Origin of the sequence: Microcoleus sp. MON1_C5 (assembly GCF_036701875.1) — a bacterium.
In the GTDB taxonomy this organism is placed as follows: Bacteria; Cyanobacteriota; Cyanobacteriia; order Cyanobacteriales; family Microcoleaceae; genus Microcoleus.
In genome coordinates this window covers 57672-102527 of the sequence record NZ_JAUBRN010000013.1, presented here as the reverse complement: position 1 = coordinate 102527, position 44856 = coordinate 57672, and the positions used below count along the sequence as shown (strand labels likewise).

At 45.5% G+C, this 44856-nt stretch carries 42 protein-coding genes and 1 pseudogene; 22 read left to right on the top strand and 21 right to left on the bottom strand.

Translation table 11 applies throughout. The annotated features are described in order from the left end of the window. The 4 genes from QUA71_RS09320 to purS all read right to left on the bottom strand — a co-directional run. On the bottom strand, nt 1-719 hold a 719-nt coding region (locus QUA71_RS09320; RefSeq protein ID WP_445243769.1), incomplete at its 3' end, for a WD40 repeat domain-containing protein. Then, nucleotides 712-2757: an ATP-binding protein gene (locus QUA71_RS09315; RefSeq protein ID WP_333284275.1), complete on the bottom strand. Its 2046-nt coding sequence runs from the start codon at nt 2755-2757 to the stop codon at nt 712-714. The genes QUA71_RS09315 and QUA71_RS09320, both read right to left, overlap by 8 nt. A gap of 356 nt (nt 2758-3113) precedes the next feature. Continuing rightward, nucleotides 3114-3815: a phosphoribosylformylglycinamidine synthase subunit PurQ gene (purQ, locus tag QUA71_RS09310; RefSeq protein WP_333137801.1), complete on the bottom strand. Its 702-nt coding sequence runs from the start codon at nt 3813-3815 to the stop codon at nt 3114-3116. A gap of 319 nt (nt 3816-4134) precedes the next feature. Continuing rightward, nucleotides 4135-4419 (bottom strand): phosphoribosylformylglycinamidine synthase subunit PurS, encoded by a 285-nt coding sequence (gene purS, locus QUA71_RS09305; protein ID WP_333284273.1) that lies wholly within the window; start codon nt 4417-4419, stop codon nt 4135-4137. Nucleotides 4420-4562: 143 nt separating this feature from the next. On the opposite strand from purS, the gene QUA71_RS09300 reads away from it, so the two are divergent. The 4 genes from QUA71_RS09300 (at nt 4563) to QUA71_RS09290 (ending at nt 6879) form a co-directional block, all read left to right on the top strand. Next, on the top strand, nt 4563-4955 hold the full coding sequence (locus QUA71_RS09300; RefSeq protein WP_190737581.1) for a Fur family transcriptional regulator: 393 nt from the start codon (nt 4563-4565) through the stop codon (nt 4953-4955). Nucleotides 4956-5454: 499 nt separating this feature from the next. Next, complete coding sequence (locus tag QUA71_RS09295) at nt 5455-5580, top strand: hypothetical protein (RefSeq protein WP_333284270.1); 126 nt, start codon at nt 5455-5457, stop codon at nt 5578-5580. A gap of 46 nt (nt 5581-5626) precedes the next feature. Beyond that, nucleotides 5627-5992, top strand: a complete 366-nt coding sequence (locus tag QUA71_RS29220; protein ID WP_445243768.1) for a protein kinase domain-containing protein — start codon at nt 5627-5629, stop codon at nt 5990-5992. Further along, nucleotides 5965-6879 carry a protein kinase domain-containing protein gene (locus QUA71_RS09290; RefSeq protein WP_333284315.1) on the top strand — a complete coding sequence of 305 codons (915 nt, stop codon included), beginning with the start codon at nt 5965-5967 and terminating at the stop codon, nt 6877-6879. The genes QUA71_RS29220 and QUA71_RS09290 overlap by 28 nt, the downstream gene beginning before the upstream one ends. Nucleotides 6880-7049: 170 nt before the next feature. Here the strand turns inward: QUA71_RS09290 and QUA71_RS09285 are convergent, their stop codons facing one another. After that, complete coding sequence (locus QUA71_RS09285) at nt 7050-9260, bottom strand: peptidase domain-containing ABC transporter (protein ID WP_333284268.1); 2211 nt, start codon at nt 9258-9260, stop codon at nt 7050-7052. A 477-nt stretch (nt 9261-9737) separates the two neighbouring features. Then, complete coding sequence (locus QUA71_RS09280; RefSeq protein ID WP_333284266.1) at nt 9738-9965, bottom strand: secretion protein HlyD; 228 nt, start codon at nt 9963-9965, stop codon at nt 9738-9740. A 251-nt stretch (nt 9966-10216) separates the two neighbouring features. Between QUA71_RS09280 and QUA71_RS09275 the strand changes: the two genes are divergently transcribed. The 5 genes from QUA71_RS09275 (at nt 10217) to QUA71_RS09255 (ending at nt 16120) form a co-directional block, all read left to right on the top strand. Next, nucleotides 10217-11419 carry an HlyD family secretion protein gene (locus tag QUA71_RS09275; protein ID WP_445243767.1) on the top strand — a complete coding sequence of 401 codons (1203 nt, stop codon included), beginning with the start codon at nt 10217-10219 and terminating at the stop codon, nt 11417-11419. Between the two features lie 237 nt (nt 11420-11656). Then, the gene (gene trpS / locus QUA71_RS09270; RefSeq protein WP_333284264.1) at nt 11657-12667 is read left to right on the top strand and encodes a tryptophan--tRNA ligase; all 1011 of its coding nucleotides are present in this window, start codon (nt 11657-11659) and stop codon (nt 12665-12667) included. Between the two features lie 145 nt (nt 12668-12812). Continuing rightward, nucleotides 12813-13703, top strand: a complete 891-nt coding sequence (locus QUA71_RS09265) for a methylenetetrahydrofolate reductase (protein ID WP_333284262.1) — start codon at nt 12813-12815, stop codon at nt 13701-13703. 113 nt (nt 13704-13816) lie between these two features. Continuing rightward, on the top strand, nt 13817-14416 hold the full coding sequence (locus QUA71_RS09260) for a Uma2 family endonuclease (RefSeq protein ID WP_333284261.1): 600 nt from the start codon (nt 13817-13819) through the stop codon (nt 14414-14416). 63 nt (nt 14417-14479) lie between these two features. Next, complete coding sequence (locus QUA71_RS09255) at nt 14480-16120, top strand: mucoidy inhibitor MuiA family protein (protein ID WP_333284259.1); 1641 nt, start codon at nt 14480-14482, stop codon at nt 16118-16120. A gap of 90 nt (nt 16121-16210) precedes the next feature. Here QUA71_RS09255 and QUA71_RS09250 read toward each other — a convergent pair whose 3' ends face one another. From QUA71_RS09250 to ebsA, 5 genes are all read right to left on the bottom strand, one after another. Continuing rightward, nucleotides 16211-16702, bottom strand: coding sequence for a YajQ family cyclic di-GMP-binding protein (locus tag QUA71_RS09250; RefSeq protein WP_333284257.1), 492 nt, complete (start codon nt 16700-16702; stop codon nt 16211-16213). Nucleotides 16703-16825: 123 nt separating this feature from the next. Further along, nucleotides 16826-17242 (bottom strand): MAPEG family protein, encoded by a 417-nt coding sequence (locus tag QUA71_RS09245; RefSeq protein WP_333284311.1) that lies wholly within the window; start codon nt 17240-17242, stop codon nt 16826-16828. Nucleotides 17243-17257: 15 nt separating this feature from the next. Beyond that, nucleotides 17258-17761 carry a DNA recombination-mediator protein A gene (locus QUA71_RS09240; protein ID WP_190656016.1) on the bottom strand — a complete coding sequence of 168 codons (504 nt, stop codon included), beginning with the start codon at nt 17759-17761 and terminating at the stop codon, nt 17258-17260. Nucleotides 17762-18039: 278 nt separating this feature from the next. Beyond that, on the bottom strand, nt 18040-19137 hold the full coding sequence (locus QUA71_RS09235; RefSeq protein WP_333284256.1) for a phosphotransacetylase family protein: 1098 nt from the start codon (nt 19135-19137) through the stop codon (nt 18040-18042). A gap of 1375 nt (nt 19138-20512) precedes the next feature. Next, the gene (gene ebsA / locus QUA71_RS09230; protein ID WP_006634686.1) at nt 20513-20887 is read right to left on the bottom strand and encodes a type IV pilus biogenesis protein EbsA; all 375 of its coding nucleotides are present in this window, start codon (nt 20885-20887) and stop codon (nt 20513-20515) included. Nucleotides 20888-21133: 246 nt separating this feature from the next. Here ebsA and QUA71_RS09225 point away from each other — a divergent pair, with 246 nt between their 5' ends. The 3 genes from QUA71_RS09225 to QUA71_RS09215 all read left to right on the top strand — a co-directional run bounded on the left by QUA71_RS09225 (nt 21134) and on the right by QUA71_RS09215 (nt 25196). Beyond that, on the top strand, nt 21134-22651 hold the full coding sequence (locus QUA71_RS09225) for a glycosyltransferase family 2 protein (protein ID WP_333284254.1): 1518 nt from the start codon (nt 21134-21136) through the stop codon (nt 22649-22651). A gap of 335 nt (nt 22652-22986) precedes the next feature. Further along, nucleotides 22987-24216: a succinate--CoA ligase subunit beta gene (locus QUA71_RS09220; protein WP_333284252.1), complete on the top strand. Its 1230-nt coding sequence runs from the start codon at nt 22987-22989 to the stop codon at nt 24214-24216. 83 nt (nt 24217-24299) lie between these two features. Then, entirely contained in the window at nt 24300-25196 is an 897-nt protein-coding gene (locus tag QUA71_RS09215; RefSeq protein ID WP_006634683.1) for a succinate--CoA ligase subunit alpha, read from the top strand. 143 nt (nt 25197-25339) lie between these two features. Here QUA71_RS09215 and QUA71_RS09210 read toward each other — a convergent pair whose 3' ends face one another. Beyond that, entirely contained in the window at nt 25340-26041 is a 702-nt protein-coding gene (locus QUA71_RS09210; protein ID WP_333284250.1) for an alpha/beta hydrolase, read from the bottom strand. Between the two features lie 409 nt (nt 26042-26450). On the opposite strand from QUA71_RS09210, the gene hpsL reads away from it, so the two are divergent. Further along, on the top strand, nt 26451-28115 hold the full coding sequence (hpsL, locus tag QUA71_RS09205; protein ID WP_333284248.1) for a hormogonium polysaccharide biosynthesis protein HpsL: 1665 nt from the start codon (nt 26451-26453) through the stop codon (nt 28113-28115). 141 nt (nt 28116-28256) lie between these two features. On the opposite strand, the gene QUA71_RS09200 is transcribed toward hpsL, so the two are convergent. The 6 genes from QUA71_RS09200 to typA all read right to left on the bottom strand — a co-directional run bounded on the left by QUA71_RS09200 (nt 28257) and on the right by typA (nt 34937). Then, a complete protein-coding gene (locus tag QUA71_RS09200) occupies nt 28257-29522 on the bottom strand; it encodes a DPP IV N-terminal domain-containing protein (protein WP_333284246.1) in 1266 nt (421 codons plus the stop codon). A 38-nt stretch (nt 29523-29560) separates the two neighbouring features. Next, nucleotides 29561-30007, bottom strand: coding sequence for a hypothetical protein (locus tag QUA71_RS09195; protein ID WP_333284244.1), 447 nt, complete (start codon nt 30005-30007; stop codon nt 29561-29563). Beyond that, nucleotides 30004-30876, bottom strand: a complete 873-nt coding sequence (locus QUA71_RS09190) for a ParA family protein (protein WP_333284242.1) — start codon at nt 30874-30876, stop codon at nt 30004-30006. Before QUA71_RS09190 ends, QUA71_RS09195 begins: the two co-directional genes overlap by 4 nt. Nucleotides 30877-31101: 225 nt before the next feature. After that, on the bottom strand, nt 31102-31686 hold the full coding sequence (locus QUA71_RS09185; protein ID WP_333284240.1) for a hypothetical protein: 585 nt from the start codon (nt 31684-31686) through the stop codon (nt 31102-31104). Beyond that, the gene (locus tag QUA71_RS09180) at nt 31676-32827 is read right to left on the bottom strand and encodes an AAA family ATPase (protein WP_333284238.1); all 1152 of its coding nucleotides are present in this window, start codon (nt 32825-32827) and stop codon (nt 31676-31678) included. The genes QUA71_RS09185 and QUA71_RS09180 overlap by 11 nt, the downstream gene beginning before the upstream one ends. A gap of 319 nt (nt 32828-33146) precedes the next feature. Further along, nucleotides 33147-34937 (bottom strand): translational GTPase TypA, encoded by a 1791-nt coding sequence (gene typA, locus QUA71_RS09175; protein WP_333131827.1) that lies wholly within the window; start codon nt 34935-34937, stop codon nt 33147-33149. Between the two features lie 273 nt (nt 34938-35210). Between typA and QUA71_RS09170 the strand changes: the two genes are divergently transcribed. From QUA71_RS09170 to QUA71_RS09140, 7 genes and pseudogenes are all read left to right on the top strand, one after another. After that, nucleotides 35211-35558 (top strand): type II toxin-antitoxin system RelE/ParE family toxin, encoded by a 348-nt coding sequence (locus QUA71_RS09170; RefSeq protein ID WP_333284236.1) that lies wholly within the window; start codon nt 35211-35213, stop codon nt 35556-35558. Then, nucleotides 35542-35904 (top strand): transcriptional regulator, encoded by a 363-nt coding sequence (locus QUA71_RS09165; protein ID WP_333284234.1) that lies wholly within the window; start codon nt 35542-35544, stop codon nt 35902-35904. Before QUA71_RS09170 ends, QUA71_RS09165 begins: the two co-directional genes overlap by 17 nt. 75 nt (nt 35905-35979) lie before the next feature. Continuing rightward, nucleotides 35980-36123: pseudogene (locus tag QUA71_RS09160) on the top strand (helix-turn-helix domain-containing protein); the annotation flags it as partial. A gap of 225 nt (nt 36124-36348) precedes the next feature. After that, nucleotides 36349-37182 carry a M15 family metallopeptidase gene (locus QUA71_RS09155; protein WP_333284232.1) on the top strand — a complete coding sequence of 278 codons (834 nt, stop codon included), beginning with the start codon at nt 36349-36351 and terminating at the stop codon, nt 37180-37182. A gap of 174 nt (nt 37183-37356) precedes the next feature. Then, nucleotides 37357-37935, top strand: coding sequence for a pantetheine-phosphate adenylyltransferase (coaD, locus tag QUA71_RS09150; protein ID WP_071587822.1), 579 nt, complete (start codon nt 37357-37359; stop codon nt 37933-37935). Further along, on the top strand, nt 37818-38504 hold the full coding sequence (locus QUA71_RS09145) for a DivIVA domain-containing protein (protein WP_333284230.1): 687 nt from the start codon (nt 37818-37820) through the stop codon (nt 38502-38504). The genes coaD and QUA71_RS09145 overlap by 118 nt, the downstream gene beginning before the upstream one ends. A 358-nt stretch (nt 38505-38862) precedes the next feature. Beyond that, on the top strand, nt 38863-39918 hold the full coding sequence (locus QUA71_RS09140; protein ID WP_333284228.1) for an acyltransferase: 1056 nt from the start codon (nt 38863-38865) through the stop codon (nt 39916-39918). A 14-nt stretch (nt 39919-39932) separates the two neighbouring features. On the opposite strand, the gene QUA71_RS09135 is transcribed toward QUA71_RS09140, so the two are convergent. Beyond that, complete coding sequence (locus tag QUA71_RS09135; protein ID WP_190655515.1) at nt 39933-40664, bottom strand: TIGR04283 family arsenosugar biosynthesis glycosyltransferase; 732 nt, start codon at nt 40662-40664, stop codon at nt 39933-39935. Nucleotides 40665-40894: 230 nt separating this feature from the next. Here QUA71_RS09135 and ubiG point away from each other — a divergent pair, with 230 nt between their 5' ends. Next, a complete protein-coding gene (gene ubiG / locus QUA71_RS09130; RefSeq protein WP_333284226.1) occupies nt 40895-41740 on the top strand; it encodes a bifunctional 2-polyprenyl-6-hydroxyphenol methylase/3-demethylubiquinol 3-O-methyltransferase UbiG in 846 nt (281 codons plus the stop codon). 377 nt (nt 41741-42117) lie between these two features. Further along, nucleotides 42118-43026 (top strand): alpha/beta hydrolase, encoded by a 909-nt coding sequence (locus QUA71_RS09125; protein ID WP_333284224.1) that lies wholly within the window; start codon nt 42118-42120, stop codon nt 43024-43026. 89 nt (nt 43027-43115) lie between these two features. Here QUA71_RS09125 and QUA71_RS09120 read toward each other — a convergent pair whose 3' ends face one another. Next, nucleotides 43116-43559 (bottom strand): DUF4079 domain-containing protein, encoded by a 444-nt coding sequence (locus QUA71_RS09120; protein WP_333284309.1) that lies wholly within the window; start codon nt 43557-43559, stop codon nt 43116-43118. 194 nt (nt 43560-43753) lie between these two features. Continuing rightward, entirely contained in the window at nt 43754-44548 is a 795-nt protein-coding gene (locus tag QUA71_RS09115; protein ID WP_190733250.1) for a WecB/TagA/CpsF family glycosyltransferase, read from the bottom strand. Between the last annotated feature and the right edge of the window lie 308 nt (nt 44549-44856).

Genomic DNA, 44856 nt, shown 5'->3' with positions numbered 1-44856 from the left:
CTAGTATGACCGGTGAGGGTTCTAACTTCGGTACCTGTCTCGGTGTCCCAGATTTTCAGGGTGTTATCCGATGAAGCGGAAATCGCGGTTTTACCGTCGGCTGCGATCGCCACTGCATATACCCCGCTAGTATGACCGGTGAGGGTTCTAACTTCGGTACCTGTCTCGGTGTCCCAGATTTTCAGGGTGTTATCCGATGAAGCAGAAATCGCGGTTTTACCGTCGGGTGTGATCGCCACTGCATATACCGACTGAGTATGACCGACAAGCGTCCGCAGCGCCCCTTCATTTGCCCGCTCTAAATTAGCCTTCAAAGGCCGCAGCCAAACACTATCTTTCGATTGCCTTCCTTGTTCCAGCAACCCCTGAATCTCAGGCATTTCAAAATCCAGCAATCTCCCCAATAAATGCCCAGCTAATTGCGTTTTATCCCCATCCAAAACGTGCGCCGATTTCCGAATTGCCCCCTGAATCAACTTCACAGTTTCCGTTGGTCCCTCCGACAACAAAACATCAGAAACTCTCGCCAAATCGTAATCCTCAATTAATGCTTGAACCCCGATCGCATCCAACTTCGCCTCAATAAAATCAAAATCCGTCAACAACTGATGCAGCCGTTCCCCTTGAACACTCTGGGCCAAATGCCCCGGCAAAGTTTCCAAAGCATAAAGCCGCTTTTTCGGCGACAGTTTCTTCAACCCTTCTTTAAACTTACTCATCGCCGTACAAATCCTCCCACAAATTATCAGAAATCGCCGTTTCAATATCCCGCAGCGAAACCCCAGCTTTCTGCACCACATCGATACGGTGGAGAAATCTTTGGAAACTCGCGTGATAAATACTGTAATCGGGAGGACTATCACCGCTACGGCGCAGAAACTGTTCCCAATCATCGAGAACTTTCTGCACATCCAAGGCATCTTCATCAGCAAAATCCGCCAAAATATCGCAGGAAACTGGCTTGCGTGTTTTGGTCAACAAATAAATAACCTTCAACTTCCGGCGGCGCAATTCTTTATCCTTAACCGCCATTTCCATCCGCGCCCAGTGCTTCTCATAATATCCTTCCAACTCCCTCGGCAAATCTTTCAAAGTCACATCGCTGTACTTGCCGCTATCGATATCATTCAGCACATAGCGCAGGTACATAAAATTATTCTGGCTTTTTTCCGCCACCGCCGCCACAAACTGTTCGCGCTGCAAATTTTGACGGTTAATCCAATTCTGAATTGATGCGCTGTTGCTGGTGCGTTTGTCAATATAAACCTTGACATCCGCCAAACTTTCTGAACTGTACTGCATCAAATCAAAAACCTGATGATTTGGCAAACGCAGAGTTTCCGGTCGCTTCGACAAAATAAAATAAACATTATCCGGCAAAGCATCTGGCAAATATAGAACATTGCTGCCGCGCCCCTGATCGCTCATATCGACTTCATCGAGGGCATCCAAAACAAAAACTAACTTTTTTCCGCCCAATTTAGGACTGACTTCCCCCAACAATCGACTGAGAAAATTGCCATCTGTAGTTGCATTTTCTGGCAATTTTGGGTAATCCAGTTTAAAGGCTTGAATTAACTGAGTGCAGGCATTTTCAAGAAATTGCTTTGCCTTAACAGTGCCTTGAGATTGCGAGTTAAAATGGACAACACAGCGCCGCTTCATCAGCAGCACTAACTTCGCCATAATTGAAGTTTTCCCGACACCCGGAGCTGCTTCTAAAACAAAATATCCTTTCGGCTTTTTCTGCAAGAATTCGATAATTGCTTCAAACACAAATCTGCGGCCGGTAAAGTCTTGAGTCCGGTCTTGAATAATCGTTTCGCACTCGTAGGGAAGCGGCAATTGAGGCGCGGAAGTATCAACAAATCGTTCCAGTGATGTTTTAATTTGCGCCAAATCGTCCCGAATGCCAATTTCGATCGCTGACAATTTCACCATCACTTGACAAATCTGCTGCCCAGTTGCCACCGCCTCCAACTTTTGCAGAATTGCCCCATTTTGCAGCCCCAAATCTCTCAGTTCCGCCAAAGCAATTTGGTGCAGATTCAACAGCATCGCGGCAAACTTTTCTCCTCCCTTCGCCGCATCCAGTTTCAGCACTTCGCGGTACGCTTTCGGAAAAGTTGCGTACAGTTTGCCCGCGACAAATTCCACAATTTCCGCATCGAAGGATTTCCCCTCGCTGGCCGCGAATTCGTTGAGGAAACTTGCCCAATCTGCCGTTGTCAATCCGGTAACTCGATCGAACTCCTCGACATCCGCAGAAAAAATTTTGGTTAACTGGTCTTCGGAAATATTTAAACTACTTGACAAATCGGCTGTATTCGTGTTAATATCCAGCCAGTATTCAGGAGTTTTCTCGGCTAATTGACTGAGTGCTGTTTCTGGATAAGGCAATTTTTTGGTTTCGGCGATCGCAATTAGGCGATCGGACTTCGCAACCTCTCTCAAAATATAGCCGATCGCCTCACCCGCCGCCTTAATCAAATCGTGATTATCGAGAATCCTCGGATTTTTGCTCAACCGTTCCGTCATCCGATTTGCCAGTTCATCAGCGGCCATAGTCTCAGCGAGACTACCAGCAATCGCCGCTAAGATAGAAACTCCCCCAAGTGCGATCGGGCCGCCGATAATACCCGCTGCTGCTTGAGTTGCCGGATTGGCGATCGCGCTTGAAATAAGTTGCCCGACAGCCATCAGCGCACTGCATCCAATTACCCTAGTTTTAAAATTAGCTAAGTCCATTAGTGGCATAAAATAAATATTCCTCTTTTCAAAAGTTGATAAGCTGTCCCGCATCTAAATTGTATTTCTTTGGACGGGCAAGATGCCCACCCCCCAATCAATTTAATCTACTGTGGAACAGGCATCTTGCCTGTTGATTTTGGGCGGGCAAGATGCCCACCCCACAAGAAACTTGATGTATTGTGGAACAGGCATCTTGCCTGTTGATTTTGGGCGGGCAAGATGCCCACCCCACAATCAATTTAATCTACTGTGGAACAGGCATCTTGCCGATTTTGGGCGGGCAAGATGCCTGTTCCACAACAAATTTAATCTACTGTGGAACAGGCATCTTGCCTGTTCATAAAATCAGAGACAAATATCAACTACAAAACAGCAGCAACACTTGCCATCAACAACCCTTGAAACAATTTCACCCCATCAGTTTCGCCCAACATCGGATCGGATGCCCTCTCAGGATGCGGCATCATTCCTAACACATTGCCTTGGCGGTTGCAAATACCCGCAATATTATTTAACGAACCGTTGGGATTGCCAGCATCGCTAATTTTGCCCGCCGGAGTACAGTAGCGAAACAGGACTTGCTTGTGCTCTTCTAGTTCTGCTAAAGTATCGGCATCAGCATAATAGTTGCCTTCCCCGTGGGCGATCGGCAAATCGATGATTTCACCCGTAGTATAAGCGGCAGTCCAACGAGTATTACCGCGTTCGACTTTCAAAGAAGCGCGATCGCAAATAAAATTCAATCCCGCATTCCGCACCAGAGCACCGGGCAATAAACCAGCTTCAGTCAACACCTGAAAACCGTTGCAGATGCCTAATACAAGCTTTCCTTTTTTCGCGTGTTCCGCAGTAGCCCGCATCGCCGGAGAAAAACGGGCGATCGCGCCGCACCGCAAATAATCTCCGTAACTGAAACCACCGGGAATTACAATGACATCAATATCCGAAATATCGGTATCTTCGTGCCAAATCATCCGCGTCGGTTGGTGGAGTAACCCTTGAGTCACCCACACCACATCGCGATCGCAATTTGAACCCGGAAAAACAATAACTCCAAATTTCATAAGCTGAAGGAAGAAGGAAGAAGGAAGTTCGGCAACGGATTATGTAACGGATGTAACGGATGTCATGAAGAAGGAAGAGGTGTCAACATAAGACTAAAATCTTATGTTTTTCTCGCTTGTCTCTAAGTCTCGCTCCCCCTAAATTCCCCTTAAGAAGGGGGACTTTGAGTCGTTCTAGTTCTTGTGTTTTTAACGAAGACTTTGAACGCTCTTGTCCTCGCTTTTTAACAAAGACTTTCAGAACCCTCTTGTCCCCCCCCTTATTAAGGGGGGTTAGGGGGGATCTCCGAGTTTAAAAACACCCTAGGGACGATCGCATTTATGCCGTCGCTGTCTCCACGGCAACAGGAATTTCAGTCAAATCAAAGCGATAATTTTCAATCACTGGATTAGCCAAAAGTTGGTCGCAAACGCGATCGAGTTGTTCGCGGGCCTCCGACTCAGCAGCAGCAGTCAGCGTCAATTCAACGTACTTCCCGATTCGCACACGCTCAACATTGTCGTATCCCATGTGTTGCAAACCAGACTGTACGGCAGTGCCGGCGGGATCTAAAACAGAAGGGCGGAGGGTAACATAGATTTGGGCAAGATATTTCTGAGTCACGGGAATGTTGCGGTAGGTGATGTGAAAGTTAGCCCCATTGTATTCTACAACCGAGCTGCGCGCCGATCGCCATTCGGTTAGCCCAAGTAAGATAGCCTAGAAACAGGGACAGATTTGACTCTAGCAGATTACACAAAAAAATTATGAGAACCAACCGCACCCGCAGTCAGGAGCGTATTTTAAACTTGCTCAAAGTCCTAAACCGATCGCTCTCAGCGCAAGATATCTACTTAGAACTGCGTAACAGCGACCAAAGCATGGGCTTAGCAACCGTTTACCGTTCCCTCGACGGTTTAAAGCGAGAGGGGTTCGTTCACGTCAGAACGCTTGCTAGTGGCGAATCTCTCTACGGTGCCGCTCACCAAGACCAACATCACTTAACTTGTCTGGAATGTGGCACCTCCATTACGATCGACGAATGCCCCGTCCACCACTTAGAAAGCCAACTACAACAATCTCATTCTTTCAAAATTTATTATCACACTTTGGAGTTTTTCGGATTGTGCGATCGATGTACTTTGGCTCAAGAATCTTAGAGAAGTTATTAGTCATTAGATACCAGGCGATTTCAAGAAACTGTTGACGAATTAAAAAAGGTAAAACCAAATATCCCATAATCATCGCAAAAGAACTCCAGCGGTTCTCAAAAAAGTGAGGTATGCCCTATGTCCTATGCCCTATACCCTATAGGGCCTCATCTTTCTGAGAAAGGCTATAGCATATTCCATGTAGATGTGGTACACACAATCTTGCGATCGCCCGTGTAAGGTGCGTCGCCACCCGTCAATCTTTAAGTTTTATCCACCAATATTTCGCAGCGACGCACCCTACAGATTAACACTATAATGCGAGTACCTCAGAAACAGAAGTATCATCCGCTAGAGAGCTAATCCATGCCCCCAGTGATCGTGGACTCCTGGTAGTGCCACGATCGTTTCAGGGCTAACCTGGAAAACCTATGAAGCCTTGCTGCAAGACTTGGGAGATAATCGCCCAACTCGCATTGCCTATGGCCAGGGAGTATTGGAGATCGGGATGCCAGGAGAACCTCACGAAATCGTCAATCGGCTGCTGGCAAAAATCATTATAATGCTGGCAATGGAGTTGGAGATGGAGGCGAATGATTTTGGTTCGACTACGCTGAATCGTGAAAGCATCTGAAAATTACAGTGTGCCATCATCATAATACTACCCTACTTTTATAGATATGCAATCAACAAATGAGTATCCAGACTTTAGTTCTCAAGGATATCAGGTTGACCGAGTTCTAGGGGAAAATCGCTCTGGAGGTCGAGTTACTTACAAAGCAATTCAAATAAAAGATCAAAAAGCTGTTGCGATCAAGCAATTTCAATTTGCAGCCAGCACAACCTCTTGGGCTGGGTATCATGCTTATCAAGCAGAACTTAATATCTTAAAATCACTTAATCATCCTAACATCCCCCTATATCTTAATTCATTTGAAACTGCGAACGGGTTTTGCTTAATTCAGGAATACAAAAGAGCTGTTCCTTTGTCTCAGTCTCAACATTTTGAACCCAGGAAATTAAGCAAATTGCTATTGAGATATTGAATATTCTTGTCTATTTACAGCAGCACTCTCCCTCTATTGTCCATAGAGATATTAAACCAGAAAATATTCTGGTTAATCGTTCACGACAGATCGCAGCTTATCTCATAGACTTTGGCTTTGCCCGCACAAGTGACGATACAACAGTTAGCAGTGTTGTTAAAGGCACAATGGGATTTATGCCACCAGAACAACTATTCAATCGTGAACTGACAGAATCATCCGATCTCTATAGTTTAGGAATGACACTAATTTGTTTATTGACAAAAACAAAATCAACGGAGATTGGAAATTTACTCGATGAGCATAGTCAGATTCAATTTAAAAAGAAGCTACCTAGATTGAATTATCAGTTTGTTAACTGGCTAGAGAAAATGGTATCTACCAGCATTAAAACCCGCTATCCTAATGCCGCTATTGCGTTGAAGGAACTTCAGCCAATTGACATTGGTCGTGAAAACGGTATCCTGGGAAAAGCGTTGAATTTCACAAATTCCAAACCAACAAAGGTTATATTTGGCAGCCTAGTCATTTTTGGAATCATGGGATCGCTTGGAACACTGATTGTGGCTCAACAAGCTCCTATGACTAGATACACAGACGAAATATTTTCCATGGTGAACAACACCCTGTGGCGAGTGGGGGAAGAACCTGGATTTTACCATCCAGTTCCCTGGAGATTTTCCGCCGACGGAACGGTGAGTGCAAGTAATTTGTGGGGGGGTGTTTGGAGAAAAAGCAATGTTAGGGCACGATCAATTGAAGTTCACATTGTGTACCCAGGGGGTGGTACAGAGAGTTTCTCTGTAATGTTTAGCCGTGACGGGCAAAGTTTTACCGCCTTTAAGGAAGGCAAAGAATATCGGTTTGCTGAAAGGATAATGCCATAGGAAGGCAGAGTTTAATCCCATGACTCAAGCAATCTGTGTGCGTAATCCTCGCACGGGTGAGGTGGATGACTGGATTACACAATGGTATATGTCAGATTGATTGAGGACAACAGAAGACTCAAATCCCCGACTTCTTGAAGAAGTCGGGGATTTAATAAGTTCTCACTTGTTTAAGGATTCAAAAACTCTAAATGGTCTCCTGGAATCGATCGCAATTTTGCAGCCGAGCCTTGCAGTTTCAATCGGCCGCGTTCTAACATGATAATCCAATCGGCGCGATCGATCACTCGCGGTCTGTGACTGATAAAAATCGTCGTTTTCCCGTGCCGGTACATCAACAATTGTTCTAAAACTTCCGCTTCGCTTGCAGGGTCAAGCCCTGCAGTAGATTCGTCTAAAATCAATACGGGCGGGTTGTTGAGAATGGCGCGGGCGATCGCCAATCTTTGTCTTTGTCCGCCAGAAATATTCGCTCCAAACTCCCCTAAAATAGTTTGATATTTATCCGGCAATTGGCTGATAAATTCATCCGCCCCCGCAATTTTGCAGACTTTAACAATCTGTTCAAAGCTGATATCTGGATTGCCCAAACGAAAATTTTCTAGAATCGATCTGCTCCAAAAATGTGCTTCTTGAGGAACCAAAACTACCTGCTGTCTGAGACTGTCGAGAGACAAATCCTGTAAGTTGTAACCGCCAATTCTAATATTACCAGATTGCAGCGGGTACAGACCAGAAATTACTTTAGCCAGCGTACTTTTTCCGCAGCCGGAATGGCCGATTAAAGCAATTGCTTGACCGCCGGGAAATGTGACAGAAAAATTTTCCAGCAAGTCAAGTCGGCCGGGGTAGTGAAAATTAACACTCTTGCAAACAATACCGTCGCGGTTCTGAATTGTTACGAAAGGTTTATTCGTATCGTCTTTAGTTTCCGCTTCAGCATCGATGACTTCCGACAGCCGTTGAGTAGCTGTCTGCACGCGAGTCATCTCATCAGTAAATCCTACTAGCGAATTCACCCAAGTAGTAACGTTTTGATTCATGCTAATAAACGCTAGCAACTGACCTATACTCAATACCTTGTCAATCACCAAACCGCTACCAAGCCACAGCAGAGTAATGCTGCCTGCAGAGGCAACAAAACCAGAAAATATATTGTTGAGAATACCAATTTGTGTGGTGCGAAAAGTGATATTTGCTAAGCGACCGAAGCGGGTTTGAAATTCTTCCCAAAGTTGCTGACCGCTGCTAGTAGTTTTGACCGTCAGTGCGCCTTTAAAAGTTTCTACTAAAACGCCTTGAGTTTCTGCTTCCAACACCAATAAACTGCGCGTTTTTTGCTGCAATACGGGCAGGAATACCACTGTAGAGGCAGTCATTAACAGAGCTATAGCTGTAGCTGCTAACGTCAGTTCCTTGCTATAAAATAACATAAAAATAAAAGAAACTACAGCTATGAAAAATTGACTGGGCAAGCTGATAGCGACTTGAGAAACTAATTTATTTATTTCTTGGATATCTTGTAATCTACTGACAATTTCGCCAGTGCGTCTAGTTTCGTAAAAACTCAAAGGCAATCGCAGGAATTTGCGCGCGAATTCCATCACCAATCCCAATTCTAAACGCTGGGAAAACTGAGCAATTAAGTTGGACTGTACCAATCCTAAACTGCTGCTAAAAAGGTTCATAACTATAACTGCGCTCGCCACGCTTGCCAGGAGTTGTCTGTCGCCCCGCACCAGGATGTCGTCGGTGAGCATTTGAACTAGAAAAGGCGAAGAAATTGACAGCAAACCCAACACTGCATTCAGCAAAAATGCTTCCATTAAAATCGGGCGGTAAATCCCAATCCGGCGCATCCATTTTTGTAAGGAATTAGCGGGCGGTTGACCCTCTGCGGCCGCAAAAAACCGCTCAGCATCGGGTTCTACTAGCAAGCACAGCCAATCTGTCCAAGCTGCTGCTAATTCTGCTTTAGAAACATAGCGCATACCGACAGCGGGATCGCCGATCGCATATTTGTTGCCCTGTTTTCCGTACAACACAACCCAGTGAGAGCCGTTCCAGTGAATAATCATCGGTAGAGGGGCATCATCGAGCTTGTCTAAAATTGCAGCGGCCGCTCTCACCGATCGAGCATTAAAGCCGATCGCCTCAGCGCCTTGTTTCAAGCCCAGTAAACTCGTCCCTTGCTGGCCCGTACCGACAAATTCTCGCAAGCGGCTAATTGTAAAATTCTGTCCGTAAAATTTGGCGATCGAAGCCAGACAAGCTGCACCGCAATCTTCTTCGCTCTGCTGGAGAACAACCTGATATTTCATCAGCCTGTTTACTTGTCCGAAGAAAGGCATTTCTCGGATAAAAGGAATGTTTTTTAACATTTGGCAAAATGAATAATGAGTAGAGCCTAATGAACATTACCCCTCACCGAGTAGCCAATCAGAACAAAGCACCCATAAGTTTATGGGTGCTTTATTGATTCGTATCAATCGAGCCCAATTGACAGCCGTAAACTTTACCAGTAGCGGTACACTACTCTTAAGGAGCCGTCGAAATCCCGGCGGTACACGACGTGACGGGTCGGACGGTAACATTTGTATCGATCAGAATAATAGTGACCGCCGTTGACGCTAGCTGATTCTTCAGATGTAAGTTCAGTAAACAGTGAATTGTCCTTTGTTTCTTCCATGATTTGACTCCGTTTAAGTATAGAAAAGTGAAGGGAAGCTAGAAATCTTATCTAATTTCTAGAGCCTCGTGTAAATACTGACTAATACTTCTGCTAGTGCTGGGCAACCTCCGGAATATTACGGAGAAATATTCAAATTTTACTCGATCGCACAACTTGACTCAGCTATCTAAACCATTAGGGTTTTGAAAGTGCGATAGTCGTTCGGATTGTACTGATAAAGCTGGCTAGGCGGCGGGAGGAAAAACAGGATATTCAGGCGATAGCTGCTGCTGTTATCCGTCTCGCTGTTGCTTTTAGCACCGCTAACACCGCTGGTAATGCTGCCACCGTTGACAGTAGCAGATTCTCCATCGGTTAGTTCCATGAAGAGTGAATTTGGTTGATTTTCTGACATAAAAAACTCCTATTAATACCTATGTACTTACTTACTACCTACGCATACAGGAAAAACCCGGTAACAGCGCCAAAAGTCATTGCAAAAATCCCATATTTTCCTGACTGTAGCCCGCTGGCTTCACTCCTCTTGATATTTGGCGAAGTTTGTGGGTGACAACGGCAAAGCTGTGCGGATTTTTACCTTTACCCTGTGAATTTTGATTTAGACTTCTAAACCTATGCTTGGTTTCCGGAAAGCCGATCGTAAAGGTGACAAAACAAATCAGCGATCGATCTATCCCTCCCCCCAACTCAAAACTCAAAACTCCAAACTATTCCCCTCTCCCCCTTGCCGCCATGTCTCTGACTCCCGAAGCCACACCCGCTGAAACCTTTGATAACGACCAGTTTTTGCCCCCTGTCAGCCGCTGGACGACTTTGGGGGGCATTTTGATGGTGGCGACCTTTGGCGGGGCGATCGCCCTCGCTAGCGTCACCAAATACAGCGCTACAGTCAAAGCAGACGCGATCGTCCGTCCCGCCGGAGAAGTGCGCGTCGTGCAAGCCGCAACCGAAGGAACCGTCGAAAGCATTGCTGTCAGCGAGAATCAGACAGTAAAAGAAGGAGATGCGATCGCAGTTGTAGACGCTTCGCGTTTGGGCGCTCAACAACAGCAGTTACAAGAAATAATTAATCAGTCTCAAACAGCAGCACAGCAAATCAGCCAGCAACTGCGCGACTTAGAAAATCAAATTTTGGCCAGCGCCCAATTTAAAAGCATCCAAAGTGAAAGTTCCGCCCAACAGGAATTAATCGAATCCGCTTTAATAAAATTCGCCACATCGCTACCAGATGTGGCCGAGAGACTGGGCCGAAGTCGGCGGGTTTTGCTCGTTAAGCGATCGTCCCTTCAACAACAATTAATTCAAGCTAAAAAACAACTAAATCAAATTGACTTAAAACTCGAAAATAGCGTGATCCGCGCCCCCGCTGATGGTACAATTCTCAAACTGGAAGTACGAAATACTGGCCAAACCGTACAAGCCGGCAGCGCGATCGCCCAAATTGTCCCCAGCGACGTGCCCCTGGTAGTCAAAGCCAAGGTAACATCCCAAGACATCGCCCGCATCCAAATCGGCCAACCCGTACAGATCAGGATTTCCGCTTTGCCTTTCCCCGATTACGGCACATTAAAAGGAACTGTCAGCGAAATCGCCCCAGATGCGATCGCCACTCAAAATCCCACTAATAATTTAGGTACAGCTTATTACGAAGTGGCAATTAAGCCCGAACAAACTTATTTAACAAAACTCAAATCCGCCAACAGCCAATTCTTCGGAAACTCCCAGGCTAATGTCCCCCGCCAGTATTCGATTCAATCGGGAATGGAAGGCAGAGCCGATATTATTACCGGCGAAGAAACTGTTCTGACATTTGTTTTACGCAAAGCAAGGTTGCTGACAGATTGGTAATTGCTTTCAAGCCCATTTCTTAAATACTACGGCTAAGGACACGGCCTTGCCGTCTCCCTACAGATATTTAAAAAGGTAAGGAGACGGCAAGGTCATGTCTCTACAGATGTCTTAAAAGTGGAACGGGCTTCTAGCCCGTTGCTGACAATGGTGTAAGATGTGAATTTAAACCAAGAGTATCTTAAATCAAAATAACGTGTCAATATAGAAATGTGAGTTCAATTCTATTCTTTCCTCATGGGCAAACAGCGCGTTCTTTCTGGAGTTCAGCCAACAGGCAATCTTCACCTCGGCAATTATCTCGGTGCCATTCGCAACTGGGTAGAAGGTCAAAGTCAGTACGAAAATTACTTCTGCGTAGTCGATTTGCACGCAATTACCGCACCGCACAATCCAGCAACTCTAGCCTCCGACACTTACACGATCGCGGCACTCTATTTAGCTTGCGGGATCGATTTAGAATATTCTACTATTTTCGTGCAATCCCACGTCTCGGCGCACACAGAACTAGCATGGCTGCTCAACTGTATTACGCCGATTAACTGGCTCGAAGATATGATTCAGTTTAAAGAAAAAGCAGTTAAACAAGGTGAAAATGTCAACGCCGGTTTGCTAAATTATCCCGTGTTAATGGCAGCAGACATTTTGCTTTACGATGCCGACAAAGTGCCAGTGGGAGAAGACCAAAAACAGCATTTGGAACTCACCCGCGATATTGTCATCAGATTAAATCACCAATTCGGCACACCCGAAAAGCCAGTATTGAAACTTCCCGAACCGTTAATTCGGACTGACGGTGCGAGGGTAATGAGTTTGACAGATGGCACGCGCAAAATGTCGAAATCTGACCCTTCCGAACAAAGTCGAATTAATTTATTGGATTCGCCCGATACGATCGCCAAAAAAATCAAGCGCTGCAAAACAGATGCCGTGCGGGGTTTGACTTTTGACGACCCCGATCGCCCCGAAGCTAGAAATTTGCTGACACTTTATCTCCTGCTTTCCGGCAAATCTAAGGAAGAAGTAGCAACAGAGTGTGAAAACATGGGTTGGGGAGATTTTAAACCCTTGCTGACAGAGACGGCAATTAATGCCCTCAAGCCAATTCAGGATAAATACAAAGAAATAATGGACGATCCGGGATATTTAGAGTCTGTACTACGTCGCGGAAGAGAACAAGCAGAAGCTATTGCTAATCAAACTCTAACTAAGGTTAAGAAAGCTTTCGGTTATTCTTTACCTGTTTAGTTGTTAGTTGTTAGTTGTTAGTTGTTCTTGGTTACTTGTTAAGAATGATAACTGCCAACTGCCCACTAACAACTGCCAACAGTCAACAGTCAACAGTCAACAGTCAACAGTCAAATAACCAATAACCCATAACAGACAAATAATCATGAACCGTTTTCGCACAGCCTGCACCACCCCCGGAGAATTTATAATTACCGCCGAAGTTGCCCCGCCAAAAGGTGGCGACATAACTCACACAATTCAAATGGCTGAACGCCTCAAAAACAGAGTTCACGCAATTAATGTCACAGACGGGAGTCGCGCAGTTTTGCGAATGTGCCCGCTAGCAGTTTCGGCGATTTTAGTGCAGCACGGAATTGAGCCAATTTGTCAAGTTGCTTGTCGCGATCGCAATTTAATTGGCCTGCAAGCGGATCTCATGGGAGCCCACGCTTTAGGCATTCGCAATGTATTAGCACTTACAGGCGATCCCGTCAAAGCGGGCGACCATCCTAAAGCAAAAAGTGTATTCGATTTGGAATCAGTTCGGCTATTGCAAGTTATTCAAAAAATGAACGGCGGCCAAGACTGGAATGACAAACCTTTAACCGACGGAGTTACTGATTTATTTGTAGGTGCAGCAGTCGATCCGCAATCCCCCAGTTGGTCGGGTTTGCAAAGTCGATTCGAGAAAAAAGTAGAGGCTGGAGCACAGTTTTTTCAGAGTCAATTAATTACAGATTTTGAAGTTTTGGATAAGTTTATGCACCACGTTGCAGCGGGCTGCAACAAGCCAGTCTTAGCAGGAATATTTTTGTTTAAATCAGCTAAAAATGCTGAATTTATTCAAAAATACGTGCCGGGAGTTCACATCCCACAAGAGACTATCGACCGTTTAGCAAAAGCTCCCGAACCCTTGCAGGAAGGCATAAAAATTGCTGCAGAACAAGTCAAACTAGCGCGGCAGATTTGTCAAGGAGTTCACATGATGGCCGTCAAACGAGAAGATTTAATTCCTCAAATTTTGGATTTGGCAGGAATCGAGCCGCTGAGCTAAATTTAAACGTAGGGGCGGGTTTTACCAATTATAAATTCCTAAAACTAACGATTTCGTAAACTCATAAACCCGCCCACTCGCGCGCTACCATTTTGAACATCAATAAAACAATCATGCTTCAAACTGTAGACAATCCAACCACTTCTCCCGCAATCGAACAACGTTTCACTTGGCGCGGTGTGACATGGCATCAATTCAAGGCTATTCAAGCTGGTTTTGAAGACGTGCCGAATGTACGCTTATTTTATTGTGATGGAGTTCTAGAAATTGTGGGTACTGGAAGGTTGCATGAAGCGATTAGGTGTTTGATGGGCTTGCTAATGGGACAGTATTTTCTGCAAAGAAGAATTGTATTTTTTCCCAGCGGTACTTACAGTCAGATTGTCGAAGAGCAAGTAGATTATCAGGCAGATTTGTCTTATTGTTTCGGAACTATTAAAGATGTGCCAGATTTATGTATTGAGATTGTTATCACTAGCGGTAGTCCGATTAAACTTCAGAAATACCGACTGATGGGAGTCCCGGAAGTCTGGTTTTTGGAAGATGGCACTCTAGAGCTTTACCATCTCCGAGAGGAAGGTTACGATCCCATTACTAGCAGCGAAATGCTGCCTGAGTTAGACTTATCTTTGCTGAAAAGCTGCATTTTATTTGGTTCGCCTTTGGATGCGCTTGAGGAGTTTGCTAAAGGAATGGGCGATCGGGAAAATTGACCAATAAACTATTTTTGAAATAGCTCGATCGACTAAACGGTTATTAAATAGGAGCCACTGGCAATGACTGACTCAGAAATACTTAATTCTGATACCATTAAAACACTAAATACTAGCATATCAGAAGTTACAGTTTATACCGATCGCGCTTTGGTGACGCGGCGCGGTACGGTATCTCTGACGGGAAACGAGCGAGAATTGGCGATCGCCTCTGTACCCGCAACCCTCGAAACAGAGTCAGTCAGGGCCACGGGTGCGGGTACGGTTGCAGTGCGATTGCTGGGAGTGCGAACCGAAACAGTGTTTAGCAGCGAACCTGTGGGCGATCGCACTGCCGAATTAACCCAACAAATTCAGGAGTTACAAACCCAAAGACGGGGAATTAACGACAAAATAACCGCCCGAAAAATTCAGCTCAAATTTGTGGAAGGTTTGAGCGAAAAAAGCGTCGGTTTCTTTTCCAGCAGCATCGCCAAACAGCAGGTAGGTTTAAACGAAACTGGCGAATTGCTCAACTTTTTAGGAACTAATTACGTAAAATATGTAAGTGCGATCGCCCAGCACGAAAAACAGCAGCGCGAATTAGACAAGCAAATAGAAGCTTTGCTGCAGCAGTTGCGGCAAGTACAAACTCCCCATTCTCAGCAAAGTTTTAACATCATTGTTGCCATAGAACCCAGTGGCACCGGCAATTTTGAACTAGAAGTTTCCTATGTAGTCATGGGAGCCCGCTGGACTCCCCTTTACGACTTGCGAGTCAACACTACCAAAAACCAAATTAATCTCAATTACTTAGCCGAAGTCAATCAAAATACAGGGGAAGATTGGACGGGAGTAGGGCTGACTTTATCCACAGCAAAACCGGGAATGGGAACTTTGCCACCAAAACTCGAACCCTGGTTTATCGATACTGTTTACCCAAGATCTGCTCAGACCCGAGACCTGATGATGACACGCAGCCGACAGCCTGCGGAAGCAGAAATAGCACTAGATTATACAAACTTAGAGTTTGATGAAAGTGGGCCACCTGCTGCTGCTGCCCAACTCATAGCAGCTCAAACCGCGACCACACAAGTATCGAAAGAAGGCGGCACCGTCTCATTTCAAGTAGGGGGAAATACCAAGATTCCCAGCGACGCTACACCGCACAAAGTGACGATTTTTAGCGAAAATTATCCGTTTAAACCTGAATATATAGCCGTCCCGCGATTAGTCAGTTTTGCGTATTTGCAAGCAGTTGTTGTGAATCCGCTGACAGGTGCAACTCTTCTGCCCGGTAAAGCAAATATCTTTCGCGACAACACTTTTGTCGGCAGTGTGCAGTTAGAAAATGTTTCCCCAGGGCAAGAATATAAACTGAATTTAGGAATAGATGAAGGGCTAAAAATAGAGCGGGAATTAGTAGAAAGACAAGTAGATAAAAAACTGATCGGTCAGCAGAGGCGCACGAGTTACGCTTATCGCTTAAATGTGACAAACTTGCATCAGGTGCAGGTACACCTGACACTAAAAGAGCAATTGCCAGTCAGCCGTAATGAACAAATTAAAGTGCGATCGACTCTCACTAATCCGAAGATAGTAGCAGGTGAAATGGGACTGCTAGAATGGATAATGTCTCTGCCGCCGCAAGCAAAGCAAGAGTTATATTACCAGTTTGTTGTCGAACATCCTCCCGACTTAACAGTTACGGGTTTAGATATTTAATATTAAGGAGGTAAAAAGTTGTTTCTAATCAGGACTTGAGTCCTTATTCGCCAGAACTATGAGGACTCAAGTCCCGATAAACTCTCAAATCTAGCGGTAATTTGTAAACTGCAAAGCTACCGGATAATCTTCTTGCTTCAAGCGTTGAATCACCAACTGCAAATCATCCTTATCCTTAGCAGACACCCGCACTGCATCTCCTTGAATCGAACCTTGAATCTTCTTAAATTCATCGCGAATCAATTTAGTAATCTGTTTAGCGATTTCCTGACTAATTCCTTTTTTAAGTTTAATTTCTTGACGCACGCGACTGCCACTAGCAGGTTCAGCTTTGCCGTAATCAAAAATTTTCAAAGATAAATTCCGCTTGGCGGCTTTAGTTTGCAAAACAGTGTGAATTGCGTCCAGAGTAAATTCGCTGTCCGTATTGATAGTAATTGATTCTGCGCCCAATTCCACGGTAGTTTTGGTATCTTTCAAGTCGTAGCGGCTTTGAATTTCCCGCACAGTTTGGTCAACAGCGTTAACTAATTCTTGCCGATCGAACTCGCTGACAATATCAAAGGAATAACTAGCAGCCATAAATTAGTAATTGGTAATGGGTAATTGGTAGTTGGTAATGGGTAATTAGTAATGAGCAGTTAATAATTAGTCATTAATTAAGCGTCTCTTAACTAATGACTAATGACCACTGACTAATAACAATTAGCCATTAACAGCTCTCAAACTGAAATAGAATAAAGAAACAGTGCAAGAAGAACTAATTGCAAACATGAGCGATCGCGCCAGCGGCACATTCAGAATATAGAAAACCGAAAACAACAACCGGGCGATCGTAAAAGCGATCGCAGCCCAACCTGCCGATTCCGAATCTACCCCCGTCACAAAAGCCATCAAAGCCGCCGCTGAAAACAGCATAAACGTCTCAAACGAATTTTGGTGAGCCCAAGTTGCCCGCTGAGCGTAAGCAGGCAACCTCTCAAACATAGCGCGGGGGGCTGCTTGGTCGTAGCCTAGCTGCAAGCGGGCGAACGCAACCACCAAAAACGGTGCGTAAACCAGCGCAGCAGCAGCAGCAATACAATCAAGCAGAATAACCGACACAGGTAATCCCAACAGCATCATCCGCCTCGCAGTTCAATCAAAATAGAACAGAGTAACTACCTTGCGCTGTTCTTCCGCATCCTGGCAAGTTTTCAGCAAAGTGTGGCTTTCGTGAAAAGCAAAACATATCAGTTGCTGGCAGCGAGAAATAATCTCCTGATTGCACATGGCGCTTGCTTCGGGGAGAGACAAGCTATCATTTTTGGGATTTTCTACCAAATGTATCACTTGTTCGAGTTGGTCGCGAGACTCCCGAGGCTGGCGGCTCATGCTTTGTGGCAAAATCACCGTCAGCAGATTTGGATCTGCTCGCATTGCCCCCCGAATTGCGGCTGAATTGGTGCCTGTAGCGCCAGAAGTGATGAGCTGATTGCCTCCCAGAACTAGGGCGTAGCTCAGCATCTCAATTAGCTGCTGGTGGGTAATAGGAACGTGGCGAGAACCCAAAAGAGCAAGCCGCTTGGAGCTGGTTTGCTGGATCGCCGCAAGTTCTTGTAAAAAATCATCTACTCTGGGTAGCTCAATTGATTGACTCAAAGAATTTATTAAATTAAATAAAACTACGTTGTGGATTTTAGCAGACTCACTAGCCATTGCCGCCAAAAAGAAGTTAAGAATTGCTGATTTACGGGATCAGACTAGAGGATCTGGAGATTTGAGGAAGCCAGAAGGCAGAATGTCTCAAGACATTCGCCAGCCGGAGCTCAAGGTAGAATTCAAGAAAAATTGAGAATTTAAGAATTTTGGCTTTTTATTTATTTAAACAAAAAGTTTTCTCTGCCGAATACCTTCTTCCCTCAGCTCCGGCTCTGTTATTAATGGACTCGATCGCTCAGGCCCAAGGATGCCATCAGACCCTCAAGGTCAAAATGTTCTGCCATTAGCTGAGTAACGCATTCCACCTTGATCGGTTCGTGCAGCCGCACGTTGCCAAAGGTGCTGTCGATAATTTCTACCGTGGTTAAGGTATCCAAATCAACAGACAAAACCGGAATTTCCATTTCTTCTGCCCTGCCAATCACTAGGGGAGAAGGAGGCAAGTGACCTGTCAAAATTAAGCACTGAGTCGAGCTCTCCAGAGCTGCTAGCTGAATGTCGGTGCGATCGCCCCCCGTCACCACCGCCATATTTCTCGCTTTGCGGAAATACTTCAGAGCAGAACTAACATTCATCGCGCCAATTGTCAACGTTTCCACCATCAAGTCCAAACGGTCTCGACGGCACAGCACATCAGCTTTCAATTGGTGCACCAATTCTTTGACGCTGACACTTCGCAGCAAAGCACTTCTCGGCAGCATTCCCAAAACTGGAATACCCGCAGCCTCCAGAAAAGGCCGCACAGTCGCCGTTACCGATTCGAGTTTGTCCGAGGGTACGTCGTTGAGTACCACCCCCAGCAACCGCGAACCCAAACGCTGTTTAGCCGACAGCAAATCGTCTATATAAAGATCGATCGGGCGGGCTACCAACAGCACAGAGGCATCAACTGCCTCAGCGACTTGAGCCAAAGACAAGTCAAACAGACTGCCTTCCTCCAAATTAGCTGGGCCTTCTAACAGCACCAAGTCTCCGCTGGGAGCTTGCAAATATTGCGCTAAAGACTGGCGGTAATCTGTCTTGTCTTCTCTCCGCAAACGCTTGTGAACGGTCTCTTCATCCAAATACAGCAGTGTTGACGGCATCTGGCTTTCTGAGAGCTTCAGCGTCTCTACCGCGAACCGCACGTCTTCCTCCTCGAGCGCAGCTCCCTCGGAGCTGAAACAGGTTCCCAGAGGTTTGCCGTAGGCGACGGCCAGTCCTTTTCCCCGGAGTCCGAGTGCCATCCCCAGGGCGATGGCCGACTTGCCGCTGTAAGCTTTTGTGGAACCGATCAGCAAATATTTAGTCAATTTGGGTACGCCTTCAATCCTCAATTTGCACCTGTCTATTTCAATAAATTTAGTTTTTTCTACAGTATTTCTGAACTGCGACTCAATTTGGCAATACTATTATACTCGATTTTGTCGCTTTTGGGCATATTGTTTTTTTGCGAAAAACTTTTATTCGCCTGTTAGCAACCCTTTTCTTCCTATTCTTTTTACTTGATTTTGGGAAAGCAGTTTTTAAATTGTTTGTTTTATCCGCAGTTTTTGATAATGATTTATCGCCCCGGCTGCCTTTAAAAACCCATTTTAATTATAAAAATTTTAGCCACTTTTTTTATTACTGAACTTAGATAGTGATACCGAGTATTATAAAATCTAAATAACCGGGGAGAAGTTGTGATCTCACTAGAAAAACCTATTGAGAGGGCTTGGTGAAGTTTTTGTTGGGTATATAGCAATTCTAAATTATTTGTGGATTTCTTACCCCTCCCCTTACGAAGGGGAGGGTTGGGGTAAAGTAAAAAAATACGACTCATTTATGATTGCTAGCCTAGGTATTTTGTAGGAATAAAGTCCGGTGTTTGTCAGAGCGTTTTTTCATATAATCGAAAATCGATAGGTTGTATTATTAGTTATTAATTATTAGTGCGATCGCCCGCGTTCAAACCGATCGGTAGCACTGCGAGCAAGAAGCTGCTTAGGATCGGGCTTCTAGCTTCTAAACAAATAAATTGTCGGGCGGCGTGAGCTGGAATTTTGGCAGCTCAAAGGCTGATTCCGATGCTAGCCCGATCGCACTTCAAGGGCTGTAGATTGATTTTCCTTGGGCGGCTCTACAGCGCTTTCCTCTCAGCTACCGAGTCGCAAAATTTGAACGAAATCGGACGGCGCGATTCGCCTAACGGCGATAGCTTCGCTCGCGCGTACTCGCACAGCACCAATGTCCGAAATAGGCTTTTGGGCTTATCGCACAACAAATACAGCAGTTTTCAATTGGATGAAATACAGGTAGGGACTCAGGCAAAGCCTGAGTCCCTACGCGAAATCTGTATCACGCTCAACAGAAAACTGCTGTAGATTTACTTTAGCAATGGGGATAAGTGCTCACCCCCAAAGGGATTATTGAGAATGATCCCACAACTCACTTACTATTTCCGCTTCTCAAATAGGGCTGGCGCACCAATCATGTAATGTTGCCGTCGAGGCGTTACACTATTGGTGCGCCAGTTATAGCGCCCGTCAATCGATTTTAGATTTTAGATTTTAGATTTTAGATTGAAGAAAGCGACCCCACTGATAAATCCGGGGGCTGGCGATCGCGAGCGAGGAGCTTTTTTCTCGATCCGCGAATCAATCCGGGAGCCCCGGATTAAATTGCTTGATTGTCAATTGCGGACTTTCGGGAGTGCGGCGGCGGTGAAAGTTATTCATCCATTCGCATCAGCTTGCGGTAAAACGTTTTAGAAAAATCGACAGTACGAGTCCGCTGAAAAGTCAGGAGTACCTCAATTAAGCAACTAACAAACTCAGAGCTTTGCATAGTCACTTCGTAGCTGAGTTCAGCATTGCCGTCAAACAACACCCGACAGCGGGTTAAGTCGATCGGCAGCGACGAGATATTCCAACTAGCGACAAACGGCACGCTCTCCCCACCGTCAATTTTTCTTGCCCCCTCCAAGCTTTTGAGCTTGTAGAGACCAATAGCGTGCGGTAAAAACTTGCGCCTGGGCTCTTGACAGAAAGGCGCGTAGACTTTCACTTCTTTGTCATCGGCTGGCTTGAGTTGAGGAATAGACATATTTCCACCTCAGACAATTATTACTAACAGATAGTTTAGATCCCCAGAAAAAACTAACAGATATTCCTAGTCGATCGCAAGCAAAAGTCAACCAAAATACTCGATGCAGTACCCGTTTACCAGGGTAGTACAAGCACCGAACCCGCTGGTTGTCCTCCCGTCCGCTTTCGACAAAAGTCCAGAAACTGATACAGTAGATGCTTATATCTAAAATCAAAAACTATTGGTGGTTGAATCAAGTAACCTATGCAGGAGAGTTCTTGGCCAGAAAACGACGCTCGCAGCGAGCTTAACTTGGACATCTCTGATTTAGCTCAAGAAGAGCTCAAGAGTTTGACCTCGCACTCGAAGCTCAGCAAAGTATTTGCTATACCAGACATTGGCGACAGGGTGTTTGACGCGGAAACAAAAGCAGAGCTCCCGGTTGCGGTGTCTGTGCCGGGAACTCCCTCTTTTCCTCAAAATCTGTACCGGGGACGCCGCAGAAAAGCCGCCGCAGTGCTGACGGCGATTTGGGCCGGCACGATCGCCCTGCACTTGATTTCTTGGGGTGCGTGGGTAGTGTGGGGGTTGACGGGACTGCTGTGGATGCAAGCATTTCGAGTTTTGTTTGCTTCGCCCAAGCCCGCACTGCCGCCTCTTGCCGATGAAAGCCGAGAGGATTGGCCTTACGTGTCGCTGCTGGTGGCAGCGAAAAATGAGGAAGCGGTGATTGCCCGATTCGTAGAATCCATCTGCAATGTAGATTATCCGATCGACCGCTACGAAGTTTGGGCGATCGACGATCACAGCAGCGACGCCACGCCGCTAGTATTGGAACAGCTAACCAAAAAGTACCCCCAGCTCAAAGTATTTCGCCGAGGAGCAAATGCCAGCGGCGGGAAGTCGGGAGCACTCAATCAAGTGTTGCCGCTGACTCGCGGGGAATTTGTGGGAATATTTGACGCCGACGCGACGGTAACGCCGGATTTGCTGCGCCGGGTGCTGCCAGTGTTCCATGGAGAAAAGGTAGGGGCTGTGCAAGTCAGAAAAGCCATCGCCAATGCTTCGGTAAATTTTTGGACTCGTGGCCAAGAAGCTGAAATGGCTCTCGACAGTTTTTTCCAGCAGCAGCGGATTGCGATCGGCGGCATTGGAGAATTGCGCGGTAACGGCCAATTCATGCGTCGCACCGCCTTGGAAAGCTGCGGAGGCTGGAACGAAGAGACGATTACCGACGACCTGGATTTGACTGTGAGGCTGCACCTAGACCGATGGGACATTGAATTTCTCGCTTTCCCAGCCGTGTCAGAAGAAGGAGTCACTAACCCTCGCGCTCTGTGGCACCAGCGCAATCGCTGGGCCGAAGGTGGCTATCAGCGTTATCTTGACTACTGGCGGCTAATTTTGCGGAACCGCATGGGAACTGGGAAAACTTGGGATTTATTTGGATTTTGGGTATCTCAATATTTCTTACCTACAGTAGCGCTACCCGACTTTGTGATGTCAATTGCGCTGCGCCGGATGCCGATCGCCAGTCCCATAACTTTTATGACCCTTACATTGTCGGTGGTGGGAATGTTTGTCGGTTTGCGCCGCACTCGCAAAGAGACCAAATTTGACGTTAAAAGAGTTTTTGTCACCTTCCTGCAAACGCTGCGGGGTACTGTGTATATGTTCCACTGGCTGCTGGTAGGGACTGTGACTGCTCGGATTGCGGTACGGCCCAAGCGGCTCAAATGGGTCAAAACCGTCCATCAAGGCGCTGTTAATAGCATCAAGTAAACAATTCGCAAAAAGATCTCGGCACAGTATCGCCGAACGTCCGAAGATTTTCGGAGACAAAAAAACACCAACGCTCGCCAAATATCTCCCCGCCAGAGCCGACAGTAAAATTTGGCAATTCTAGAAAAAAACACTTTGAAACAGCTTAGGTAATAGGTAATCGGCGAGCGGTAATAGCGAATAAGTAATCGGTCATACACAAGTCGAAAAATAAAAGATAAAATCGAGAATTTTTAACTTTTAACTTGACAAAAAACCAATTACTATCTATTAATTATGAATTGCCAATTAGGACGAATTGCTTGTTGCCAACTACCCGTAACCCGTAATTGATAATGGATTTGTTAGAGTACCAAGCTAAATCTTTATTTCGCCAGATGGCAATTCCGATTTTGCCGTCGCAGCAGATTGACAATCCCGCCGACCTCAAAGGACTGAAAATTCCCTACCCCGTTGTACTCAAATCGCAAGTGCGGGCTGGGGGACGGGGCCGGGCGGGCGGTATCAAGTTTGTGGAAAATACGATCGATGCAGTAGCAGCCGCTCAAACAATTTTTAATTTGCCGATCGAGGATGAATATCCCCAAGTTCTACTGGCAGAAGCAAAGTACAACGCTGACCAAGAATTGTACTTAGCGGTACTCCTAGACCCCGTAGCCCGCCGCCCGGTGCTTCTGGGTTCGAGACAAGGAGGTATGGATGTCGAACGGTCGATCGAGCAAATGCAGCAAGTTGCCGTAGATCAAGAATTTTCGCCATTCTACGCGAGGCGTCTCACGCTGAAAATGGGATTGCAGGGAGACTTGATTCAATCGGTGAGCACCATTGTCGAAAAAATGTACAGGCTGTTTGTTGAAAAAGATTTAGATTTAGTAGAAATCAATCCTCTCGGCATCAGTCCGACGGGAGAGGTAATGGCTTTAGACGGTAAAGTGACCGCCAACGACGATGCCTTGGGGCGACATCCAGATTTGGCCGCACTATCGGGAAAGAGGCAAAGCAGGGGGTTGGCACGGGAAAGGAGAAGTCTCCATGCCCCTAGCGATCGCCCCCATTCCTACTCGAAGGTTCAGCAGCAGCCGGAGTTTGACCCCAAATCTAAATCCCCAATCTCCAATTCCGAATCCCTGCAATTAATCGAACTAGACGGGAATATCGCGATTTTGTGCAACGGAGTGGGCCTGACAATGGCAACTCTAGATGCTGTAACCCACCAAGGAGGAAAACCAGCTAATTTTGTGAATATTGGTTCCCTAGACCGCTACGAAGCAGCAAATGCCCTGCGCGATCGCGCGGATTCGGGTCTGGAGTTAGTCGCTCAGGATAAAAGCGTTAAGGTGATACTTGTAAATATTTTGGGCAGCGCCTCCAAGACCGAGGAAATAATCGCTGCAGTAGCCGGCTATTTGGAACGGAAAGCTCGCGCTAACCGCCACATCCAAGTGGTGCTGCGGCTGGTAGAGATCGATGCTGATGCTGTTAAAAAGCGTTTGGGACAGTTGCCGGTGCAGCTAGCTAGCACTTTGGATGAGGCCGCGGCCGCTTCTGTATCCTCCGCCAAGTAGCGGCAGTCGATCGGCAAAAAATGAGATTTCTGTACAGATGAAGGCCTTCTGCTTTTTACAGATCGAGTGTCAAGTGGGAAAAAATGAATTTAACTCCTGAAAGCAAAGTCCTAGTACAGGGCATTACAGAATCTCCCGCGTCCACCCGCGCCGCCCTGATGATGAAAGCATACGGCACGAATGTAGTCGCCGGTGTTAGTCCCGGTCGGGGGGGGCTGGAGGTGGAGGGAATTCCGATTTTTGATTTGGTAGAACAAGCAGTGGCGGCAGTGGGTCACGTTGACACTGCGGTAATTTTGGTAGACGCTTACTCGGTGCTGGATGCTGCTTTAGAAGCGATCGCCGGAGGAATTCGGCAAATCGCGATCGTTACTGGGGGAGTGCCTCCTCTGGATATGGTGCACTTAGTCAGAAAAGCAGAAGCCACCGAAACTTTGGTAATCGGGCCCAACAGTCCGGGGATTATTGTGCCCGACAAACTCCTGCTGGGAACTCACCCCAAGGAATTTTACACTCCCGGCCCGGTGGGAGTGATCAGCCGCAGCAGCACTTTGACTTACGAAGTTGCCCTAGAACTGACGGAGGCTGGGTTGGGACAGTCGATGGCGGTTTGTATTGGCTGCGACGCGATTGTCGGTTCTTCTTTTATGCAGTGGCTGCAAATTTTGGACGAAGACGACAGTACCGAAGCGATAGTTTTGGTGGGGGAAGTTGGCGGGTGGAGTGAACAAGCTGCTGCTTCTTACATCGCCTCGGCGATCGACAAACCCGTGGTTGCTTATCTGGCCGGCCGCTACGCTCCCAAGGGGCCGTCTTTGGGCCACGCCGGCATCCTGATCAGTTCTCGGGCGGCTGCCCAGAAAGCCTTTGGAGTTACGGCCCCAAACAAAATGGCTGCCTTTGAAGAGGCGGACATACCTGTGGCGGCTCGACCTTCAGAGATTCCTAAGTTGCTCAAAAAATTGCTAAAGAAAAATTGATGGCTTTGGGAGTTTTCACAAAAGTCCTAACCCTTTTGGGGGTTGGGATAGGGGTAGGGCGGGGGCGGGTTTGGTCTCAAAAGACTCGGCAGAATGGCACAACAGCCGCTTCAACCCGCCTTTAGGACACATTTATGATGTTTTTACCAAAGCCCTCTGACCGGCGTCACAGGCTGCGGTGCGGGTGCTGGCAAAGGGGCGGCGCGGCGCGGCGCTGGAGGCAGAGTTGTTGGCTGCACGCTGCGGCGAGGTTCGATCGGACTTTCGGGGCGAGTTGTTTCAGTTGTGCGAGTTGTCGATCGCATCACATCTTGAAGCAGGCTTTGCAGAGTTCCGGCTATACTCTGAACTTTCCCAACAGCGGTGCGAAGGCTGGCAACATCTACGTAAACCTCGTTGAGAGGATACTTTTTCAGGATTTCTAGCAGCGATACCTTACCGTCGTCCCCGGCTGCCAGGATCACCGCTGCCCGCAGAGCTTTGCCGCTTTCTGTGCGGCGCTGAGTGCGAATTGCTTGACCGATTTGGTCAGTGATTTTTTCTCCCGGGGTGCTGTAAACTACCCTAGCCAGATTAGCAGGCTTTAAACCGATTTCTAGACCCATGAACCCCCGCAATATTTGCGCGTCCATTTTGGAGAACCGGATAATTTGTTGCAGGGTTGGCGTCGTCGTGCCCTCTTTAGCAAAGTCTTCTAAGTCGCTGACATTGATGGCTTGTCTGATCGGGCCAAATGTGAGGACAACTTTTTCGGCCCCTAATGCTCTACTGCTGCTAGATAATATGCTCCCGCTTGCTCCTAAAAATAGGACAATCCCGATCGATACAAATTTTGTTAATTTCATATTCACCGCTAGATTAAAATTATTTTTTCGAGATTTGTACATTATAGATGCAGCAGTTATATTCTACAAGGTCGCCAGTGTAATTTGTGCCCGCGTCACACCCACAATCTCGACAGAGACTTTTTTGCGATATTGACTTTAAGAATAAGTAACCAACTCTACCCAAATATTTTTGCTTCTATTCATTCTGCTTTCTACCTTCTCGATGTCCAGCCTTCTACATCATATTGCCTTCAGCCTTCTACATAAGTGCCTTATAAAAATTATAGTAATCCCCCTGATGCAGAGGAATTTATTAATTGCTGAAACATAAAGAATTACTTATTATTTCTCTCCTCGACCACTAAATCCCTCTTCCCTCTTCCCTCTTCCCTCTTCCTTCTTCCTTCTTCCTTCTTCCTTCTTGTATATGTTGAAAACCCAGCGCAAATCCAAGAAATCAAAACACAAGCACAGCGAAAAAATAACCGCGCTAAGCAAAAAAGAAGTAGCTGCACAAAAACGCAAAATTTCAGAAAAGCGCAATGAATTGGTGCAGGCGATCGCCCTAAGCTGCTTAGTCAGCGTTGCTGTCAGCATCCCCCTGTTGTTGGTAGCCCGCCCTAAGATTGCTATTGCAGGAGGCGCAGCCGCAGCCATCTTGCTGCTTTCCTACAAATACCCCCGTCAAGCTTTGTGGACTTTTTTAATTTACCTGCCTTTCAGCGGTACAATTACTTACGCAATTGGCGGCGGGAATGCTGCATTTCAATTAGCCAAAGATGCTTTCTACATACCAGCTCTCATCGCCCTAATTCAAAGCTGCAAAAAGAAACAGTTGCCCCTGTTCATTCCCAAACAAATGCTTTCTACCTTTAGCATCCTGTTGATGATGGCAATGCTGACTTTAATTTTTGTCAACGGCGATATGCAGCTCAACCCTATGAAGGGTGAGAAACCAATTCTGCAAGGAATTCTCGGCTTAAAAGTATTGATAGGTTACATACCGCTGATTGGTTGTACCTATTATCTGCTCCGCACTAAGAAGGATTTAGTATTTTTTAGTCGAATGCACATCGTTTTGGCGATAGTTTGCTGCCTTCTCGGTTTGATGCAGTACCTGTTGCTGCAAAGTGGAAAATGTGCGGGTACCCGAGGAATGAGCGGAAACGACTTATATAAAGCAACGCTGCAAGCTAGATGTTTTGTCGGCGGTTCTTTAGTGTTCAGTCCAGAAGTCAAGTTTATCCGCTTGCCGGGAACTTTTGTAGCCCCTTGGCAGTGGGCTTGGTTTTTAATTTCTAATGCTTTTTTAACCTTTGCCTCTGCCTTTTGCGACCCTTCATTCTGGTGGCGAGTTATCGGTTTATTTGGCATGGCATTAGTATTTGCCAATGCAGTTATTTCCGGTCAAAGAGCTGCTTTAGTTCTGGTTCCCGTTGCTACGGCAATCCTGCTAGTTCTCACCGGTCAATTAGTTAATTTAAAACGATTTATTCCCATCGGTGCAGGACTCGCGATTCTGCTGTTTGTCGGTGCAGCAATTAACCCGGAAATTATCGAGCAGCAGCGGGAGAGTTTTGTTAACCGCTGGAAGGCTGCACCGCCCCAGCAGTTTCTCTTTAATCAGTTCGAGCAAAGCCACAATTTTATCATTGACAGACCTCTCGGTAGAGGTGTGGGACGAGCAACTAATTCAACGCGAATATTTGGTGCTACGCAGCTAATTGAAACTTTCCAACCTAAGTTGATTTACGAACTCGGTTATCCGGGAATGATTGCTTTTCAGATCATGGTTTTACACTTGGCTTTTCTAACTTTTAGAGCTTACCGTTCTGTGAAAGACAAAAGTTTGCGGAGTTACGGAGCTAGTTTTTGGGTATTTGTGGGATTTATTACGATCAATCCTCAATACTATCCCCTGGATGTAGATCCAGTGTCGGTGTATTATTGGGTTTTAGCTGGGGCGATTTTAAAGTTGCCCAAAATTGACAAACAGGTGCAGGATGAAAAACCCCAAGAACTTGAGTCAAATGATTTGCAAGTTCACCAGCAATTAAAGGAGAAAAAAATTATTGCATCTGCCCCCATTTGAGAAGAGTTTTGAGTGCTGAGTTGGGTGGATTTTTTCTTGTTCAGTAACCCGCTTTCGATCCAAGGCGATGCAAATATAGCGCGGCGTTCTGGGTTTATCTGTGCTAAAACCCACCCCTACAGCATATTGTGACTCGTAACTTTACTGCGGTTGCCAAACCGGATTGCTAGCATTCAAATCTTTGTCGTTTGTCAATTTAGTCAATGCCGAACCGTCCCGATTAATTAAATACAAGTTGCTTTTGTCTCCTTGGATTTCGTTAAATATAAAAGCAATTTGCTGGCTGTCAGCAGACCAAGCTAATTCTGAAATTCCCGACGGTTTTAGCCGGGTAGCTAGTTGATTTAGCTGGTTCCCGTCAGCATTGATTGTGTAGAGTTTTTGATTATTGAACTCTCCAGCGACGAAAGCAATAAATTTGCCATCCGGCGACCACGAAATTTCGTCGTAGTTTCTGGGTTTTTGGGTGAGGTTCTTGGCTGTCCCCCGGTTAATGTCGAGCAGGTAGATATCTTGCTGTTCCCCTGCTGAATCGCCGGGTTTATTATAATAGTAAGCAATGCGGCTGCTGTCGGGCGACCAAAATAGTTTGACGCTGTAAACCTCATTTTGCGGGTTGTTTGTCAAATTCTTGAGGTTGGTTCCATTGGCATTAATTGTGTAAATTTGCTGTTTCGGATAAGCGCCGACCAGGAAAGCAATTTTTGTGCCATCTGGCGACCACACAAGTTCACTTCCGCCCGATGATATATATTCGCCGGGACTTTTAGTTAGTTTGGTCATTCCCGAACCGTCGGCATTCATTTTGTAGATATTTTTCTCCTTGACAAATGCTACCTGCTGGCCGTCGGGTGAAATGTAAAATTCCGATGAAATTTCTGTTTTAGGCGGCTGTCCTCCTACTTCCAAATTCCTAACTAATTTAGTTCCTTTAATGCCAGAAGTGTTGCTTGTATAAAGTGATTGGCTGCCGGGAGCATCAGAGGTAAAACCGTCGCAAGAACGGGCAAAAACAAGTTTCTGGCTGTTGGAAAACCAAGCTATTTCAAAATTAGCTGCTTTGCAACCAGCCTCAGAAAACTGTTTAGTTAGTCGAGAACCGTCAGCATTGACTGTATAGATGTCGCTGTATCCGCCAACGAAAGCCAGCCGCTGGCCGTTGGGCGACCACACTAGGGGAGCGATAACATCTATATTACGTGTAAGTTCGCGGCGAGCGGAACTGGTAGCATTGACCGCAAATAAAGTGGATCTGTTCTCGCTGCCGCGCATCTGGAGGGCGGTAAACGCTAGTATCCTTGGTTTTTGGGCTGCGGTTGGGGGAGGGCTGTGAAGGCTCAAAAACAAGGTGATTGAGAGTGTTAGGGAGATTAGGCCGATCGCCCTTACCAGCCATAATTTATTCAAACGCATTTTGTTGGTTTATTTGTCGGTTTATCTGTAGTTCACAGTGTTTGTCTGTCGATATGTCGTGACAGCCTCAAACTCTGTTTAATTCTACCAATAATTAGCTCGAACATTTTTTTGCGGGACGGATTCTTGCTGCTGGGCGGCATCCCTAACTCGCAACACATCAAGTTCAAGTCAGTTGCACTCATTGCCAACAATTTTTTCCTCACCTCTTCTTCATTTCCATTTTTAGCTTGTAAACGCAGTTCTTCATAAGTTTCTAGAACATTTCTAGCCGAGAGATTAGCAGGTTTATTAACATCAGCACCACTGGAAATATCCGAAGTTTTTGAGCCAGCAGAAAGCCCTCCCCGCTTGACTTGAGCTTCAAGCCTGGTTAATTTTCGAGCAACGTCCCGCAAGATTTCCTTAAGTTCGCCAATTTCCTCAACTAACCCCCCGCTTGCTTGTTCGGAAGCAGCTAAAATTTCTTTTTTACTCATTTCAGATACTCCTCACACTCGCGCCATAGTTGTTCAAATTCTCTAACTAATTCTCGCGGCAGTTCTCCCTCATTAATCGCCCGTTTTAGCCCGACGCTTTCCCGAATCGTCGATTCTAAAAATCTAACTTCTATGTTATTGTCTTTTGATATCTCAGCGCAAAGTCTCTTTACTTCTCTCATGTAAAACTGAACTTCATTCGTCAGCAATCCTCCATAGGTTTTAGCTTTATTCATAAACACTGCAATCTTGGGAAACGGATAAGGCTCAATCCGTTTCTGGAGCGAGTTTAAAACTAAACTCAATCCCCTCGAACCAAAATAATCGGGATTGACGGGAATCAATATTAAGTCGCAGCAAGAGAGTACGCTGTAGGTGAGGAGACTGAAGGAAGGCGAACAGTCAAAAAGCATCAAGTCGTATTTGGGGAGATTGGGAGAGTTGGCGATTTTGCCGATGAATCTGCGGATGAAGTCTTTAACACTTTTCCCCTCAAATCCATCGATATCCAACCAATACAATTCTTCAACTGAAGGGACAAAATGCAACTGTTCGTCAATCTGATAAATGGTCTCGAAACCAACGGGAAATTTAAAATTCTGTCCTGCTTTTTTAAAGACTTCTAGAGCGTCGTAAATTGTAAGTCTATGCTTGAGAGATTTTTCGTACCACTTACCAAATTTGTCATCTAAATGACCTGTATTTTCGTTAAGTCCGATCGCCTCTGTGAGCGACATTTGCGGATCTAAGTCTAACATCAAGACTTCTAAGTCTGTTCCTTGGGATATAATATTTCCCAGACTCCAAGTGACGGTGGTCTTTCCGACACCGCCTTTAAAGTTGATTACGGCTATTGATTTAGGACTCATGGCTAGTTTTGTTTGGATTTTGCTCAAATATAAATTAAAACATATTGTGTGACTTTGTTCAGCCTGCGATCGCCCACTAGGGTCACGATGTGCCAATTGATATATAAAAATGATATATCATTAACTAAGTAGAACAACTTAAGAAAACAGAAAACCCAGATATTCGATGGCTTTAAGAAATTGGGGATCTAACAAAACATCATGTCACATCAACTAACTCATTTTTTAAAACTGTAGCCGTTGCAACTCCGTACACGCATAACGGAGAGAAGGCAAAGTAATGCGATCGACTCCCTGAGGACATATTTCTCTAGCCAATTTTTGGGCCGCGCTTTTAGCTAGTTCAATCCTCTCTTTTGCACTCATTTTTTTATCTTTATAATCAGTAGTTTCATCACATTCTTGCCCTTCCATAATGTAATAAAACCACGTTTCAATATTTCGGGCTGGCACAAAAATAGCAACTTTCTCATTAGGCAGTCGCGTATCTTTGTTTAAATTACCTGCAGCTTCATCTAACTCTTTATGTAAAGAACGCATTTTATCAGACACGCTATCTTCATCAGCATCAATCATTACTACTACAGCAATATTTCTGTACTTACGTCTTCTATAACTTTTAATAATATCTGGATAATTCTTGACTATCAAAGCATTGTTATTCTTAATTTCTATCCCTTTAGAATTGCCATAGTCTTTAATTTTGTGCTCTTCCAAGCCCCGGCAGATTAGATATTCTCTGATAAATCGCTCTTGGTCAATATCTTCACAGAGAATAGTTACTTCTGGTAAATCATCTCTACTCGTCATAAATCCATCCAAGTTCTATAAGCTTAGCAACTGATAAACCTTCTTCTTCAGTATCAGTAATTCGCCGCACGCGGACAGCTTCATTATCTCTTCGTTCAAACCAATAACCTGAATTGCTTGCTAAGTAATTAATTAATGAGGGGTGATGTGAAATTAACATTGCTTGTGCTTGATTTTCCAGACAATAGTCCATCACCCTACCCCACCAAGGTTTTATTTCCGGTAAAGCCAGGAAATTTTCTGGTTCATCAATACACAAAGTAAAATTATCATCAGGAGAACAATATATTAAGGTGTATAGAGCAATTAAAGCTTTTTGACCGTGCGATAATTCATTAAGCCTATAAGCAGCCTTGCTGGGACGGGTAAAAGATGCTGACAAAATCCTAACATCACCGGATTTAGAATTTTGAAATGAATCAAATCCTTGGATAATCTTTTGTAATTCCAGCGTTAATTTAAGGATTTTACCTTGAGATTCTTGAGATAAATAGCTGTACCAAGCTGCATAATTTGACATATCCCAGTTAGGTGAACTTTCCTCCTTAAGGCTTTCTGATTCCATTATATAAGGATTGATCTGTACAATAAAAAAGTTAGAAATCCGTTTTTTGAACCATGTAAGCTTTAGATTATCAGGCCTCTCGTAAATAAAACCAATGCCAGAACGCGACCAATCAAAGAACGGCAAGAAAGCACCTTCGCGATCGGGATCGTCATTATACAGCCTAGCTTGACCTACAGGCATACCTCTATCCCCTGCATCAACCCAGAAATTAAACAGAGGTTGTCCGTCAAAAGTTAAGCTTTCTAGTCGCATTCTAGGAGGTGCATAGTCTCCTTGATGTTCGATCTCTAGGGTATATTTATAAATGCCACCATTTCCTTGAATATCCAATTCAAATTTTTGAATGTTGGATTTTTGCCATCTTGTTAAATCCTTGCTTGCAAACAAATCTGATACTTTATAATCTTGCTGGGAAGCTTGATCGCCTAAAATAAATTTCTGTAGTTTTCTTAAAACCTCGAAAACGGTAGTTTTGCCCGATCCATTTGAACCCAGAAAGAGATTTAAGCTATCTACTGTCAATTCAAAGTTGACCAGGCATCTAAAATTATTTACATAAATTCTCTTCAGCATAAATTTTATTGATAAACGTTAGGATAATGATCAATTTAAGGGTCGATTAGAAATACATCCGTTCTCCCACAATACTTTGTACTTGCAAAGCAAAGCCAATTAGTTATTTTTATGTCTTGAAATTCGTTAAGCGAAAGGCTTCTTTAAGCAATTCTTAGTTAAGTTCAACGGTGGTTTTCATGGTTCCATCTGCTTAATTGCTTATCTAATTTAGATGGTTCTCATAATTCCTCGGTTATTTACTCTTATTAATATTGCCTTTAAATATAGTTTGAAGTTGACACTAAGGGCTAGCAATTTTGCCAGCCCTCAAGTTGTTTTAGCGTTTCACCAACTTCTTAGAAACCTTCCGCAAGCGAATTGATTTCGGTGTTACTTCCACCAATTCATCCTGGCCGATGTACTCCAAAGCGCGTTCCAAACTCATATCGACTGGTGCTTGCAATTGCGCCAATTCTTCACCGCCAGATGCGCGGTGGTTTGTCAACTGCTTCGACTTGCAAATATTCAGCTCCATGTCTTCATCTCGGTTGTTTTCTCCGATAATCATCCCTCTGTAAACCTTGGTTCCAGGGGTAATGAAAAATACGCCACGGTCTTCAGCATTTTTCAGTGAATAAGTAGTTGCAATTCCTTCTTCAAAGGAAATCAATACTCCGTTGCGACGGGCGATAATTTCTCCACCGAGGGGGCGATAGTCGAGGAAGCTGTGGTTCATAATTCCAGCGCCGCGAGTCAAGCGCATAAACTCGCCTCGGAATCCAATCAAACCGCGAGCGGGGACCGAAAATTCGATTTGGGTGCGGCCGGTGCTGCTGACGTGCATATCTTGCATTTCTGCTTTGCGTTGACCGAGGCGTTCGATGCAGCCACCGACTGCTTCTTCGGGTACGTCTAACACCAAACATTCAAAAGGTTCGCAGGGACGACCGCCGATTTCGCGGAAGATTACTTGCGGTTGAGATACTTGGAATTCGTATCCTTCGCGACGCATATTTTCGATCAGGATTCCGAGGTGGAGTTCGCCACGGCCTGATACGAGGAATTTGTCGGGAGATTCGGTTTCTTCGACGCGCAAGGCGACGTTGGTTTGGAGTTCTCGCATTAGCCGATCGCGAATTTGACGCGATGTTACCAAACTACCTTCTTGACCGCAGAACGGCGAATCGTTCACCGAGAAAGTCATCTGCAAAGTCGGTTCGTCTACTTTGATTAAAGGCAGTGCTTGCGGGTCGTTGGGACAGGTAATTGTCTCGCCAATATACGCATCAGCAAAACCAGCAACGGCGACAAGATTACCAGCAGAAGATTCTGGGATATCAATCCGCTTCAGGCCTTCAAAGCCCATCAATTTGGTAATTTTTGATTTGACAATCGCGCCGCTTTCGGTGATTAAGACTGCTTGTTGACCGATTCTAATCGTGCCGTTGTGGATGCGGCCGATGACGATGCGACCGACGTATTCTGAGTAATCTAAGGTGGTTACTTGCAGTTGTAGTGGCTTGTTGGGGTCGCCTACGGGGGGTGGTACGTGGTCGAGGATTTCTTCAAAGAGGGGCTTCATATCTACCCCTTCGTCTTCGAGGTGTTTTTTGGCGTAACCGCTTAAGCCGGAACCGAAGAGATAGGGAAATTCGCACTGATCGTCGTCAGCACCTAGTTCGAGGAACAGATCCAAAACTTTATCGACGGCTTTGTGGGGGTCGGCTCGCTCGCGATCGATCTTATTCACAAAGACGATCGGGCGCAGTCCTTTTTCTAGGGCTTTTTTGAGCACGAACCGCGTTTGCGGCATCGGGCCTTCGTTGGCGTCTACGATCAGCAGACAGCCGTCAACCATGCCGAGAACTCGTTCGACTTCTCCGCCGAAGTCCGCGTGTCCGGGGGTATCGACGATGTTGATCAGGGTTTCTCCGTACCTGACGGCGGTGTTTTTGGAAAGGATGGTAATGCCACGTTCGCGCTCGATGTCGTTGGAGTCCATGACGCAATCTGGGATTTCTTCCCCTTCGCGGAAGATCCCGGACTGTCTGAGGAGAGCGTCCACAAGGGTGGTTTTGCCGTGATCGACGTGAGCAATGATGGCGACGTTGCGAATGGGAAGACTCATAATGCGTCTGGAACGTTAAACGGATCTAACTAAAGATTTCTTAATAATTGTAGCGCATTGAGTCAAGGGCCGATCGGGCGCGGCTGCCAGATTGGAGTGCGATCGTCGCTAGAATCAAGATTGTGGAAGCGCAACCGAGAGAAATTGAGCATTACACTACCCCTGACGGCAGAGTTCCTTTCGATCGGTGATTTTGAGTTAGCCCTGGTGAAGAAGGTTTGATTTGGGTCGATCGCCCGTATTAATGATGAGGGTGCAAGTACGATCGACTTTATGGAAGTACAACCGAGGGAAATTAGACGTTATATTACCCCAGACGGTAGAAATCCTTTCGCAGAGTGGCTTAGTTCCCTGGGAGATTTGAATGCGGTAGTTAAAATTGAGCAAAGGCTTGACCGAGTTCGCTTAGGGAATTTAGGAAACAGCAAGTCTGTTGGGGAAGGAGTCTGCGAATTAAAAATTGATTTTGGGCCCGGGTATCGCGTGTACTTCGGACAATTGGGGTCAACAATAGTTCTTCTTCTCTGCGGTGGGGATAAAAGCACTCAAGAACAAGATATCCGCAAAGCTAAGGAGTATTGGAAAGAATATGGAGAAGGCGAAAATGCCAACGAGCGATAGTTACCAGGGCTATCTGATAGGAGCGCTCAAGGATAAAATACACGCTGCGGCTTATCTAACAGCGCATTTGGAAGACGAAGAGCCTGAACCTGGTTTGCTGGAACTCGCACTTAGCAATGTATTTGAGGCTCTTGGCGAACCAAATATGTCTGCAGAGGATGCTAAATTGCATTTGGAAAAATTAGATCTTTTGTTGTCGGGAGAAGGAAGTGCGAGAATTTATGCTTTGGTAAGTTGGCTGAAGGCTCTGGGATTGAAGTTATCTGTTGCGGTTGATGAAGGGGATAAAGGGGAAGAGGAAGATTCTGTTAGTGCTACTGAGTTGGCGGAAGTTGGTAATGTTTGATTTGGGGCGATCGAGCTTTAAGCTACTAATTAGACCTTAACGGCCCTCCAACCCCGAGCGCTAAATGAAGTAGCCGATCGCTCCGGGGTATCCTACAATACTGTTAAAAGTTATGCCCGATCGCCCGGTATGGCAATGGCTGACATCGGTGCTCTGCTAAAATTGGCCCGGACGTTTGATGTGTCGATCGAAGAATTGTTGGATTTTGTCGAACAGTAACAAATTACACTTAAAATAAACCAGCGCTACCAGCGCCAACCAGTTCGGCCTCGCAGGGACGATCGACTGTGGGCCCAAGCAACAGATTCGAGAGTTGGCGGATGGGACGGGGCGAAGTGTGAAAGAAATGATATATTCTCAGCGGCAATTGTAGCTGTTCGATCGCCCATATCGGTCTACAATTTTTAACGTTGAGCCTTATTGAAGTGCAGGAGTGGAGCTGGCTTGGATAACGCTAGTCTGTCAAGAAAACCCCCGCAAGCCTCGGAGCTTGTCGCCGACGAAATTCCAGAAGCAGTGCGAGACCATCCATACCCAGAAGCAGGGCAGAGTCAGTCTAAGAAAAAAGGGCTGATTTGGAAACTGCTAGGGTTGGCCGCACTAGCCTGTGGGGTCAGCATCTGGCTGCACCTCAACTTTAACTTGTTCCCAGCCACCAGTCAGGCAGAGCAAACTCAACAAAACCCAGCACCGACCAGTTCGCCGTCTGCATCGGTTGCGAGTCCAGCTACCAACCCCAAAGCCACCGCCCCCGCAACCCCAGACAACCTGCTGGGACACTTGCCCTACCCAGAAGCACCAGCAAAAGACTTGGTAGGCGTCACCCCCGACGGTAGCATCAAACTCCGCTCCTCAGCAGCAGCAAAATATCAGGAAATGGCCAACGCCGCAGCGGCATCAGGCATCTACTTCGCTCCCATATCCGGCTTTCGCTCCCTGGAAGACCAACAGCACGTATTTTTTGACGTGAAAGCCGAACGCAGGCAAAACGCCAGCAAGCGAGCCGAAGTCAGCGCCCCACCAGGTTACAGCGAACACCACACCGGTTACGCGATCGACATCGGCGACGGCAGCGCCCCGGAACACAACCTCAGCCCCAGTTTTGAAAATACCGAAGCATTCAAGTGGTTAGAAGCCAACGCCGTCGCCTTCAGTTTTGAAATGTCCTTCCCCAAAAACAATCGCCAAGGCGTCAGTTACGAGCCTTGGCACTGGCGGTTTGTGGGCGACAAGCAAAGCCTCGAAACTTTTTACAAAGCTCATTCCATGAAAAAGTAGAGGGAAGAAGGAAGAAGGAAGAAGGATGAGGGAAGAAGGAAGAAGGAAGAAGGAAGATTTTCCACATCTCCGGCTTTGCCACTCTCCGACTCTCCCACTGCCCCACTCTACCCACTCTCCTATTCCCCCACTCCTCCACTCCCCCACTCCCCCCCACTCCGTTGAGCCAAACTCGTGATTGCAATCTATCCAGGCAGCTTTGACCCCATCACCTTCGGTCACGCAGACATTATCGAGCGGGGATCTAAACTGTTTGACCGGGTAATTGTTACGGTAGTCAGAAACCCCAGCAAAACCCCTCTCTTCACCGTAGAGGAACGGATCGAGCAGATCCTGCGCTCTACCCAACACTTGCCAAATGTAGAAGTAGACAGTTTTGAGGGTTTGACAGTAAACTATGCTAAGATTCGACAAGCCAAAGTGCTGCTGCGGGGGCTCCGGGTATTAACAGATTTTGAAATGGAACTCCAGATGGCCCACACCAATAAAACCCTTCTGGGTGAAATTGAAACAGTTTTTTTGGCAACTTCTAACGAGTACAGCTTTTTAAGTAGTAGTGTAGTTAAAGAAATAGCCAAGTTTGGTGGCTCCGTAGATCATCTTGTTCCGAAACACGTCGCCCTAGATATTTACAAATGTTACGCCAGCAGGAACCAACTCGCATCGAACCCGATAGTACCGGCCTCGGCACTGAGAACGAACCACCTCAGAACACAGCCGCCTTCGGAGATCCCACCCGAACCGCAGGAGTAGACATCCAGCGGGAATTGAACAGGCTTGAGGAAATTGTTCTCGACAGCCCGCGAATTCCCCTGACCAGACGCACTCTGGTGGATGAAGAACAGTTGCTCGATCAATTAGACTTGGTGAGGCTAAATTTGCCGATCGCCTTTCAGGAAGCCGAGACGATCATCCGGCACAAAGACGACTTGCTTCAAGAGGCGGAACTTTACGCTCAGGAAGTGATAGAAGCAGCAGAACAGAGAGCAGCAGAAATTTTAAACGATATGGGCCTGCTCCAGCAGGCGAAGATAGAGGCAGATCAGTTGCGCCAGCAAGTTTTGCTCGACTGCGAGGCAATTCAGCAGGCCACCCTGGCGGAAGTGGAACAAATTCGCTACCAGGCTCAAGAGGAATTGGAAGAGATGAGAGTCAGGGCGATGGCTGAATGCGAGGAAATTCAAAACGGAGCCGATGATTATGCCGACCAAGTGCTCGATAATATCGAGCACAAGTTGAGCGATATGCTGCGCGTGATCCGCAACGGGCGCGATCAGTTGGATAGTGTTTCTACGTCGCACATCAATCACAACAACGGTTAGCCCACAGTGAACTCTTTGCTGGAATATTTCTAAAAGTCTACCTAATTTAGGTAGATTTTTTTTCGCCATAGTCTCTATAGTCTTTATTCCTCAATCCCAGCACTCGGTGACTTATTTTTGCCGACATAAGTTTTGTGAAGATAGGAGCAAATATAACCTTTTATGCTATTGTACTGCTGATACCAAATCCGGCTTAAAGACCCCCTTTATCTCTTAGTCCCCCTTGGCGGCTCGGACGAAAGTTTGACTCTATGCAGCGGTTTCAACCGCCGAATGATAAAAGGGGTAGCAAATCGGGATTTGGTATCAGACAAAAAATTCCTAACTTGATTCCAATTTTTACAATCTAATTTTTACCATGCAAAAAGTTTCTAATCGGTTCGCTGAATTTGATTTGATCCGAGCTTTAGCGATCCTCAGCGTGGTGATTACTCATGCTGGGTTCTTCGCATTTCGCGATGATCGCAGAATTTTATTTGTGGCGATCGATACATTTCAACTATTTTGCGTACCTGCATTTTTACTGTTGAGCGGTTTTTTTCTCACCAACAAACTGGAAAATCAAAATAATCCCGCACTGGTAGTCAAAAAAAGACTGTCAAAAATTCTACCCCCTTATCTGTTTTGGTCAGTAGCTTTGTACATCTTAAATAATTTGGGACAAATCCAAAAATTTGATTTACTTTCATTACTCAGAGATATCTTGACTGGTTCAGTGATGCCTCCCTATTACTTCATCGTTGTGATTGTTCAATGCTACGGCTGGTGGTGGCTTCTCGTGAAACTAAGATTTTTAGACTCCCGAAAAGTTTTGGCTTTGGGCTTAACAATTCAAACAATTTTTACAATTTTCTTCTACTTAACCGCTTTCAAATATATATCAATACCTCTACCTTTGATGGAGCGCGTGATTTTCAGTTGGATTTTGCCATTTTCAACGGGTCTATTTTTGGGCGGCTCGTATGACAGACTTCAACCCGTTCTCGAACGGAAAAAAATGCCAATTTTAGGGGCAACGATCCTTTTTTATCTAGCTAGCATTTGGGAATATTACCTGAAAAGTGGAGTTAATTCGGAGGAATGGTTTCTCCGATCGTTTTTTAAACTATCTGCTCAAGGATACGCAATTTTGTTCGTATTATCCATCCTCGCATTTTCTAAGAGTATCGCACTTCCCAGTAGAGTATCTGGGTTAGTCAAAATATTGGCTGCTTACTCATTCCCTATATATCTCCTGGATTCGACAGTAGCGAAATATGTCTTGTTAGTGTTTTATAAGTTTATTGATCCGGTAAATCCGCTGCTGAAGCTCGGCTTTTTAGTTACGGGGACTTTGTTAGGTTGTTGGGCGATTATTTACCTGTTGGAAAAACTTTTGCCCAAAAATTACAGGCAGTACATTTTGGGAGTTTAATCAAATTTGGTGTTTCAGCGGATGTCTTCATAAAACTGCTTGAGATACCTTGGAGAAACGCCAAAACCCCACAAAAAGCCAATCGAAAGATAGATGGCAATAGCTTTAAATTCGCCCCAATTCGCAACTCTACGATCGCTACTTTCCACTACCCGATTGACTAACTTAAGTCTCCCCCGTCGCACTAACTTCAAACACAAATCCGCTTCTTCCATAATTGGCAGCGCAGCATCGAAACCGGCGCATTCCCAAAAATCGGTACGGCGACAAAAAATAACTTGGTCGCCAAACAGCAGGCGCAATCCTTGGAAAAATAAATGAGGTCGAAATAACAGCGGCGCGTAATAAGTTTTCAGGTAATTGTGGAGGGAAAAACCCCATCTTGTTTGCTGCGAACCAGCCATCAGGGAGATAAACCCGCCGCCGGAAATTTCGGCATCGGACAATGTTTTCTGGATGACTGCTACAATGTCATCGGGAACTAAAGTATCGGCGTGCAGAAAGCACAGAATTTCACCGGTGGCGACTTGAGCACCTAAGTTCATTTGCAGGGATCGTCCCGCTATACTGCTAGAAATAACGCGGGTGGCGGCGGAAAGTGCGATCGCCGCTGTGTCGTCTTGACTGCCGCCGTCTACCACCAACACTTCCCAAGCGGGAGGATTGAGAATGCTGAGTTGGCGGAGGGTGCGTTCCAGACAAGTCGCTTCGTTGAGGGCTGGGATGATAATAGAAACGCGATCCATCGGGTTGAAATTTATGCCAGAGATATTATAATAAAAAACTGGGGCGATTCACAACTAACGAGAAAATAGAACTTATGCACGCCGATTTAGAAACCCGGTGTCGGCCTGCGAACTCGTCACAAAACCTCGGATTTGTCACCGAAACCGGGTTTGTTAGAGTCATTCCTATAAAATCAGAAAAAAAGTGCAATCGCCCTCTATATTTTCCACTAATCAGGACTGAGAAAATCGTGCAGAAAACTGAAGTAAAAAATGATTTAGAATTTTATGAGGAAAATGCCGATAATTGGTGGGACGAAAATGCTAAAATTTATGCCTTATACCATCTAAACAAACCCAGATTTGAGTTTTTCGACAGACACGCGACTAATTGGCAAGGGCTGAAAACCTTAGATGTCGGGTGCGGCGGCGGCTTTTCTTGCGAGTTTATGGCCGAGAGAGGCGCTATTGTTTCTGGAATAGATCGATCGGAGAAATGTATTGTAGCAGCTCAAAATCACGCAGTTACTAGCGGTTTTGAGATTGACTACAGGCAAGGTTTTGCCGAAAATATGCCCTACCCTGACAATATCTTTGATGTTGTAATCTGCGTGGATGTTTTGGAACACGTGGCCGATTACAAAAAAGTTGTGTCTGAGGTGCACAGGATTCTTAAGCCTGGGGGATTGTTCTTTTTTGATACAATTAACCGAACTTTTTCCTCGCAAATTGTGATGATTGGACTGATGGAAAATATTTTGCAGGAGATTAGGCGGGGCGTTCACGATTGGGAAAAGTTTATTACCCCGGATGAACTGTCTGTAGTAATGCAGGATATTGGTTTTGGCAAGATTGAAATTAAAGGTTTTGATATGTTTGGAGAAATGGGCGCTATGTTAGCCGAGATGCACGGTTTTTGGGAAGATTTTACACGCGGAAAGCAGGTGTTTCCTTCGGCGGGTATTTTAAAACAAGTATCTCAAACTCTAACATCTAATGTAGCTAACTATATGGATTACAAAAGGTCTGGGTTGTTTAAAATCAAAATTAATGAGGATCAGTCGATTATGTATGTTGGCGTTGGGGCGAAGAATTAGTCAGTTAATTGTTAACTGTTGTCATTTGGGGCGAGTTGGAGACGGATTTTTGCGATCGACAAATCCGGCTAAAACCCGCCTCTATTGCATTTTTTAGGGTACGCAGACCGCGGTACACCTTATCCTGTGGAGTGCATACAGATATTCCGTGGGGACACGGCACCACGCCGTATCCTTACTGTATTGCGGGAAATTGAGAATTGCTATATTGGCGATCGCACGACAAACCTAAGCCTAGGCTGAGGGATATTGAGTATCGATCAAATTTTAATGACTGGCCCCAACTCCTAAAATAGCGATCGAGCAAGCATATATACTTAAATGTTAGGGCGAACACAGTGGCACCGCCCCTACCGATTCACAATTTATCAAGAATTATGCCAGCAAGTTTTCTCCCAAAATCGATCGCACAACTCACAGAATCTACCTCAATTGCCTTAGCCCAAAGCATTCAACGCGAGGCAATTACTACTCCCCTATCTTCTGGGCCAATTGCCACAACCTACGTGCGCCAAGGCAGCGGCAACACACCAATTTTGCTAATTCACGGCTTCGACAGTTCCTTGTTTGAATTCCGCCGCCTGTTGCCGCTGCTGGCTGCCGAAAATGAAACTTGGGCGGTTGATTTGTTGGGTTTCGGATTTACAGAAAGAGCGGCAGGTTTGGCCTTCAGCGCGAGGGCAATTGAAAGTCATCTTTACTATTTTTGGAAAACGCTAATTTCGCAGCCTGTAATCTTAGTCGGTGCTTCAATGGGAGGTGCAGCAGCAATTGATTTCACTCTCAATTATCCCGAAGCTGTGAAACAATTAGTGTTAATAGATAGCGCAGGTTTTGCCATCAGTTCTAATAAGGGAAAGTTTTTAATTCCTCCTTTAGGGTATCTGGCTACTTCATTTTTACGCAATCCCAAAATTCGCCAGCGAATTAGCGTCAATGCTTATTTCGATAAAAATTTGGCTTCTCAAGACGCTCAAACTTGTGCTGCTTTGCACTTGGAAATGCCCAACTGGAATCAAGCTTTAATTGCGTTTACCAAAAGCGGCGGTTATGGAGGTTTTGGGGAAAAATTATCGCAAATTCAGCAGCAGACGCTGATTTTGTGGGGAAAACAAGACCGGATTTTGGGAACGGCGGATGCGGAAAAGTTTGCAAGGGCGATCGCAAATTCTCAACTAATTTGGATACCCGACTGCGGGCACGTTCCCCACTTAGAAAAGCCACAGACTACCGCGCAGCATATTTTAGAATTCATCACAAACAGCGGACTCACGCAAAAAAATTAAACCTAGGGTGCGCTGTGGCGCACCTTACATACTTACATATAGGGTTTCCCTGGCACATTTGGTATAGTTTGAGGTCAAATAGACAGGTTTCAAACTTTCGGCAAATACTTTTGTACGATCGTCCATCCTGTGAGCAACACAGTCACAAATCCCCCACACAAGGCCAAATTAGTGCCGATATGGAGGGGGCGCGCCCAAGGATGTTTAGGGCCAATTTGTAGCCCGCTTCCCACAGAAACCAACACCAAAGCCACAACAGCTAACCCGGCCGGTAAATGAGCCGAGTGACCCAAATTGCCGTACTCTCCTAGCGTACCGACTACACCAATTCCCAGCAGTAAAATTACCAAAGTCGCCATCCCCACACCAGTGGCTAAATGAAAGGGACGCAGCCACTTTGGGGGCGGTTGTTTGGTACTCCTAGTGGCAAACATCCACGTTCCAGTAACGGCCAGCAACAGGTAAGCCAACAGGGAAACACCCATTGACCAAGCCGCTATTTTCCACAACCACAAGAAAGAAGGCAGATTCATCGGTTGCATCCCTAATTAGGATTTTCCACAAAAGGTTTCTTTCCGATTTTACCTGGACTTGAAAGCAAAAATGAATTATTTTGAGAGAAAGTGCGATCGGACTATCCACAGATGGCATCAGTCTTACCTGGAAGTCAAACGCACTTTCTCTGATATTCAGCTTAATTTACGCTAGAAATTTGTCGCTGCCCTTTTTAAGAGCCACCTTCCCATTTTAGATTGGTGGTTTTGCTCTCCATGAAAGGCATTTTATAAAACCCTAATTTTTGTTCTAAGATTAATCGGAAAAAAGGCAAACCTTCAATCAAATATCTTTTCCACAACCTTCTCGGTTCACTTAACAGTCGGTACGCCCATTCTATGCCGACTTCGCTCATCCATTTGGGAGCTCTTGCTTTGCAACCAGCTTCAAAATCAATGGTTGCACCTACCGCTAAGAATATTTTGACGTGTGTTAATTTGCTCCTGTATTTAACCAACCACTTCTCTTGCTTGGGCGCTCCCACTCCTATGGCGAGAACTGTAGCTCCTGATTTATTTATCTCGTCAATTATTTTTTCACATTCTTCTTCATTTTTTTCAAAGCCAAAAGAAGGAGAAAGTGCTTCAACTACTATTTCTCTCCCAATTTTTTGGTTAATTTTTTCTTGGGCTTTCTTAGCTATACCTTCAGCAGCTCCTAGCAAAAATATTTTAATTTTCTCGTTATCTTTGTGATACATATAAAATGCAGGGAACAAATCAGAACCAGAAATTTTTTCTTTGAGAGGAGTACCCAAAAACTTGGATGCATACATCAATATTTGACTGTCGCAGACTCTATAAGTAGATGTATTGTAAGCTTCATAGAAGTCGCGGTCATACTGCAACTTAATCAAGTGGTCTACATTGGGCGTAAATACGACACCACCTTCGGAGTCGAGTTTTTCAAACAACTCTGTGATTGAGAAGTTATCTATCGAGACATTCAATAAATTAACTGTTTTCATTTATGATGCCCTTCCCGCTTTATATTAAACTACAACTCACACTATTATAGCCCACAATAGATTTTCGTGTTTTCACTACTTGGGCGCTTCAGTGAACATACTTTTCTCAGTATATCCTCCTAGACCATACCTGTCTACTCAGGATTTTTAAAGATTATGTAAAGAATCAGCTACTTTTAAAAAAAGTGTATAAAGCCCATTTTTGTTTACAACTCGCAACACAGTTTCAAGAAAAAAGCCATCCAGTGCTAATACTGGAAGCATTGCAAATGAATGTAAAAAAGAGTTTATGAGATTAAAAATTTAAC

Excerpts from the sequence above, each read along its gene's own strand:
- QUA71_RS09315 (WP_333284275.1), bottom strand. The coding sequence starts at position 2,757 with ATGCCACTAATGGACTTAGCTAATTTTAAAACTAGGGTAATTGGATGC.
- purQ (WP_333137801.1), bottom strand. The coding sequence starts at position 3,815 with ATGAAATTTGGAGTTATTGTTTTTCCGGGTTCAAATTGCGATCGCGAT.
- QUA71_RS09300 (WP_190737581.1), top strand. The coding sequence starts at position 4,563 with ATGAGAACCAACCGCACCCGCAGTCAGGAGCGTATTTTAAACTTGCTC.
- QUA71_RS09295 (WP_333284270.1), top strand. The coding sequence starts at position 5,455 with ATGCCAGGAGAACCTCACGAAATCGTCAATCGGCTGCTGGCAAAAATC.
- QUA71_RS29220 (WP_445243768.1), top strand. The coding sequence starts at position 5,627 with ATGCAATCAACAAATGAGTATCCAGACTTTAGTTCTCAAGGATATCAG.
- QUA71_RS09285 (WP_333284268.1), bottom strand. The coding sequence starts at position 9,260 with ATGTTAAAAAACATTCCTTTTATCCGAGAAATGCCTTTCTTCGGACAA.
- QUA71_RS09280 (WP_333284266.1), bottom strand. The coding sequence starts at position 9,965 with ATGTCAGAAAATCAACCAAATTCACTCTTCATGGAACTAACCGATGGA.
- trpS (WP_333284264.1), top strand. The coding sequence starts at position 11,657 with ATGGGCAAACAGCGCGTTCTTTCTGGAGTTCAGCCAACAGGCAATCTT.
- QUA71_RS09265 (WP_333284262.1), top strand. The coding sequence starts at position 12,813 with ATGAACCGTTTTCGCACAGCCTGCACCACCCCCGGAGAATTTATAATT.
- QUA71_RS09260 (WP_333284261.1), top strand. The coding sequence starts at position 13,817 with ATGCTTCAAACTGTAGACAATCCAACCACTTCTCCCGCAATCGAACAA.
- QUA71_RS09255 (WP_333284259.1), top strand. The coding sequence starts at position 14,480 with ATGACTGACTCAGAAATACTTAATTCTGATACCATTAAAACACTAAAT.
- QUA71_RS09250 (WP_333284257.1), bottom strand. The coding sequence starts at position 16,702 with ATGGCTGCTAGTTATTCCTTTGATATTGTCAGCGAGTTCGATCGGCAA.
- QUA71_RS09245 (WP_333284311.1), bottom strand. The coding sequence starts at position 17,242 with ATGCTGTTGGGATTACCTGTGTCGGTTATTCTGCTTGATTGTATTGCT.
- ebsA (WP_006634686.1), bottom strand. The coding sequence starts at position 20,887 with ATGTCTATTCCTCAACTCAAGCCAGCCGATGACAAAGAAGTGAAAGTC.
- QUA71_RS09225 (WP_333284254.1), top strand. The coding sequence starts at position 21,134 with ATGCAGGAGAGTTCTTGGCCAGAAAACGACGCTCGCAGCGAGCTTAAC.
- QUA71_RS09220 (WP_333284252.1), top strand. The coding sequence starts at position 22,987 with ATGGATTTGTTAGAGTACCAAGCTAAATCTTTATTTCGCCAGATGGCA.
- QUA71_RS09215 (WP_006634683.1), top strand. The coding sequence starts at position 24,300 with ATGAATTTAACTCCTGAAAGCAAAGTCCTAGTACAGGGCATTACAGAA.
- QUA71_RS09210 (WP_333284250.1), bottom strand. The coding sequence starts at position 26,041 with ATGAAATTAACAAAATTTGTATCGATCGGGATTGTCCTATTTTTAGGA.
- hpsL (WP_333284248.1), top strand. The coding sequence starts at position 26,451 with ATGTTGAAAACCCAGCGCAAATCCAAGAAATCAAAACACAAGCACAGC.
- QUA71_RS09195 (WP_333284244.1), bottom strand. The coding sequence starts at position 30,007 with ATGAGTAAAAAAGAAATTTTAGCTGCTTCCGAACAAGCAAGCGGGGGG.
- QUA71_RS09190 (WP_333284242.1), bottom strand. The coding sequence starts at position 30,876 with ATGAGTCCTAAATCAATAGCCGTAATCAACTTTAAAGGCGGTGTCGGA.
- QUA71_RS09185 (WP_333284240.1), bottom strand. The coding sequence starts at position 31,686 with ATGACGAGTAGAGATGATTTACCAGAAGTAACTATTCTCTGTGAAGAT.
- QUA71_RS09180 (WP_333284238.1), bottom strand. The coding sequence starts at position 32,827 with ATGCTGAAGAGAATTTATGTAAATAATTTTAGATGCCTGGTCAACTTT.
- typA (WP_333131827.1), bottom strand. The coding sequence starts at position 34,937 with ATGAGTCTTCCCATTCGCAACGTCGCCATCATTGCTCACGTCGATCAC.
- QUA71_RS09170 (WP_333284236.1), top strand. The coding sequence starts at position 35,211 with ATGGAAGTACAACCGAGGGAAATTAGACGTTATATTACCCCAGACGGT.
- QUA71_RS09165 (WP_333284234.1), top strand. The coding sequence starts at position 35,542 with ATGCCAACGAGCGATAGTTACCAGGGCTATCTGATAGGAGCGCTCAAG.
- QUA71_RS09145 (WP_333284230.1), top strand. The coding sequence starts at position 37,818 with ATGTTACGCCAGCAGGAACCAACTCGCATCGAACCCGATAGTACCGGC.
- QUA71_RS09140 (WP_333284228.1), top strand. The coding sequence starts at position 38,863 with ATGCAAAAAGTTTCTAATCGGTTCGCTGAATTTGATTTGATCCGAGCT.
- QUA71_RS09135 (WP_190655515.1), bottom strand. The coding sequence starts at position 40,664 with ATGGATCGCGTTTCTATTATCATCCCAGCCCTCAACGAAGCGACTTGT.
- QUA71_RS09125 (WP_333284224.1), top strand. The coding sequence starts at position 42,118 with ATGCCAGCAAGTTTTCTCCCAAAATCGATCGCACAACTCACAGAATCT.
- QUA71_RS09120 (WP_333284309.1), bottom strand. The coding sequence starts at position 43,559 with ATGAATCTGCCTTCTTTCTTGTGGTTGTGGAAAATAGCGGCTTGGTCA.
- QUA71_RS09115 (WP_190733250.1), bottom strand. The coding sequence starts at position 44,548 with ATGAAAACAGTTAATTTATTGAATGTCTCGATAGATAACTTCTCAATC.